The sequence below is a fragment of the Nonomuraea sp. NPDC050680 genome, from assembly GCF_040654555.1.
In the GTDB taxonomy this organism is placed as follows: Bacteria; Actinomycetota; Actinomycetes; order Streptosporangiales; family Streptosporangiaceae; genus Nonomuraea.
The window spans coordinates 1-53,296 of the sequence record NZ_JBFAIF010000036.1; the positions used below are offsets into that span (position 1 = coordinate 1).

The 53,296-nt window shown below is 69.7% G+C and carries 60 protein-coding genes and 1 pseudogene (1 of these 61 cut by a window edge); 31 read left to right on the forward strand and 30 right to left on the reverse strand.

Going from position 1 to position 53,296, the window contains the following annotated elements; all coding sequences use genetic code 11:
* Positions 1 to 93 precede the first annotated feature (93 nt).
* The gene (locus AB0H88_RS50210; protein WP_357657009.1) at positions 94 to 711 is read right to left on the reverse strand and encodes a hypothetical protein; all 618 of its coding nucleotides are present in this window, start codon (positions 709 to 711) and stop codon (positions 94 to 96) included.
* Positions 712 to 1,242: 531 nt separating this feature from the next.
* Here AB0H88_RS50210 and AB0H88_RS50215 point away from each other — a divergent pair.
* Positions 1,243 to 1,446, forward strand: a complete 204-nt coding sequence (locus tag AB0H88_RS50215; protein WP_214640926.1) for a cold-shock protein — start codon at positions 1,243 to 1,245, stop codon at positions 1,444 to 1,446.
* 162 nt (positions 1,447 to 1,608) lie between these two features.
* On the opposite strand, the gene AB0H88_RS50220 is transcribed toward AB0H88_RS50215, so the two are convergent.
* Together AB0H88_RS50220 and AB0H88_RS50225 are read right to left on the reverse strand one after the other, a co-directional pair.
* Positions 1,609 to 2,736 carry an NlpC/P60 family protein gene (locus AB0H88_RS50220; RefSeq protein WP_357657011.1) on the reverse strand — a complete coding sequence of 376 codons (1,128 nt, stop codon included), beginning with the start codon at positions 2,734 to 2,736 and terminating at the stop codon, positions 1,609 to 1,611.
* A 14-nt stretch (positions 2,737 to 2,750) separates the two neighbouring features.
* Positions 2,751 to 3,041: a hypothetical protein gene (locus AB0H88_RS50225; RefSeq protein WP_357657014.1), complete on the reverse strand. Its 291-nt coding sequence runs from the start codon at positions 3,039 to 3,041 to the stop codon at positions 2,751 to 2,753.
* A gap of 212 nt (positions 3,042 to 3,253) precedes the next feature.
* Between AB0H88_RS50225 and AB0H88_RS50230 the strand changes: the two genes are divergently transcribed.
* Both AB0H88_RS50230 and AB0H88_RS50235 read left to right on the forward strand, forming a co-directional pair.
* Positions 3,254 to 3,703, forward strand: coding sequence for a hypothetical protein (locus AB0H88_RS50230; protein ID WP_357657015.1), 450 nt, complete (start codon positions 3,254 to 3,256; stop codon positions 3,701 to 3,703).
* A gap of 62 nt (positions 3,704 to 3,765) precedes the next feature.
* Positions 3,766 to 4,587: an SAM-dependent methyltransferase gene (locus AB0H88_RS50235; RefSeq protein ID WP_357657018.1), complete on the forward strand. Its 822-nt coding sequence runs from the start codon at positions 3,766 to 3,768 to the stop codon at positions 4,585 to 4,587.
* Positions 4,588 to 4,668: 81 nt separating this feature from the next.
* Here AB0H88_RS50235 and AB0H88_RS50240 read toward each other — a convergent pair whose 3' ends face one another.
* From AB0H88_RS50240 to AB0H88_RS50250, 3 genes are read right to left on the reverse strand one after another with little or no spacing between them, the layout of a single operon-like run.
* Positions 4,669 to 5,334, reverse strand: a complete 666-nt coding sequence (locus AB0H88_RS50240; protein WP_357657019.1) for a DAK2 domain-containing protein — start codon at positions 5,332 to 5,334, stop codon at positions 4,669 to 4,671.
* Complete coding sequence (locus AB0H88_RS50245; protein ID WP_357657021.1) at positions 5,331 to 6,335, reverse strand: dihydroxyacetone kinase subunit DhaK; 1,005 nt, start codon at positions 6,333 to 6,335, stop codon at positions 5,331 to 5,333. Before AB0H88_RS50245 ends, AB0H88_RS50240 begins: the two co-directional genes overlap by 4 nt.
* Complete coding sequence (locus AB0H88_RS50250) at positions 6,332 to 7,648, reverse strand: MFS transporter (RefSeq protein ID WP_357657022.1); 1,317 nt, start codon at positions 7,646 to 7,648, stop codon at positions 6,332 to 6,334. Before AB0H88_RS50250 ends, AB0H88_RS50245 begins: the two co-directional genes overlap by 4 nt.
* Positions 7,649 to 7,738: 90 nt before the next feature.
* Between AB0H88_RS50250 and AB0H88_RS50255 the strand changes: the two genes are divergently transcribed.
* The 4 genes from AB0H88_RS50255 (at position 7,739) to AB0H88_RS50270 (ending at position 11,276) form a co-directional block, all read left to right on the forward strand.
* The gene (locus AB0H88_RS50255; protein WP_357657025.1) at positions 7,739 to 8,626 is read left to right on the forward strand and encodes a dihydrodipicolinate synthase family protein; all 888 of its coding nucleotides are present in this window, start codon (positions 7,739 to 7,741) and stop codon (positions 8,624 to 8,626) included.
* A 26-nt stretch (positions 8,627 to 8,652) separates the two neighbouring features.
* A complete protein-coding gene (locus AB0H88_RS50260; RefSeq protein ID WP_357657026.1) occupies positions 8,653 to 9,348 on the forward strand; it encodes a GntR family transcriptional regulator in 696 nt (231 codons plus the stop codon).
* Positions 9,349 to 9,497: 149 nt separating this feature from the next.
* Positions 9,498 to 10,166 carry a sensor domain-containing protein gene (locus tag AB0H88_RS50265; protein ID WP_357657029.1) on the forward strand — a complete coding sequence of 223 codons (669 nt, stop codon included), beginning with the start codon at positions 9,498 to 9,500 and terminating at the stop codon, positions 10,164 to 10,166.
* A 102-nt stretch (positions 10,167 to 10,268) separates the two neighbouring features.
* On the forward strand, positions 10,269 to 11,276 hold the full coding sequence (locus AB0H88_RS50270) for a hypothetical protein (protein WP_357657031.1): 1,008 nt from the start codon (positions 10,269 to 10,271) through the stop codon (positions 11,274 to 11,276).
* 52 nt (positions 11,277 to 11,328) lie between these two features.
* Here AB0H88_RS50270 and AB0H88_RS50275 read toward each other — a convergent pair whose 3' ends face one another.
* Entirely contained in the window at positions 11,329 to 11,661 is a 333-nt protein-coding gene (locus AB0H88_RS50275; protein WP_357657033.1) for a helix-turn-helix domain-containing protein, read from the reverse strand.
* 127 nt (positions 11,662 to 11,788) lie between these two features.
* The gene (locus tag AB0H88_RS50280) at positions 11,789 to 12,940 is read right to left on the reverse strand and encodes an alginate lyase family protein (protein WP_357657036.1); all 1,152 of its coding nucleotides are present in this window, start codon (positions 12,938 to 12,940) and stop codon (positions 11,789 to 11,791) included.
* 85 nt (positions 12,941 to 13,025) lie between these two features.
* Between AB0H88_RS50280 and AB0H88_RS50285 the strand changes: the two genes are divergently transcribed.
* Complete coding sequence (locus AB0H88_RS50285; protein WP_357657037.1) at positions 13,026 to 13,784, forward strand: alpha/beta hydrolase; 759 nt, start codon at positions 13,026 to 13,028, stop codon at positions 13,782 to 13,784.
* Between the two features lie 30 nt (positions 13,785 to 13,814).
* Here the strand turns inward: AB0H88_RS50285 and AB0H88_RS50290 are convergent, their stop codons facing one another.
* Positions 13,815 to 15,242, reverse strand: a complete 1,428-nt coding sequence (locus AB0H88_RS50290) for an ATP-binding protein (RefSeq protein ID WP_357657040.1) — start codon at positions 15,240 to 15,242, stop codon at positions 13,815 to 13,817.
* A gap of 112 nt (positions 15,243 to 15,354) precedes the next feature.
* Complete coding sequence (locus AB0H88_RS50295; protein ID WP_357657043.1) at positions 15,355 to 15,807, reverse strand: MarR family transcriptional regulator; 453 nt, start codon at positions 15,805 to 15,807, stop codon at positions 15,355 to 15,357.
* A gap of 62 nt (positions 15,808 to 15,869) precedes the next feature.
* On the opposite strand from AB0H88_RS50295, the gene AB0H88_RS50300 reads away from it, so the two are divergent.
* Positions 15,870 to 16,238 (forward strand): VOC family protein, encoded by a 369-nt coding sequence (locus tag AB0H88_RS50300; protein WP_357657045.1) that lies wholly within the window; start codon positions 15,870 to 15,872, stop codon positions 16,236 to 16,238.
* Between the two features lie 30 nt (positions 16,239 to 16,268).
* Here the strand turns inward: AB0H88_RS50300 and AB0H88_RS50305 are convergent.
* Positions 16,269 to 16,465, reverse strand: a pseudogene (locus AB0H88_RS50305) (transposase); the annotation flags it as partial.
* Between the two features lie 131 nt (positions 16,466 to 16,596).
* Here AB0H88_RS50305 and AB0H88_RS50310 point away from each other — a divergent pair.
* Both AB0H88_RS50310 and AB0H88_RS50315 read left to right on the forward strand, forming a co-directional pair.
* A complete protein-coding gene (locus AB0H88_RS50310; RefSeq protein WP_357657046.1) occupies positions 16,597 to 16,905 on the forward strand; it encodes a type II toxin-antitoxin system prevent-host-death family antitoxin in 309 nt (102 codons plus the stop codon).
* Positions 16,906 to 16,913: 8 nt separating this feature from the next.
* Complete coding sequence (locus AB0H88_RS50315; RefSeq protein WP_357657047.1) at positions 16,914 to 17,432, forward strand: type II toxin-antitoxin system RelE/ParE family toxin; 519 nt, start codon at positions 16,914 to 16,916, stop codon at positions 17,430 to 17,432.
* Here AB0H88_RS50315 and AB0H88_RS50320 read toward each other — a convergent pair.
* Entirely contained in the window at positions 17,429 to 17,578 is a 150-nt protein-coding gene (locus AB0H88_RS50320; protein WP_357657050.1) for a hypothetical protein, read from the reverse strand. The genes AB0H88_RS50315 and AB0H88_RS50320 overlap by 4 nt on opposite strands.
* A 64-nt stretch (positions 17,579 to 17,642) precedes the next feature.
* Entirely contained in the window at positions 17,643 to 18,110 is a 468-nt protein-coding gene (locus tag AB0H88_RS50325) for an NUDIX domain-containing protein (RefSeq protein WP_357657052.1), read from the reverse strand.
* Between the two features lie 492 nt (positions 18,111 to 18,602).
* Here AB0H88_RS50325 and AB0H88_RS50330 point away from each other — a divergent pair, with 492 nt between their 5' ends.
* Positions 18,603 to 18,743, forward strand: a complete 141-nt coding sequence (locus AB0H88_RS50330) for a hypothetical protein (protein ID WP_357657054.1) — start codon at positions 18,603 to 18,605, stop codon at positions 18,741 to 18,743.
* Between the two features lie 136 nt (positions 18,744 to 18,879).
* Here the strand turns inward: AB0H88_RS50330 and AB0H88_RS50335 are convergent, their stop codons facing one another.
* Together AB0H88_RS50335 and AB0H88_RS50340 are read right to left on the reverse strand one after the other, a co-directional pair.
* The gene (locus AB0H88_RS50335; protein WP_357657056.1) at positions 18,880 to 19,233 is read right to left on the reverse strand and encodes a hypothetical protein; all 354 of its coding nucleotides are present in this window, start codon (positions 19,231 to 19,233) and stop codon (positions 18,880 to 18,882) included.
* Positions 19,230 to 19,700 carry a hypothetical protein gene (locus AB0H88_RS50340; RefSeq protein WP_357657058.1) on the reverse strand — a complete coding sequence of 157 codons (471 nt, stop codon included), beginning with the start codon at positions 19,698 to 19,700 and terminating at the stop codon, positions 19,230 to 19,232. Before AB0H88_RS50340 ends, AB0H88_RS50335 begins: the two co-directional genes overlap by 4 nt.
* 278 nt (positions 19,701 to 19,978) lie before the next feature.
* Here AB0H88_RS50340 and AB0H88_RS50345 point away from each other — a divergent pair, with 278 nt between their 5' ends.
* From AB0H88_RS50345 to AB0H88_RS50355, 3 genes are all read left to right on the forward strand, one after another.
* Positions 19,979 to 20,893: a hypothetical protein gene (locus tag AB0H88_RS50345; RefSeq protein WP_357657061.1), complete on the forward strand. Its 915-nt coding sequence runs from the start codon at positions 19,979 to 19,981 to the stop codon at positions 20,891 to 20,893.
* 20 nt (positions 20,894 to 20,913) lie between these two features.
* A complete protein-coding gene (locus tag AB0H88_RS50350; protein ID WP_357657062.1) occupies positions 20,914 to 22,203 on the forward strand; it encodes a hypothetical protein in 1,290 nt (429 codons plus the stop codon).
* Positions 22,204 to 22,322: 119 nt separating this feature from the next.
* Positions 22,323 to 22,631: a hypothetical protein gene (locus AB0H88_RS50355; RefSeq protein WP_357657064.1), complete on the forward strand. Its 309-nt coding sequence runs from the start codon at positions 22,323 to 22,325 to the stop codon at positions 22,629 to 22,631.
* 126 nt (positions 22,632 to 22,757) lie between these two features.
* On the opposite strand, the gene AB0H88_RS50360 is transcribed toward AB0H88_RS50355, so the two are convergent.
* Positions 22,758 to 23,333 carry a WHG domain-containing protein gene (locus tag AB0H88_RS50360; protein WP_357657066.1) on the reverse strand — a complete coding sequence of 192 codons (576 nt, stop codon included), beginning with the start codon at positions 23,331 to 23,333 and terminating at the stop codon, positions 22,758 to 22,760.
* Positions 23,334 to 23,399: 66 nt separating this feature from the next.
* Between AB0H88_RS50360 and AB0H88_RS50365 the strand changes: the two genes are divergently transcribed.
* The gene (locus tag AB0H88_RS50365; RefSeq protein WP_357657069.1) at positions 23,400 to 24,728 is read left to right on the forward strand and encodes an alpha/beta fold hydrolase; all 1,329 of its coding nucleotides are present in this window, start codon (positions 23,400 to 23,402) and stop codon (positions 24,726 to 24,728) included.
* A 159-nt stretch (positions 24,729 to 24,887) separates the two neighbouring features.
* On the opposite strand, the gene AB0H88_RS50370 is transcribed toward AB0H88_RS50365, so the two are convergent.
* Together AB0H88_RS50370 and AB0H88_RS50375 are read right to left on the reverse strand one after the other, a co-directional pair.
* Positions 24,888 to 26,075: a HAMP domain-containing sensor histidine kinase gene (locus AB0H88_RS50370; RefSeq protein WP_357657072.1), complete on the reverse strand. Its 1,188-nt coding sequence runs from the start codon at positions 26,073 to 26,075 to the stop codon at positions 24,888 to 24,890.
* Positions 26,072 to 26,728, reverse strand: coding sequence for a response regulator transcription factor (locus tag AB0H88_RS50375; RefSeq protein ID WP_357657158.1), 657 nt, complete (start codon positions 26,726 to 26,728; stop codon positions 26,072 to 26,074). The genes AB0H88_RS50370 and AB0H88_RS50375 overlap by 4 nt, the downstream gene beginning before the upstream one ends.
* Before the next feature lie 147 nt (positions 26,729 to 26,875).
* Between AB0H88_RS50375 and AB0H88_RS50380 the strand changes: the two genes are divergently transcribed.
* Together AB0H88_RS50380 and AB0H88_RS50385 are read left to right on the forward strand one after the other, a co-directional pair.
* Positions 26,876 to 27,403: a hypothetical protein gene (locus AB0H88_RS50380; RefSeq protein ID WP_357657075.1), complete on the forward strand. Its 528-nt coding sequence runs from the start codon at positions 26,876 to 26,878 to the stop codon at positions 27,401 to 27,403.
* On the forward strand, positions 27,403 to 28,530 hold the full coding sequence (locus AB0H88_RS50385; RefSeq protein ID WP_357657077.1) for a peptidoglycan-binding protein: 1,128 nt from the start codon (positions 27,403 to 27,405) through the stop codon (positions 28,528 to 28,530). The genes AB0H88_RS50380 and AB0H88_RS50385 overlap by 1 nt, the downstream gene beginning before the upstream one ends.
* Here AB0H88_RS50385 and AB0H88_RS50390 read toward each other — a convergent pair.
* On the reverse strand, positions 28,496 to 28,645 hold the full coding sequence (locus tag AB0H88_RS50390) for a hypothetical protein (protein WP_357657079.1): 150 nt from the start codon (positions 28,643 to 28,645) through the stop codon (positions 28,496 to 28,498). The genes AB0H88_RS50385 and AB0H88_RS50390 overlap by 35 nt on opposite strands.
* Here AB0H88_RS50390 and AB0H88_RS50395 point away from each other — a divergent pair.
* Positions 28,632 to 29,312: an ABC transporter ATP-binding protein gene (locus AB0H88_RS50395; RefSeq protein WP_357657082.1), complete on the forward strand. Its 681-nt coding sequence runs from the start codon at positions 28,632 to 28,634 to the stop codon at positions 29,310 to 29,312. The two genes, AB0H88_RS50390 and AB0H88_RS50395, sit on opposite strands and share 14 nt — an antisense overlap.
* Positions 29,312 to 30,538, forward strand: a complete 1,227-nt coding sequence (locus AB0H88_RS50400; RefSeq protein ID WP_357657084.1) for an ABC transporter permease — start codon at positions 29,312 to 29,314, stop codon at positions 30,536 to 30,538. The genes AB0H88_RS50395 and AB0H88_RS50400 overlap by 1 nt, the downstream gene beginning before the upstream one ends.
* A 100-nt stretch (positions 30,539 to 30,638) precedes the next feature.
* Here the strand turns inward: AB0H88_RS50400 and AB0H88_RS50405 are convergent, their stop codons facing one another.
* Complete coding sequence (locus tag AB0H88_RS50405) at positions 30,639 to 31,292, reverse strand: TetR family transcriptional regulator (protein ID WP_357657086.1); 654 nt, start codon at positions 31,290 to 31,292, stop codon at positions 30,639 to 30,641.
* 81 nt (positions 31,293 to 31,373) lie between these two features.
* On the opposite strand from AB0H88_RS50405, the gene AB0H88_RS50410 reads away from it, so the two are divergent.
* Genes AB0H88_RS50410 through AB0H88_RS50420 form a run of 3 tightly spaced genes read left to right on the forward strand, consistent with a single transcriptional unit; the run spans position 31,374 to position 35,160 of the window.
* A complete protein-coding gene (locus tag AB0H88_RS50410) occupies positions 31,374 to 31,880 on the forward strand; it encodes a 2Fe-2S iron-sulfur cluster-binding protein (protein ID WP_357657088.1) in 507 nt (168 codons plus the stop codon).
* Positions 31,877 to 32,863, forward strand: a complete 987-nt coding sequence (locus AB0H88_RS50415; RefSeq protein WP_357657090.1) for a xanthine dehydrogenase family protein subunit M — start codon at positions 31,877 to 31,879, stop codon at positions 32,861 to 32,863. Before AB0H88_RS50410 ends, AB0H88_RS50415 begins: the two co-directional genes overlap by 4 nt.
* Positions 32,860 to 35,160, forward strand: coding sequence for a xanthine dehydrogenase family protein molybdopterin-binding subunit (locus AB0H88_RS50420; RefSeq protein WP_357657092.1), 2,301 nt, complete (start codon positions 32,860 to 32,862; stop codon positions 35,158 to 35,160). The genes AB0H88_RS50415 and AB0H88_RS50420 overlap by 4 nt, the downstream gene beginning before the upstream one ends.
* 46 nt (positions 35,161 to 35,206) lie before the next feature.
* On the opposite strand, the gene AB0H88_RS50425 is transcribed toward AB0H88_RS50420, so the two are convergent.
* The 3 genes from AB0H88_RS50425 to AB0H88_RS50435 are packed head-to-tail and all read right to left on the reverse strand — an operon-like array spanning position 35,207 to position 38,288.
* Positions 35,207 to 36,040 (reverse strand): carbohydrate ABC transporter permease, encoded by an 834-nt coding sequence (locus AB0H88_RS50425; protein WP_357657094.1) that lies wholly within the window; start codon positions 36,038 to 36,040, stop codon positions 35,207 to 35,209.
* Entirely contained in the window at positions 36,037 to 36,960 is a 924-nt protein-coding gene (locus tag AB0H88_RS50430) for a sugar ABC transporter permease (protein ID WP_357657095.1), read from the reverse strand. The genes AB0H88_RS50425 and AB0H88_RS50430 overlap by 4 nt, the downstream gene beginning before the upstream one ends.
* Positions 36,957 to 38,288 (reverse strand): extracellular solute-binding protein, encoded by a 1,332-nt coding sequence (locus AB0H88_RS50435; protein ID WP_357657096.1) that lies wholly within the window; start codon positions 38,286 to 38,288, stop codon positions 36,957 to 36,959. Before AB0H88_RS50435 ends, AB0H88_RS50430 begins: the two co-directional genes overlap by 4 nt.
* A 117-nt stretch (positions 38,289 to 38,405) precedes the next feature.
* Here AB0H88_RS50435 and AB0H88_RS50440 point away from each other — a divergent pair, with 117 nt between their 5' ends.
* Positions 38,406 to 39,896 (forward strand): alpha-N-arabinofuranosidase, encoded by a 1,491-nt coding sequence (locus AB0H88_RS50440; RefSeq protein WP_357657099.1) that lies wholly within the window; start codon positions 38,406 to 38,408, stop codon positions 39,894 to 39,896.
* 57 nt (positions 39,897 to 39,953) lie between these two features.
* Here AB0H88_RS50440 and AB0H88_RS50445 read toward each other — a convergent pair whose 3' ends face one another.
* Positions 39,954 to 40,985, reverse strand: a complete 1,032-nt coding sequence (locus tag AB0H88_RS50445) for a LacI family DNA-binding transcriptional regulator (RefSeq protein WP_357657101.1) — start codon at positions 40,983 to 40,985, stop codon at positions 39,954 to 39,956.
* 234 nt (positions 40,986 to 41,219) lie between these two features.
* On the opposite strand from AB0H88_RS50445, the gene AB0H88_RS50450 reads away from it, so the two are divergent.
* The 3 genes from AB0H88_RS50450 to AB0H88_RS50460 are packed head-to-tail and all read left to right on the forward strand — an operon-like array spanning position 41,220 to position 44,627.
* The gene (locus AB0H88_RS50450; RefSeq protein ID WP_357657103.1) at positions 41,220 to 42,716 is read left to right on the forward strand and encodes a sugar ABC transporter ATP-binding protein; all 1,497 of its coding nucleotides are present in this window, start codon (positions 41,220 to 41,222) and stop codon (positions 42,714 to 42,716) included.
* A complete protein-coding gene (locus tag AB0H88_RS50455; RefSeq protein ID WP_357657105.1) occupies positions 42,706 to 43,656 on the forward strand; it encodes an ABC transporter permease in 951 nt (316 codons plus the stop codon). Before AB0H88_RS50450 ends, AB0H88_RS50455 begins: the two co-directional genes overlap by 11 nt.
* A 14-nt stretch (positions 43,657 to 43,670) precedes the next feature.
* Entirely contained in the window at positions 43,671 to 44,627 is a 957-nt protein-coding gene (locus tag AB0H88_RS50460; protein ID WP_357657107.1) for a substrate-binding domain-containing protein, read from the forward strand.
* A gap of 25 nt (positions 44,628 to 44,652) precedes the next feature.
* Here AB0H88_RS50460 and AB0H88_RS50465 read toward each other — a convergent pair whose 3' ends face one another.
* The 4 genes from AB0H88_RS50465 to AB0H88_RS50480 all read right to left on the reverse strand — a co-directional run bounded on the left by AB0H88_RS50465 (position 44,653) and on the right by AB0H88_RS50480 (position 47,420).
* Positions 44,653 to 45,846 (reverse strand): hypothetical protein, encoded by a 1,194-nt coding sequence (locus tag AB0H88_RS50465; RefSeq protein WP_357657109.1) that lies wholly within the window; start codon positions 45,844 to 45,846, stop codon positions 44,653 to 44,655.
* Positions 45,843 to 46,352 carry a SigE family RNA polymerase sigma factor gene (locus AB0H88_RS50470; protein WP_357657112.1) on the reverse strand — a complete coding sequence of 170 codons (510 nt, stop codon included), beginning with the start codon at positions 46,350 to 46,352 and terminating at the stop codon, positions 45,843 to 45,845. The genes AB0H88_RS50465 and AB0H88_RS50470 overlap by 4 nt, the downstream gene beginning before the upstream one ends.
* 208 nt (positions 46,353 to 46,560) lie before the next feature.
* Positions 46,561 to 46,992, reverse strand: coding sequence for a nuclear transport factor 2 family protein (locus tag AB0H88_RS50475; protein WP_357657114.1), 432 nt, complete (start codon positions 46,990 to 46,992; stop codon positions 46,561 to 46,563).
* Between the two features lie 41 nt (positions 46,993 to 47,033).
* A complete protein-coding gene (locus tag AB0H88_RS50480; RefSeq protein ID WP_357657116.1) occupies positions 47,034 to 47,420 on the reverse strand; it encodes a hypothetical protein in 387 nt (128 codons plus the stop codon).
* 98 nt (positions 47,421 to 47,518) lie between these two features.
* Here AB0H88_RS50480 and AB0H88_RS50485 point away from each other — a divergent pair, with 98 nt between their 5' ends.
* Entirely contained in the window at positions 47,519 to 48,481 is a 963-nt protein-coding gene (locus AB0H88_RS50485) for a GlxA family transcriptional regulator (protein ID WP_357657117.1), read from the forward strand.
* A 46-nt stretch (positions 48,482 to 48,527) separates the two neighbouring features.
* On the opposite strand, the gene AB0H88_RS50490 is transcribed toward AB0H88_RS50485, so the two are convergent.
* Complete coding sequence (locus tag AB0H88_RS50490) at positions 48,528 to 49,181, reverse strand: hypothetical protein (protein ID WP_357657119.1); 654 nt, start codon at positions 49,179 to 49,181, stop codon at positions 48,528 to 48,530.
* A gap of 264 nt (positions 49,182 to 49,445) precedes the next feature.
* On the opposite strand from AB0H88_RS50490, the gene AB0H88_RS50495 reads away from it, so the two are divergent.
* Both AB0H88_RS50495 and AB0H88_RS50500 read left to right on the forward strand, forming a co-directional pair.
* The gene (locus tag AB0H88_RS50495) at positions 49,446 to 50,171 is read left to right on the forward strand and encodes a ThuA domain-containing protein (RefSeq protein WP_357657120.1); all 726 of its coding nucleotides are present in this window, start codon (positions 49,446 to 49,448) and stop codon (positions 50,169 to 50,171) included.
* A 7-nt stretch (positions 50,172 to 50,178) separates the two neighbouring features.
* Positions 50,179 to 51,219, forward strand: a complete 1,041-nt coding sequence (locus tag AB0H88_RS50500) for a Gfo/Idh/MocA family oxidoreductase (RefSeq protein WP_357657122.1) — start codon at positions 50,179 to 50,181, stop codon at positions 51,217 to 51,219.
* Between the two features lie 104 nt (positions 51,220 to 51,323).
* On the opposite strand, the gene AB0H88_RS50505 is transcribed toward AB0H88_RS50500, so the two are convergent.
* The gene (locus tag AB0H88_RS50505; RefSeq protein WP_357657123.1) at positions 51,324 to 53,135 is read right to left on the reverse strand and encodes an IucA/IucC family protein; all 1,812 of its coding nucleotides are present in this window, start codon (positions 53,133 to 53,135) and stop codon (positions 51,324 to 51,326) included.
* A gap of 53 nt (positions 53,136 to 53,188) precedes the next feature.
* Between AB0H88_RS50505 and AB0H88_RS50510 the strand changes: the two genes are divergently transcribed.
* Positions 53,189 to 53,296, forward strand: the 5' portion of a protein-coding gene (locus AB0H88_RS50510) for an IucA/IucC family protein (protein ID WP_357657125.1). Its footprint extends 1,719 nt past the window's final position; only the first 108 of its 1,827 coding nucleotides appear in the window; the start codon lies at positions 53,189 to 53,191; its stop codon lies off the right edge, out of view.

The following is a 53,296-nucleotide window of genomic DNA, read 5'->3' on the forward strand; positions in this document are numbered from 1 at the left end:
GTGGGACCGGTCACGGGGAGGGGCCGGTCCCACCACGCGGGCTGGTTCCGCAGGCGAGGGCCTCCCGGTGTTCGCCCTCGTGGCGGTGGTCGGCTACTTGCCCTCGTGACGATGGTCGTCGCGGTGGTCGCCGCCGCGGACGACGGTGAACTGGGCGGTGGCGGTCCGGTTGCCGACCTTGACGGTGACCGTCTTGGCGCCGAGCTTGGCCTTGGCCGGTACGGTCAGCGTCTTGGTGACCGTCCGCTGGTCGAGCGACACGCGGTAGCTCTTGCCCTCGGGACTCGTGATCGTGGCCGCCGTGCCCGCCGACGCGCCCCTGACCACGATGGTCACCCCGTAGGAGGCGCCCTGCTTGACGCGGGTCGGGTTGACCGACACGTCGAGGGAGGCCGGGCTCCGGTGCTCCTTCAGGTAGAGGGTCGAGGCTGTGGTCTCCCTCTCGTGGGCGGTGGAGACCGGGCGCTTGGGCCGGGCGTTCTCGTCCGTCGCGGTGGGCCGGCCGGTCTTGACCGGTGCGGTGGGCTTGGTGGTCGGGGTGGTCTTCACGCCCGGCGTGACCGTCGGCGTGGTCTTCACGCCCGGCGTGACCGTCGGGGCGGGCTGCGGCTGGCCGCTGTCGGCGAATGCGCCGCCCGCGAACGGCAGGGCGACGAGGGCGGCACTGGCCAGGGTCACGGTAAGGGGCTTCAGGAAGCGCACTGAGATCAACGTCCAATCCTGGATGACCCGGCCGCATCCCGATGAATTCGGCCCCCGAAGGTCATCCGCACGCCCTGAACTCTGCCGACGCCACATGAGAGATGTCTGATATGCCGCTTTGTTTTATCTATGTCGGGTTGACATAAACTTTGTGGTCGTGTGGGCGGCAGGAGCCCATCGACCTTGTCGGGTCACGGTCGGCGGTCACGACCGGGCGGGTCGCCCAAGTGCCGCGCGTTCTCAGGCGCGCCTGGCAGGGGCCGGAGGCGCTCCTCGACCTGTCGGGAGCCGGTGTCCAGGCGGTGATTATCCGTTCCAGCAGGCAAGCCGCAAGATCTCCCATTTTTCGGGAGGGAGTATGAGAGGCCACGTGCTAGCGTGGCAGCTGTTGCAGTTTTGGTACCCACGAACTTTGCGCGCCCGACGGGTTCCGCCCCGAAGGCGTGTTGTTTCACCCGGTCATTTCCGGATGGGTCATTGCGGCGACATGGGATTCGTGACCTGCGGGTCCCGGCTCTGCGCCTATCAAAGGAGATCGACATGGCGACTGGCACCGTGAAGTGGTTCAACTCTGAAAAGGGCTTCGGCTTCATCCAGCAGGACGGCGGCGGCGCCGACGTCTTCGCCCACTACTCGAACATCGCCGCCCAGGGCTTCCGCGAGCTGCAGGAAGGCCAGAAGGTGAGCTTCGACATCACCCAGGGCCAGAAGGGCCCGCAGGCCGAGAACATCGTTCCGGTCTGATCTACGACGTAACACCACGACGAGCCGGGGTCCGCACACGCGGGCCCCGGCTCGCGTGTGTCAGGCCTCGCGTGTGTCAGGCCTCGCGTGTGTCAGGCCAAGATCCCGCATGATCTCGCGTGTGTCAGGCCAAGATCCCGCGTGGTTCAGGAGCGGGTGGGTTCAGAAGCGGCGGTAGGTGATCGGGCCGTGCTGGACCGCCACCTCTCCCACCCGGACGTTCGCCCCTGGGTGCGGCGCGTGGATCATCTTGCCGTCGCCTATGTAGATTCCCACGTGATCGGGCGGGGCGCCGAAGAAGACGATGTCTCCTGCCTGCGGCGGCCCTGAGATCGGGTGTCCGCTCGCCTGGTAGCCGGCCGCCGTGGTGTCGCCGATCTTGATGCCCGCCTGGTTCAGCGAGTAGTAGATGAGCCCGCTGCAGTCGAAGGCGCTCGGGCCGTTGGCGCCCCAGACGTACGGCTTGCCGAGGTGCTGCCGCGCCGCGTTGACGATGTCGGCGCCGGTGCCGCCGCCCGGCACGTACGGCACCGCCTGGGCGACCGCACCCCCAGATCCCCCGGATCCCCCAGACCCCGAAGATCCACCGGGCCCGGAAGACGCGGCCACCGGGGCGGACGCGGAGGCGGGGCTGTAGGCGTTGCCGTTGCCGTCCGCACTCGCCAGTGTCGTCTTCTGCCACTCGGGAAGCGGCGTCGGGTCCCAGTGGACGGTGTGACCCGGCGCCGGCACGAACGTCTGGTCGCCGGGCGCCTTGATGGCGGCGAACGTCGCCTCCCGCCCGTTCCAGTGCTCGCCGATCGTCTTCACGGCCTGCTTCACGACCTTGTTGACCGAGGTGAGGTGCGTCTTCGCGTCCTCGACCGCGTCGGCGACAGGGGCCGAGAGCGCCTTGTCGAACTCCGCCTGTGTGGCGTCCGGATTGTTGGTCTTGTAGGCGCGGGCCTTGTCGAGGACATCGCCGCAGATCCCGCGTACCTTCGAGGCGGCCGTCTCCAGCGCTTGGGCGACGTCGTCGAGAGTCGTCGCGCTGTCCGTCAGGGCGTCGTGGAGCGCGCCGCCGGCCGTGGAGTAGCGGCGCATGTACTTGTCGAAGGCGTCGGCGGAGTCGCCCTGCCAGGCCGTGTTGACGCCCTTGACCGCCGTGCCGAGCCGGCCGACGTACTCGCCGGTCTTGCCGCCGGCACCGCGCCAGCGCTTGGCCACGCCGCGAACCGAGCCGGGATCGCCGCTGACGGACTTGAGGATGTTCGCGAGGCCGTCACCGCCGGGCAGGTCGCCAAGCTCCACGCTTCACTCCTTGATCACGCGCCCGAGGCCTGGTTGGCCGTGTGAACGTTGTCGCGTACTTTCTCCAGCGCCCGCTCGACGCCCTGGAGCTTGCTCTGGACATGTCCCAGCTCGCCCGCGACCCCGGTCTCGATCTTGTCGAGGAGGGCGGCCAGCGAGGAGGAGCCGGTCAGGTCACCGAAGATCGAGGAGTCGGCGCTCTTGGCCGGATACCCGCCCGCGAGGTCGGCGAACTCCTTGGACAGCCGGTTCGCCGCCGACTGGCAGTCTTCGAGCGCCTGGCGGTGAAGGTCGACCTTCGCCATCAGCGATCCTCCAGGGGTACGGGACCGACGGTGACGCACCGATCAAGTGCGCATCCACCACAGATAGCTGATCGTATCGGAAGGCCCCTAATTCACCGCTAAATGGCCCATTAGCTTCCCGACATCGGACGGCCCAGCAGGCTGGTGGCCACGGCCTCCAGGTACGGAGCGGGGACGATGAGCCGTTTCGCCGCTCCGTACGTCCTAGGAGTATGAGAATCTTGCGGATCGCGCTCACCGTGGTCTTGAGCACCACTCTGAGCGCCACCATGGCACCCGCCGCGCTGGCCCTGCCTGCCGCACCGACCGCATCGGCCGCGTCGGCGGCCAAGAAGGTGTTGGTCGAGCTGCGCGAGCAGGGCGGCTTCGCGGGCTTCGACAACCGGGTGATCGTCTACACCAACGGCTGCGTACGCCTGAGCCGTCGTACGGGCCCGACCGTGAACAAGTGCCTCACCCGCGGCGAGCAGCGCAAACTCCATCACGACCTGAAGCTCCTGCGCCTCGGCCGCTCCCAGGTCAAGCCGCAGGGAGCCGACTTCCTCAAGTACACCCTCACCTACCGAGGCCACCGCGCCAGCCGCTACACCCTGGCCGCCACCTGGACCCCGGTGGTCCAGCGGCTGGAGCGGTTTCTCGTGAAGTACTGGGCGCCGGACTGACAGATCACCACAGATCACCTGTTTCCTCGTAAGATGCGGGCATAAGCGAGGAAGGTGTAGGCGTGACCGAGCACGAGCTGTCCGCGGGGAAAGTCGACCCGACCGTTCCCAGCGTCGCCCGGATGTACGACTACTTCCTGGGCGGGAAGGACAACTTCTCCGCCGATCGCGAGGCGGCCGAGCACATCATCCGGATCAGCCTGGAGACCGGCTCCGACATCCGCGAGATCGCCCGAGCCAATCGTGGGTTCCTCATCCGCGCGGTGGAGGAAGCGGCCAAGGCGGGTGTGCGGCAGTTTCTCGACATCGGCACCGGTCTGCCTACCCAGAACAACGTGCACCAGGTCGCGCACCGCGTCATCCCGGACGCCAAGGTCGTCTACACCGACAACGACCCGATCGTCCTGGTCCATGCCCGTGCCCTGCTCGCCGACAACCCCGACACGGTGATCGTCGAAGGTGACACGCGCGACCCCAAGGGGATCCTGGACGCCGCCGCCGCGCACCTCGACTTCAATGAACCGGTCGCCGTCCTCGTCGTCGCCGTGTTCCACTTCCTCGCCGACGACGAGGAGGTGGCCCGCATCGTCCAGACCCTGCGCGAGCCACTGTCCTCCGGCAGCTACCTGGTCATCTCGCACGGGTACATCGAGGAGAACGAGGGCATCCCGGCCAAGCTCGCCGAGGCCCAGGACGTCTACCGGCAAACCAGCTCGGGGGCGATGACCTGGCGCGACCGCGACACCGTACGCGGCTACTTCGACGGCCTCGAACTGCTCGAACCGGGCGTCGTACCCGTCCAGGACTGGCGCAACGACGAGCAGTACATCCCGGCCAGCCTGGACAAGGGCGGCGTCCTGGGCGGCGTCGCGCGCGTCCCGTAATCGCACGTCAGCGCGTGTCCCGTAACCGCACGTCAGCCGCTTCCGGTAGCCATACGTCAGGACGCGGCCCGTAATCGCCGGTCAGTACGGCGGGGCGATTCTCGAGCCGGGCTCCTCGACCTCGGCCAGCGCTCGGAACAGCAGCGCCACCCCCACCGCCCCGGGATCGGCGACACCCCTGGCCCGCTCGCCCACGTAACTGGCCCGCCCGAGCCGAGCCCGCAGCTCGGCCGTGCTCCGGGCGCCGTCGGCCGCGGCCGCGGCCGCGCGGGCGAAGGCTCCGGCACCGTCCGACTCCAGCGCCGCGACAGCGGGTACGAGCGCGTCGACCAGGGTGCAGTCGCCCACCTCGGCCTCGCCCACCCGCTGGATCGCGGCCAGCCCGGCAGAGGCGCCCGCGGCCCAACTCGGCACGTCACCGTCAAGCGCCCGGCCGACGGGCTTGTCACCGTCGAGCGCCCGGCCGACCGGCACGTCACCGTCGAGCGCCCGGCCGATCTCGGTGAACAGCAGCCCGAACAGCGGCCCGCTCGTGCCCCCGACGTCGTCGAGGAACACCTGTCCCGCCACGTCGAACCCGTGTCCCGCCGTACCGGACCGGTCGAGCTCGTCGATGACGCGGCGCAACCCGGAGCGCAGGTTGTCGCCGAAGTCGCCGTCCCCGCTGAGCTGGTCGAGCCGCGTCAGCTCGGCGTGGGCGGCCTCCACGTCGGCGGCGTAGCGGCGGAGTACGGGCGACGCGGTCATCGGTTCTCCTTGACGCGGACGAAGGCAGGTGTCAGAGCCGGGGCCCGCCACCAGCGGTCCCAGGACGGGTCGAGCCGGGTGATGGTCAGCGAGAAGCCCGCCATGTCGAGGGCGGGCACGTACGTCCCCACCAGCGAGCCGCGCACGTCCAGTCCGCGTGCCGACAGCTCGCCCGCCACCTGGTCGAAGACGCCGTACAGCTCCAGCTGGGTGGTCCCGCCGAGCCCGTTGACCAGCACCACGAGGTCGTCGGAACCCGGTGGCAGACCGGCCAGCAGCTCGTCGAGCATCCGGGTGACCAGCTCGCCGACGGGCGGCCTGGTGATCGTCTTGGCCGCCCGCTCGCCATGGATGCCCACGCCGTACTCCAGCTCGTCGAGCCCCAGCTCGAACGAGGGGGCGCCGGTCTGCGGCGAGGTCTGGGCCCGCGCCGCCACCGCGAGGCTGCGCGAGGCGGCGGCGAACCGCGCGCCGAGTTCGGCCAGTTCGTCGAGGCCGAGCCCCTCGTCGGCGGCGGCGCCGAGAAGCTTCTCCACGATGACGGTCGCGCCGGTGCCCCGCCGTCCCGTCGCCGTCTCCGCGCTCTCGGTCGCCAGGTCGTCGTCGACCAGCACCCGGCGGACCTCGATGCCGTCGTGCCGCAGGCGTTCGGCGGCGATGCCGAAGTTGATCCGGTCGCCGGTGTAGTTCTTCACGATGTGGATGACCCCGCCGGGGCCGGCGGCGGCCCGGCTGGCCGCCAGCACCTGCCGGTTGTGCGGCGAGGCGAACACCTGCCCCGGCGCCACCGCGTCGAGCATCCCCCGGCCGAGGAACCCGCCGTGCAGCGGCTCGTGCCCCGAGCCGCCGCCGGACACCAGCCCGACGGTCCGGCGCGGATCGCGGTCGCGGGCCCGCAGGAAGACCGGGTCCTCGCTCAGTTCGACGAGGTCGGCGTGCACTCGCGCGAACCCGCGCAGGGCGGGCGTCACGGGATCGCCTTCGGCGAGGAACAGGCTCATTGGATCGCCTCCTTGGCGGCGGGCGCTTCACCGAGCGCCTCACGGTCGAGCTCGCCCGAGCCCAGCCGACTGGCCGCCAGGCTGGACAGAGCCGCGATCGCGATCATATAGACCACGAGCCAAGTCCAGTGGCCGCCACCGGCCGCGAGCAGCGCGGTGCCGGCCAGCGGGGCGAGCCCGCCGCCGAGCGTGGCCCCTACCTGCTGGGTGACCGACAGGCCCGTGTAGCGCACCTGAACCGGGTAGAGGTTGGCGAACAGCGCCGCCTGCGCGCCGTACATGGAGCCGTGGCCGACGGCCAGGCCGAACACCATGGCCAGGGTCATCAACGGCAGGCTGCCGGTCTGCACGAGCAGGAAGAACGGCACGGCGAGCAGCAGCTGGAACACCGCGCCGCCCACGTACACCTTGCGCCGGCCGATCCGGTCGGACAGCGCCCCGAACAGCGGCAGCGTGAGGCACTCGGCCAGGCACGCGATCAGCACGGCCATCAGCACCGGCCCGCGCGGCAGACCCAGCTCCGTGGTGACGTAGGCGATGGCGACCACGTAGTAGACGTTGAACAGCCCGCTCTCGGCCACCTTGGCGACGATCGACAGCAGCACCTTGCCCGTGTAACCGGCGAACAGCTCCTTGACCGGCAGCTCCCGCACCTCGCGCTCGGCCCGCATCTTGACGAACTCGGGGCTCTCGCTGACGCGCAGCCGGATGTAGAAGCCGACGGCGACCAGCGCGATGCTCGCCAGGAACGGCAGGCGCCAGGCCCACGACTCGTACGCGCCCGCCGGCAGGAACGCGTCCAGCGCCGTGACCAGGGCGACCGGCAGCAGCACACCGGCCGGGGTGCCGATGTGCACCAGGGAGGTGAAGAAGCCCTGGCGCCGCTTCGGGCTGTACTCCAGCGCCATCAGCACGCCACCGCCGTACTCGCCGCCCATCCCCAGCCCCTGGATCAGCCGGATGAGCACCAGCAGCAGGGGCGCGGCGATGCCGATCGACTCGTACGAGGGGATCAGGCCGATGGCGAAGGTGCCGATGCCCATCATCAGCATCGTGGTGATGAGGATGTTCTTGCGGCCCAGCCGGTCACCGAAGTGGCCGAAGATCAGGCCGCCGAGCGGGCGCGCCAGATAACCGACGAAGAACGTGGCGAACGCGGCCAGCGTGCCGACCAACGGATTCTCGGCCGGGAAGAAGACCTTGTTGAAGACCAGCGCGGCCGTCGTGGCGTAGAGCGTGAAGTCGTAGTACTCCACGGTCGTGCCGAGGGCGCTGGCCCAGACGACACGTTTGACTGGCGTCCCGCTCTGCATTGGACATCCTTTCATGTCCGGGTGATAATCTAATGTATCAGACACTAGATTTAACGCGGCCGCAATAGCCACGTCACCAGGAGGATGTCGATGAGCGACCTGGACCTGCACGGGATGATCTCCACGGTGGTGACCCCGTTCGACGAGAACGACGAAGTGGACCTCGACCTCCTGCGCCAGGAGGTCAAGTACCTGCTGGAAGCCGGAGTCACCGCGATCTGCGCGTGCGGCAGCACCGGGGAGGGCCAGACGCTCTCCCTGGAGGAGAGCCGGGACATCTGCCGAGTCGTGGTCGAGGAGGTCGCCGGGCGGGTGCCGGTGATCGCCGGAGTGATCCAGAACTCGACGGCCCAGGTGATCCGCTATTCGCTGGCGCTGAAGGAGGTCGGCGTCGACGCGTTGCAGATCACGCCGGTGCACTATGTCTTCGCGCCGTCGGCCGAGGAGACCGTGGAGTACTACCGGGAGATCGGGGCCGCGGTGGACCTGCCGATCGTGCTCTACAACGTGGTGCCGTGGGCTCTCGTACCCGTGGACGTGATCGAGCGGCTCGCGGCCGTTCCGCAACTGGTGGCCATCAAGCAGAGCGGCGGCGACATGCACCTGCTGGTCGACCTGCTGGCCCGGGTACGCGACCGGTTCACCATCCTGGCGGCGCTCGACGACCTGCACTATCCGGCGTTCGTGCTCGGCGCGCACGGCGCGCTGGCCGCCATCCCGACCGTCACGCCGCGGCTCAGCGTCGAGTTGTGGAACGCCATCCAGGACGGCGATCACGCGCTCGCCCTGAAGCTGCACGAGCGTATTCTCACGGTGTGGCGGGCGATCGACGGACCCAACCTGCCGGCCACGCTCAAGGCGGCGCTGGAGCTGCAGGGCCGCAACGGAGGACGTCCCCGGAAGCCCTTCGCGCCGGCGAGCCCCGCCGAACGCGAGCGGATCGCGGTGGCCCTCCGCGCGGCTAATCTGATCCACTAGACATCACACATCTGCAGGGAGAGATCGTGCCGGGTCAGTCCGTCAAGCTCTCGAAGGGTTCGTCCCTGGTCGTGGATTCCATCGCGGACCAGCTCTACGGGATCCTGCGCGACCGCATCACCAGCGGGGTGTACGCCCCCGGCTCCCGGTTCGATCCGAACTCGGTGGCCACGGAGTTCGGCGTCTCGCGCACCCCGGTCCGCGAGGCGCTGGCCCGCCTGGAGCACGACCAGCTCATCGAGACGCGCCCCCGGTCGGGGACGTTCGTGGCCCGGCCGGGCGTCACCGACGTCCACGAGGTGTGCCAGCTGCGCAAGGGCATCGAGTGGCTGGCGACCGGCATCGCCGCCGCCGTCATGCCGCTCCCCCGGATCGCCGAGCTCCGCGCCGAGGTCGTCGAGGCGCTGGCGTACGCGGAGAAGGGTGATTACGAGCCGTTCTTCGTCAGCGACACGCGCCTGCACACCGAGATCGTGGCGGCCACCGGCAACGAGCGGCTCATCCGGGTCCGCTCCTCGACGGAGCCGTTCGTGCAGTGGCTGCGCGTGCTGGGCGCCACCGGCCCGCACCGGATCGCCGGCTCCACCCGCCGCCACCTGGAGATCCTCGACGCCATGGCCGGCCGCGACGTCGCGGCGGCGCAGGCGGCGGCCGCGATCCACCTGGACGAGGTCGAGGAGTGGACGGTGGCCGACATGGAGTCGCACGCCATCACGACCTGACGGCTGACGGGTGGCGGGTGACGGGTAACGGTCGCGCGCCATCACGATCTGACGGCTGACGGGTGACGGGTGACGGTAGGGCCTGCACTACCTCGATACGCCAGTGAGCGGGAGCGATCTGGCAGGCGGCGACTCGTAACGTTCTTCCTATGACGACCCTCCGGCACCGCATCGCCACCGACACCCGCTACGTCCTGCTCGGTTTCCCCACCGCGGTGATGTCCTTCGTCCTGGTCCTGATCGGTGTCGCGGCCGGAGCGGGCAGTGCGGTCGCCTTCATCGGCCTGCCGATCCTGGCCGCGGCCGCCGCCATGGCGCGCAACTTCGCCGACGTCGAGCGCGTGCTGCTGCCCGACGTGCTCGGCCGCCGCGTGGCGCGTCCCCGCTACCGCCAGGCGCCCTCGGAGGCCGGCTGGTTCCGCCGCACGATGAACCCGCTGACCAGCGGGCAGGCGGTGCTGGACATGCTGCACGCCGTCGTCGCCTTCCCCCTCGCCATCGCCACCTTCGCCGTCACCGTCGTCTGGTGGGTGGGGGCGATCGCCGGGCTGACGTTCCCGCTCTACGGCTGGATCATCGCCGGCCTGCCCGAGTTCCACGGCGGGCTGCCCGAGCTGCTCGGCCTCGGCAGTGACAGCACCACCTTCGTGGTCTTCAACACCGTGGTCGGCCTCCTGTTCGCGCTGACGCTGGTGCCGGTCGTGCGCGGCGCCGCCCTGATCAAGGCCAACCTCGCCCAGGCGCTGCTGACCCGCCCCGCGTACGACGAGCACCCCGCGACCGTCCGGGCACACCGGCTCGCCGCGGCCGAGTTCTGAGGCGGTCAGCGCGGTCCCGGTGGATTGAACCTGGACCAGGTCCAGGCCGTACCTCATGAGGACAGCTCAGGACGCTCCCACGGGCATGTCGCGGAGGTATCCGTGCCGGTGAATCGCCAGCTGTTCGTGAGTGGCCTGGCCTTGGCCATGGTCGCCGCGTGCAGCGCCTCCGGGACGCCGCCCCAGGCCGGCGCCTGGTCGGTGAGCGCCGGGCCCCGGGCGACCGCCGCGCCGGCGCAGCCCACACTGACGGAGGACGGGGCCGAGTTCGTCCTCAACGGCTACCGCGAGCGGCTGCAGCAGGCCAGGAAGCGGAACGGATCCGGGCTGCAGGAAACGAGCGCCGGCCTGGCGTTGGAGCTCGACCGGGCCGTCTTCCGGCTCGCCAGGCTCCGCGGTGACCGGCTCGGCACGCTGCCCCGCCTCACCAGCACGCGTTTCGTGATCCCGAAGAACCCCGGCGGCGCCCGCTGGTTCCTGGCCGAGATCACCGAGCAGGGCAAGGACTACCGGACCCAGCTCATCCTCCAGGAGACCGCCGGCGGCTGGCGCCTGGTCGCCGGATCGAATACCCCGCTCCAGGCGCCCGCCCTCCCCATCGCGGTGGACGACCAAGGACTGGCGACCGCGGTGGCCGCCGACGACACCACCGACCTCGCCGTCGCCCCCCGCGAGATGGCCGCCGCGCACGCCCACTCCCTGGCCACCAACGGCAAGGACACGGCGGCCAAGCGCCTCCTGGCCACGGGCCCGTACACGACCCAGTCCGCCACCGCGCGGCTCGCCGACCTGCGCCTCCTGCGCGGCCAGTGGGACGTACGCGACCGCACCCAGGTGGTCCCGACGATCTACGCGCTGCGCGCCTCCGGAGGAGGGGCCGTCGTCTGGTACGGCGTACGGGAGCAGCAGAGCTTCACCGCCCGTCCCAACGCCGCGACCCTCTCCTTCACCCGGCCGGAGCCCGCCGTGCTGAGCGGCAAGAAGGAGTTCCGCAACCGGGTCATCCTCGTCCAGGCCACCTGGTTCGCCGCCGTCGTCCCCTCCTCACCGTCGAAGAGAACACGCGTCGTCGCCGACTGGACCGCCCAGATCAGCGTCACGGGCGACTGAATGTGCCGCATCAGAGAGCCGAACTGAACAGGCAGCGGCTGCCGAATTCGCCTCAAGCGACCTTCACGGAGTGGTCACCGAAGTCGGCCACCACGTCCAGGGTCCCGCCCAGCGCAACGACATAAGACCGCAAAACGTCCAGGCCACCGATCTGACCGTGCTCGATTTGGGACACGCGCGCCTGAGAGATGCCCATCCGTTCGGCGAGGAGCTTCTGGGAGACGCCCAGGCGTTTGCGCATCTCGGCGAGTTGGGCGCCGCGCAGCTCCGCCCGCAACTCCTCGCGGCCGGCCTCCCGAGCAGCGACCCGCTCGGCAGAGTCCCAGTCGGGGTCGATCTCACGGATCTTGGCCTTGGTATCGGACCACTTCACGAACTCGCTCATCGTCGTTCCTCCTTGTCCTCCTCGGCGACGCCCACGCAGCTTCGCGCGTTCGCGGCCCCCTCGCTCGTCGTGGGCCCTCAGACGACTCCTGCTCAGCGACGTTGTCAACGCTCACCTGAGGAAAGGCTCAACTGCCCGCGTGGGTGAGGGTCTCCCAGGCGACGAAGAGCTGGTTGGTGCCGGCGGGACGCTGCTGCTCGGTGAGCGTCTGGGTGTTCGTCATCGGGATGCCCTGGCGGTTGTGGAGCTGGTTGAAGCCGACCTCGGTGACCGGGCCGAGGCCCAGATTCAGGCTGCCGCCGCACAGCCAGGAGGGCACGGCCGCGCCGAGCTGGTACTTCGACTGGAAGCCGAGCGCGTACCGGAGCCGCTCGCCTACCTCCGGGTAGAGGTCCTGGCCCTGGATCCTGGTGGTCTCGGCGACGTGGGAGATGGCCGAGATCCCGTAGCCGGTGTGGGTGAAGTCGCGGCAGGTCTCCTGGGTGAGGCCGTCGACGAAGGTCGTCTGCCCCTGCCAGTACTTGACCAGCTCGTCGCGGGTGTCGTTGCCGCTGCCGGGCGCGCCCTTGGGCAGCTCCCCGTCGGTGCTGAGGTAGATGTAGGCCGGCACCCGGCCGCGGTACTTGGTGATCGCCTTGTCGTAGCTCGTCCGGTCCTCCAGGAAGACGGAGATGCCGACGGCCGCCTCCATCATGCTCAGCTCCCAGTTGCCGTTGCTGTTGGAGCCGTTGATGACCTTCGGCAGATAGACGGTGCGCAGCATGGTGGCGAAGCGGTTGACGTTCGGCCAGCTCGTGTAGGTATAGCGGATGATCTCGGCCGCCCGTGGCCAGACCGAACCGGCCCAGCCCGTCTGCAGGGGCGCGTTGCTGTTCGTGTGGTCCTTGATCACCGCGGACCAGGCGTCCATGATCTCGATGGCCTTCTGGGCGTACTTGCCGTCCCTGGTGACGTACCAGGCCAGAGCCATCGTGTACGCGGCGAGCGCGTCCTGACGCTCGTCGGTGCAGCCGTTGTTCGGGTTGGAGTAGGGACCGCACTCGACGACGGCGCGGGGCTTGGCCGCACGGGTGAGGGAGGCCAGCGAGTGGCCCATCATCTGGTCGTAGGCCGACTTCCACGGCTGCGCGCCCGCGTTGACCTTGGTACGCATGAAGTCGAGCTGGTCCCGGCCGAGCAGCACTCCGGGGTGGGTGAAGGTCGCGGGGGCGGCGGCCGCGGGCAGTGGCAGGGCCAGGGAGGCGACCAGGGCGGCGCTGGCGATGAGACGGGGGGTCATGACAGCTAATCCAACGAGCGTTACGAGACCTGGTCAACCTTCTTAGGAAAGTTTCCTAACTTTTCCGGGGAGTAGAGTGCCCGGTATGATCGACGTTCCCCTCTGGCCAGAGATTCCCCCCGGCCCCGCCACCGGTGAGTCGCCGAGCTTGACGCTGTACGCGGCGAACGGCCCGGCCACGGGCGCGGTGGTGGTGTGCCCCGGCGGTGGTTACTCCGGGCTGGCCGGGCACGAGGGCGCGGACGTGGCCCGCTGGCTGGTCACGCTCGGCATCGACGCCTACGTGCTGGCCTACCGGGTGGCCGGCGACGAGCCGGGGCGCGCGCCGCTGCATCCGGCTCCGCTGTACGACCTGCGCCAGGCGGTGCGCGTGGTCCGCGAGCGCGGGGCCGTGCGGGTCGCCGTCATGGGGTTCTCCGCCGGCGGCCACCTCGCCGCCACCTTCGCCACCGCCAAGGACGGGGATCGCGCGGATGCCCTGATACTCGGCTATCCGGTCATCGACCTCATCGGGTGGGGCACGCACTCGGGGTCGCGCCGACAGTTGCTCGGCCCTGACGGCACCGAGGAGCAGGCGACGGCCCTGTCCGCCCATCTCAACGTGACCGCCGAGACGCCACCGACGTTTCTCTGGCACACGGCGGCGGACAAAGGGGTCCCGGCTGCCAACAGCCTGCTGTTCGCCGACGCGCTCGGCCGCGCCGGCACGCCGTACGAGCTGCATGTCTTTCCCGAGGGCAGGCACGGGCTCGGGCTCGCCCAGGGCGCCGACCTGGCCGCGTCCGCCTGGCCGGACCTCTGCGCCACCTGGCTCACCGCCCAGGGCTTCGGCCCGCGCCCCTGAGCGATACGCTGATCATCCCGGAGCCGGCGATCAAGCGTAGAGGTCGTCAAGTGTGATCAGGCGCACGTCATTCCCTGGTTCGGCGCCGAGTTCCCGGGTGAATCCGGCGCCTGAATAACACGTGAGCACCGTGTCGCGGGTGTCGTACCCCTTAGCCGTGAGCAGATCGCGCGCGCGCCGGAGCCGGGCCACATGCTCGGCTCCCATGGCCCTGTCCCACTTGACCTCGCCCAGCGAGAGAATCCGTCGCGGGCGTCCGTGATCCGCGGGCGCCAGAACAGCGACATCGACCTGGATCTGCGTGCGCTTGGCGGGATCGGGTACGACTCCACTCCCCACCTCACCGGCCGCGGTATCGGCATGCAGGGCGTACTCGCGGCAGAGCACCTTGACATGGGGGCCGACGACCTGCGAGAGGAAGCGTGCCCTGCTGCCCCGCCACACCGTCGCCGCGTCCCCGCGCTCCAACCGCGCCCACTCCCTGACCATGATCGCCTGATAGAACGTGATGAGCGGTTCGGCCACCCGGTAGTAGCTGCGGTTCGGCCGGAAGAGATCGCGCTCTTTGACCAGGAGATGGCTGTCTTCCAGGACGCGGAGCGGGTGCGCGATCTCGTTGGACTTCCGCCCCACGTAGCCGGCGATTCCCCCTGACGTCGTGTTGCCGTCGGCGACGGCGGCAAGGACGGAGTGGTAGAGCGACGGGTCGCGGACCTCCGTCTCCTCCGCCAACAGGTAGCGAGCCTCCCTGAACAACGGGACCTCGGCGTTCAACACGGATCTGATCACCCAGTCGTCGAAATCCGCCTGCCCGGCCGGGACATCGCCACGGACGAACTCCTTCCGGTAGGCCGGTGTCCCACCCACCACCGCGTGGACCTGAGCCGCCAGACGCGCGTCGCTGATCCCCCAAAAACGGGCGGCCTGTCGGTAGTCGAAGGGCCTGATGACCATTTCCAGTCCTGCGCGTCCGCGTAGCGGAGCCGTACCGGACAGCAAACCGCCCATCACCGACATCGCTGAACCGCAGAGCAACACCCTGGCCGTGCTGGCGGCTCCGGAGCCGCCAGGACCCAACTCCCGCTGGATGATCGAGGGAAGCTCCGGGGATGCCTTGACAAGATACGGAAACTCATCAAAAACGACCGGCACCGCCCGATCGCGCACGACACCGAAGAGATAGGGGATGGCGTCGATCCAATCGCGGAAGGCCGGAACAGGCGCGCCGGTGAATCTGATCAGTTCGTCCGCGAAGAGGCGCAACGCCACCGCCTCCGTCACCTCGAGCGCGGGGAAGTAGATGCCGCCCATGCTGCTCGCCAGGGCCTGCAGGAGATAACTCTTCCCTTGGCGGCGGCGGCCGCTCACCACACCGAGCCGAGCTCCCGGGCTCACATCCGAAGCGAACGAGACCAGGCCCGCCCATTCTCGCTCACGGTCGAACACAGGTTGCGCCATTGACGGCGAACAGTACGGCGCGGGTCCACTCCAGGACGCGGGCGATATGGGGTCGCCGGCCCGGTATCACGAGGCGTGGGAGGCGGCGCGTGAGAGTGCGCCGGGGAAGGAGCTATGAACCGTCGTTGCCATCGCGCAGGGAATGGATCATGCTCTGCAGGATCCGGAACGCGCCTGACTGCTCGGTCTCGGTCATGCCGGCCAGCATTCTGACCTCGACGGACCGGACCGCTACGGTCGCCTTCTCGAGACTCCGTCGGCCGCGAGGCGTGAGCCGCGTGGGAAGAACCTTCCCGACAGGTGCCTCCGCAGGCCTAGTCACGTAGCCATCTCGTTCCAGAGCCTGGAGCAGCACGTTCATCGACTGCCGTGTCACAAACGCGCCCCGCGCGAGCTCGGAGTTCGACAAGCCCGGTCGTTGAGCCAGCAGTTCGAGGCAGGAGTAGTGCGTCACGCTCATCCCGAGTGGCCGCAGCACCTCCTCCATGGCTGCGCGCAGGGCGCTCGAAGCCTCTTTCAGCAGGTAGCCCAGTGATTTGTCCAGGTCAACACCGTTTTGACTCATGTCAGCATTCTGACATAGATTGACCCGTGTCAGAAACCTGACACGAAAGAAGGAGCATCATCATGCCCGCCACCGGTCCCGACTTCATCTCGCTCCAGGCGCGCGACCTCGACGCTTCGCAGGCGTTCTACGAGCAGTACCTCGGCCTCGTCCGCTCGCAGGCCGGACCTCCGCACGCCGTCGTCTTCGAGACGAAGCCGATCGCGTTCGCACTCCGCGACGTCCTTCCCGGCACCGATCTCGCATCCGTTGCTCAACCCGGCATCGGTGCCGCGATCTGGCTCCACGCCACAGACGTCCAGGCCATTCACGATGCTCTCGTCGCCGACGGCCACACCATCGTTTCCGCGCCGATTGACGGCCCCTTCGGTCGAACATTCACCTTCGCCGACCCTGACGGCTACCAGATCACTCTCCACGACCGCACCTGATAGGCCAACGCCACACACCGACCGGAGGGTGCCGGCTCGGCCGTGCATCTGGCGCATGATGTGCTTGGTCTTGGTGTTCACCCCTCGGTGCCGCCGTTGTGGAATGGCAACGTGACAGCCCCGCCGACGGCATCGCGGTCCTGCTCAAGGCCACGACTGAAGGCGTGCAGATGAGGCAGATCGGCGGCCTGGACGGTGGTGATCCACGCCTCGAGACGGTCGGCGTTGCCCTTCGCCTGGCCGGCGCAGGTCGGTGTTCGGCAAGCTGTAGCCATCCAGCCGAGCGGGATCCGGAGAGGTGCGAGCCTCAGCTCGCTTAGGGATCGCGGTTCTGTACAGAAAAATATACAGTTGATGTATGACTGTTCTGCACGATGCTACTGAGCTGAGCGTCACGGAAGCGGCCCAGCGAGGGGTTGCTCGCCTGGTGGCTGATGCGGAGCAGGGGACCGATCTGGTGGTCACCCGTCGGCATCAGCCGGTGGCGGCCGTGGTGAGCATCCGACGGCTCAACGAGTTGGAGGAGGCGGCGGCCGATCTGCGTGATTTGGCGCTCGTACTTGCCCGGTCGGTCGCGGATACGGGAGAGCGAGTCTCGCTCGATGAGGTAATCGCCGCTTTCGGGCATACTCGCGAGTCGCTGGCCGCCCTCCCGGACGACGAGTGATGTGACAGGTGTCCGACGTCGTCTTCACCGCGCCGGCGGTCGATGACCTTCGGCGCATCGGCCCAGACGCGGTGCCCAAGGTGCTCAAGAAGATCCTTCTCTTGCTGGATAACCCCGAGGCTGGTTACCCGCTAGGTGGGGAATTGACGGGCTTCCGGAAGCTTGTGGTCGGTCGCAACACCTGGCGTGTCGTCTACCGCATCACCGAGGACAAGTCGGTGGAGATCTGTGAGGTGTGGGCCGTCGGTGAGCGAGCGGACGCGGAAGTGTATGCCGAGGCGACGGCGAGGGTTCGTGAGGCGGGTGCTGACCGTCCCGAAGTCGTCCAGCTCGGCCAGGTGATCGAGCGTCTTGGCACGTTGGCCGACCACATTCGGGTGGTGGAAGCGCCTCCGAGAGAACCCGTTCCCGATTGGCTCGCGGACCGGTTGATCCACACGGTGGGGATGGCCCGCGAGGACGTTGCCGCTCTTGATCTCCAAGAGGCCGTCGACCTGTGGGCTGAGTACCGGTCGAAGCCAAGTTAGGTCGCACATCTATTGCCCGAGGCGGAGCACTGCCGATACTCCTCCGCGAAGAAGAACAGCCCGGGGGCGGCCACCTCGGTGGCGATCTCGCCGTAGCCCGCCGTTTTCAGCACCTCCTGGTACGCGTCCCGCGACGCCTCCGCCACCTTCTGCCGCTCCGGGCAGTGAGCGGGCGCGGGTCCAGTGGCCTCTAGACCGAGCCGACTGGGCTCAATCGACGTGGGAATGCTTCTGCTCTAGGTAGTCGCTGAGCTGCCGCCACTGGGTCGGATGGATGTCCAGCGTGTGCAACTCGTCCGGCTCGACCCACCGCACGTCACTCGCCTCATCGTTGGCCTCGGGCCGACCGCCGACCGGACGGGCGATCAGCATGACCTCGTACTCCTGGCGGACCTCGCCGTCGGTGTAGGCCACGATGTGACCGGGGTCGGAGTAGATCCCGAGAATGCCGACCGGCTCGACGCGAACACCGGTCTCCTCCTCGGTCTCCCGCACGGCGCACTGCGAGGGCGTCTCGCCGATCTCCATCTTGCCCATCGGCAACGCCCACTGGCCGGTATCCCGTCGGCACTGCATCAGGATGCGGCCCAAGTCGTCCACAGTGACCGTCCCGCAGGCCGGCACCAGGCTGTTCGCCTTCGGGGCGTTCGGGTCGTTCCAGTACTCAACTCGTCCCATATGGGGTGCCTTTCAGATCTCCGCGCCGGACCACGGAACGGCTCCGGCCCAGACTCGCTCGAAGGATGACATGTAGTGGTCGGCTATCGACCCGCCGCCGCTGATCGTAGGCAGGCCGGTAGAACGGCCGGTGGCGATGCCGTAAGCACCCGGAGCGCTCGGCTCGATGAGCGTCAGGTGACTTAATCTCCATTGAGGACATGCATCATCCACTCCAACGATCCCAATGAGCCTGCTCCTCATGAATCCCTGGAGCGGATCGACGAGGCGCCTGCCCCCTGTAGTGGAGTCAGATGGTGCGGATTCTGGGGCGCGAGGGGAGTCTGCGGATAACGTGGGGGCATGAGCGCGCGGCCTGTCCATGATCTTCGGTACGACCCGGAAGCGATGCTTCGGGCGCTGCCGGAGAAGTGGCGTCCGGTGTTCCTGGCCCAGTAACCCGAGGCGTGGGAGGCAGCGCGTGATCCGGGTGAATACCATCGCCTGCCCGAGGTGCTCAACCTGTGGTGGCTGAACTCGATCACCTTCTCCGATCCCACCTACGATCAGCGTGCTGAGGAGGCGGCCTGGGGCGCAGGCGAGGTCGTGGCGTTTGAGGAGGCGATTCCCGATATTCGAGGATTACTCCTCTGAGGTCGTCAGGCCTGTTGGGCAAACCACTCGGACGGGTCACCTAGCTTGACGTTGGTGCCACCGATCCCGCAGTAGCCGTTCGGAAGTTTGAACAAAATGCTGCCGGTAGCGCTTGGTTTTGCGCAGCAATAGTCGGCTATTCAGTGTCCTTAGGATGTCGAGGCGATGCGTAGATCACCCAGACAGTACGGGTGGCGTCATCGATGGCATAGCGCACACGCCCGCCGCTGGTGACCTCGAATTCCCACTGCTCCAAATTCTTGCCGTTGTGACGATGAGTCGAAAGGTCGCCTCGCAGGCGATGCTGCCGGTCGCGGCTGGAGCCTGAACGAGGATCAGCCCGCAGCGCCTCGAAGCATCGGCGCGTGTTGGCCAAGGCGTGACGGCACAGCTCTTCCCAGCCCTCAACCGCAGCGCCGGTACCAAACCGGACATCCCACTCGTCGTCCGGTGGCGGCACCGTGACCCGATCTCCGCGCTTCGGGCTCATGCAGAAACCTGCACCGGCCCGAAGTCACCACTCGTGGGCTTGCGAGCCTCGGCGTAGTGCGCGGGATCGGCCTTGATTCTCGCAGTGGCCCGCCAGCCCGCAATGACCTCCTGGGTGGTGGCATCGACATCCAACTCGGCCGCGTCGGAGAGCGCTTCAACCAGTTCCAGAGTGAAGGCACGCAGTTCGTCCGAGGACAGGTGGCGAACCCACGGGAAGACCTCCGGCATGGCTATGACCAGCGCACGCGCGGTGGGATCATGCTTGATCAAGGCAAGGAGCAGCCGGGACGCGGTAGCCAGCGTCCGTTCGCGCTCCTCCTCACGGTCCGCCGCAGTCAGGTAGAAGTCCGGAGCATCCCGATGTGTGACACGCACGCGTCCCAGGCGTGCCGCACGCTCGGCAACCGCTCGGGGATTTCTCGACAAGTCAGAAAAGGTCACTGCGTCGGCATGGCTGGTGCTCACGCCATGAGCGTATGTCAGAACACGTTCTGATGCTAGCGATCCGACCGGTCCATACGCCAGAACGCCGGTCAAGCGGCCGTCCACGGTGACCGCCACGCCCGGCCGAGGACGCGATTCGGGAGATCGACCTGGGCCATAGCCGGCCCGGCGAGTTCACGCGCAGGCGTAATGGCCTCCAAGCGGCGCTGGGCGCCGGTGATGCTGGTCCACGTGGCGGTTGCGCGCGCTCTAGTTGGCTGGCGCGCCGCGCCCGCAGGGTGCGGTTTCGCACTGCAGGCTTGATCGTTCTCGTCCTCGCGACGATCCTTGTGGGTGATGTCAGAGGGTGGTGGGTGAAGCCCTCATTGCCCACGGCGGTGCCGGTATTGTCCGGTGAGCGCCAAGAGTGCCGCGACTCTGAAGGCGCTCAGCCTGTGGGAACGGTCCTGTGTACGGGGTTGAAACTGCGGCTCGGCTCTGACAGCGGCGTGGTGACCATCGCGCAGGCCGCGACCGAGATCTTCGGTATCGACGGCGACAAGGACAGAGTCGAGTTCGCGATCAGCCGGGACGGTCACCGTGTGGTCTATCTCGATGCGCCGAGCTATCGCTTCGTTGCGATGGACCTGCCCACGAGAAAGACCCGCGCGCTTACTCCTCCGCTGAGCGGCGAGGAACTGGGGAAATGGGTGAATCTCGCCAGTTCGGCTGATGGCCGTTGGTTCACGGTCTCGTTGATGGGAAATGCCAAAACCATCTTGACCGACTTCGATACGGGTCAAGCGCGGGAGATTCCGAACGTCTGCGTGGTTCATGGGGTCACTGCGAAGCTGCTGGTGGGAAACCAGTGGTGCCGTCACGGCGAAGGCGGCATACCGAACCGAGTGGTCGTCGTACGCGAGAATGGATCGGTCAAGCCGCTCGACGACCTGCAGAACGAGCATGTGGACATTGGCCTCTCACCCGATGGCGTGACCTTTTCCGCGGGCGGCAACCTCTACGACGTCGAAACCGGCCAACGACTCGGACCTTCGCCCCTTCCGCAATCGTCGCGCGCTGTCGCGTGGCTGGACGACAGTCGGGTCCTTGCCAAAGACGGGGAGTCTTACCACGTGGTGAATATCGTCACCGGGGCCCAGGACGAGGTGGACAATGAGCGTCCTCCCGGCCTGGAGTTCGCGGAAAGGCTCAGCTCGGGCAGGCTGCCGTGGTAGAGCCGGTCGACGGTTCCTGGATGGAACCGCTGTGGCGGACCGCCCTCGCGCTCACTGAAGATCCGGACCGGGCCCAGCGCCTGACGGCCCAGGCGCTCGCGCGTCGCGGTGACTCCCGTGACGCGTACTTCACCCTCTACCGGCGTTTCCTGTCCCCCCTCCGCCGCTGGCGCCGACCTGTGGTGGCTGGGCGGCGTTCACGGCGTGAGTGGGCCGCCGCAGTTGGCCTGCGTCACGACGGGTGGTCGGCCGAGAATGTGGCTGACCTGCTCGGATGGCGGGTCGCAACGGTCGAGCGGCTCGCCGCAGATGCCTCGGCCTCGACGGTGGAGGAGGCGCGGCAAGGACTCGAAACGGGTCGGATTCGCGAGCTCGTGGAGAGCTATCGGAAAAGGCGCTTCGCCGCGGCGTGCGCCGGAGTCGGGGGTGCGCTCACAACGTTGTTCATAGCCGCGTTTCTCCTGTCGCCGGAGACGCCCCCGAGAACCGAGTACCCGCCGCCGTCCCAGCCGTACGTGAGACCCACCCTGGCCAGAGACCTCCCCACGGGACCTGGCGTGGCTGTCCGGTACGCATACCGCCTCGTTGATCGCTATAACGAGACTGGGTACCAGGATTCGTGGGCGGTCGTGACCGTGTCCGGGGAACGCAGGGTTCTGGCCAACCTGCGTGGAGACTTCCTGAAGGTCAGCCACGACGGTCTCAAGATCGCTCACTATGACAGCGAGAAGAGCGAGCTGACACTCCTGGACGTGACGAGCGGGTGGACCAAGAGGCTGCCCCTCCAAGCGGAGCGGTTCGGCGGCCTGAGGCTGGACTTCTCCCTAGACGGCCGTTACGTCGCGTTCCAGGCCGACGAAGATCCCATCGTCGTGATGGATCTCCGCCATCCCGAAAAGCTGGTCAGGCACCCGGACGAAATGATCATGAGCTGGACTTCGCGCGGTTTGATGACCATGAGCGATGACCGTGAGAACGGCTGGCTGAGGCGACCGGACGGCTCCAAGGAACGCATCGACACCTACCTCGCCGACCCTGTGTTGGTGTCGAGCGACGGCTCGATGTACGCCCACGCGTACGATCGGCAACCGAAGGTGGACGTGGGAAGTCTCGATGGCCGCGGAAGGGATCGTACCTTCACCCTCAAGGATGACAACGTGCTCGGCGTGGAGCGGTGGGTCGGGTCATCGGCGGTGATCGTGAGCATGCAGCACGGTGGTTATCGGCTGATCGACGTCAGGAGGGGCGAGGTCCGGCCCATCGAGGTCGAAGAGGCTGAATATCCGGAAGTGGTGTTCGGCAAGCTGTAGCCATCCAGCCGAGCGGGCTTGGGGGCGCTGTGCGGCAGCGGCGAAGCCTTGGGCGGTCTCCGTGCGAAGGCGATCGATCCGCTTCTTAAGGTCCGGAGCACATCACCGAGGACAAGTCGGTGGAGATCTGTGAAGTGTGGGCTGTCGGTGAGCAGGCCGACGCGGAAGTGTACGCCGAGGCGACGGCGAGGGTTCGCGAGGCGGATGCCGAGCGTCCGGAGATTGTCCAGCTCGGCCTGGTGATCGAGCGTCTTGGCACGTTGGCCGACCACATTCGGGTGGTGGAAGCGCCTCCGAGAGAACCCGTTCCCGATTGGCTCGCGGACCGGTTGATCCACACGGTGGGGATGGCCCGCGAGGACGTTGCCGCTCTTGATCTCCAAGAGGCCGTCGACCTGTGGGCTGAGTACCGGTCGAAGCCAAGTTAGGTCGCACATCTATTGCCTTGCCGGGGTGTTACGGGCCGGTCCGTGGCGGGCGGCGAACGCGGGCCGGCGCCGGCTCCGTCAGGCGAGGGACAGTCTGAGAGCACTGCGTAGGCTGATGCTGCGAAGTCAAGCCGCCCAGCCACGTAGCACGGCGGGGATCGTCGAGCGGAACGTGGTCTCGGCCGTGGCGGTGTCGAGGGCCCCGGTCAATTCGAGAGCCACCAGCCCGTGCAGGGTCACCCAGAGTGAGAGCGCGATGGAGGTCGCGTCGCCCGAGAGCGCGGAGGCCGACAGAGCGCGGTCTATCGCCTCGATGAGCGGCCTGACGGGATCGCCGACCCCCACGTCACCGGATGGGTCGAAGCTCTGCACGCCGCCGAACAACACCGTGTAGAGGTGGCGGTGCTCGCGTCCCCACCGCCGGTACGCGACCGCGAGCGCGTAGAGGTCGGCGAGGGGATCATCGGAGGCCGCCACCGCCGACAGTTCCTGGGACAGCCCGGCGACCGCTCTGCCGCGCACTTCGGCGATCAGCCCGTCCTTGCCGTCGAACAGCGAGTAGACGGCGGCGGTCGCGGTCCCGGCGGCAGCGGCCAGGGCGCGGATGGTGATCGATTCCCGTGGACGGGTCGCGAACATCTGGGTCGCGGACTCGATGAGGCGGTCCTTCACGGTGTCGTCGTTGGTTCTCGGTCTTCCCACGACGACCAGCCTAGCCGAGCTGGTAGCGTTTCCAAACGTCGTTCTGGAACAACGTTTGGAAACCATATGACTCTCCCTGTCCCCCTCCGCCTCATCGGCCGCCTGATCCTCGCCGTACTCGCCGTCGTGGGGCTGGCCGGGCTGTTCCTCGCCCTCATCGTTCTCACGGATGGCGCGCGTGCGGGGCTCGCCGCCTGGCTGACCGCCTTTGGTGCCGGAGTCATCGCCGCACTGTGGCGAGGCCGCGGCCGTACCTGGCCGGGTCCGCTGTGGCCCTTCGCGCCGGTGATCGTCGCCGCTGCCCTCACGGCGTCGGTCTGCGTCCCCACCGCCCCCACGACCCGGCAGTATCCGCCCGACCTGTCATTCGTCGCGACGAGACACTGGAGCCTGAGCACGGGCAGCCGGGTCGCCGTCTACCACTATCCCCCCGCCGCCGGCGTCCCCCGGCACCCCACGCCGCTCGTGTACCTCCACGGAGGGCCCGTCCGCGACATCTCCGTATTCGACCACCGATTCCTGCAACTCCTGGCCGGACAGGGCTACGACGTGTACGCCTACGAGCAGCCTGGCGGCGGACGGAGCGACCTGCTGCCCATGGAGCAGTACACGATCTCCAGGTCCGTACGTGACCTCGCCGCCTTCATCGATCTCCTGGACAGGGGCCCGGTCGACGTCCTCGGATTCTCCGCGGGCGCGGTCGTGCTCACCCGGGCCCTGGCCACCGCGGACGTCGCCGTCCACGTGCACCGGGCGATCATCGCCGAGCCCGGCCCCATGGACGGCCCCACCGCGCTGATCAGCGGGCAACAGGGACGACCGTCCGCCCGCGGCCTCGCTCCGGCCCCGACCGGACCCCGGGCGACGCGCGTCCCCCGGTACGCCGTCGCGCTCGGCCTCATCCAACTCGGGCTCCTCCCGCCCGACACCGGCCTGATCACGCAGGCCGAAGGCGTCAACGCCTTCAAGGCGGCCGATCTCGGCAGCGACACCGCCTCCGCCTACTGCGCGCGGGACGCCGGCCGCATCCCTGCCGAAGACACCGCGGAGAACTTCTCCTTCAGCGCCGCCGCGAGCCTCCGCATCATGCAGACGATCAAGGACTCACCCTCCATCGCCTCCGAGCTGAAACGCTCCCGCACCCCCGCGATGCTGATGATCGCCGAATGCTCCTCACAGGTACGCCAATGGGCTACCGCCATCCTCGCCGCCGATCCCGCCATCGAGCGAACCCAATACATGCCCGGTGTCGGACACCACATGTGGAACGGCCTCGACGACAACAACGAGCGCGCCATCGCCGTCATCACGGCGTTCCTCCAAGGGAAGCCGTCGCCCCTGCGGAACTACCCGACCCGCGCCGACACCTCCGCCTTCCTCCGCGACCATAGGTGAAGTCCGCAGCCAGCAACCCTAGAATGCAGAAGAGGGGCGGCCGACAAGCGGCGGCCACCTCGGTGGCAATCCCGCCGTAGCCCGCCGTCTTCAGGACCTCCTGGTACGCGTCCCGCCTCCGCCGCCTTCTGCTACTCCGGGCAATGGGCGGGCGCGGGCCTAGCGATGGGCCGGGCTCTGGGGCGGCAGGGTGGCCGTCACGATCAGGCCGCCGCCGTCGCGGGGACGCGCCGTGACCTCGCCGCCGTGCGCGAGGGCGATCGAGCGCACGATGGACAGCCCCAGCCCCGCGCTCTTGGCCGTGACCACGCGGTCGGGGCCGAGCCGGCGGAAGGGCTGGAACAGCGTCGGGATCTCGTACGACGGCACGGCGGGTCCGGTGTTGCTGACCTCCACCTCGACGCGGCCGTCATGCGCGATGCGACTGGTGGCCCGCACCCAGCCGGTGCCGTCGTCGATGTTGTGCCGGATCCCGTTCTCGACCAGGTTGTGCACCAGCCGTTCGAGCAGCAGCGCGTCCCCGCTGGTCGGCGCGGGCCCGGCCGCCTCCTCCAGGGTGACCTTCGACTCCGTGGCCTCGGCGGTGGCCTGCGCGACCACGTGGCTCACCACGTCGGCCAGATCCACGGGTGACCGATCGCCGATCTCGTGCTCGGCGCGGGCCAGGAGCAGCAGCCCGGAGATGAGCCGCTCGTGCCTGGCGTTGATCTCCAGCAGGCTCTCGCCGAGCTGCTTGACGTCGGCCGAGGCCGTACGGCGATGCATGGCCAGCTCCACCAGCGCGCGGTTCAGCGTCAGCGGGGTGCGCAGCTCGTGCGAGGCGTTGGCGACGAACCTGCGCTGCCCGTCGAAGGAGTGGTCCAGCCGTTCGACCATGGTGTCGAAGGTGTCGGCGAGCTCCTTGACCTCGTCGGCCGGGCCGTTCAGCGCGATCCGCTCGTGCAGGCCGCGTTCGGCGACCGGGGCGGCCGCGATCCGCCGCGCGGTCTCGGTCACCTGGCGCAGCGGCGTGAGCACCCGTCCGGCGATCACCCACCCCACCCCCGCCGCCGCGCAGCCGACCACGGCCAGCGCGATCGCGCCCTGGGTGAGTAGCGAGGTGGTTGCGGCGCCGCGCAGCAGGGTCTGCTGCTGCTTCATCCAGTTCATGGCCCTGTCGCCGTCCAGCGAGCCCGTGTCGCTGTCCAGCGAGCCGGGGCCTCCACCTCTGACGATGATGGATACCGTCTTTTGCTCGAGCTGCTGGTTGAACAGCAAGTATGTGACGCCGAGCAGCGTCAGTCCCGCGACGAAGAACAGCGTGCCATACACCAGGGTGAGCCGGCCGCGAAGTGTGGGAGCGGTCATGCGATCTGGTACCCCACTCCCGGCACGGTCTCCACGACCGGCGGCTCGCCGAGCTTGCGGCGCAGCTTGAGAATGGTCAGGCGGACCGCGCTGGTGAACGGGTCGGCGTGCTCGTCCCACGCCTTCTCCAGCAGGTGTTCGGCGGGCACCACGGCTCCAGCGGCGAGCAGCAGCTCGGCCAGCACGGCGAACTCCTTCTTCGACAGCGGCACATACCGGTCGTTCCTGAACACCTCCCGGCGCGCGGGATCGAGCGTGATCCCGGCGCGCCGCAGCACCGGCGGGGCCGCCGGACGCGAACGCCGCCCGAGCGCGAGGACGCGGGCCGCGAGCTCGGGGAAGGCGAACGGCTTGGCCAGGTAGTCGTCGGCGCCGAGGGAGAGTCCGGTCACCCGGTCGCCGATCTCGGCGGCGGCGGTGAGCATCAGCACCCGCGCGGTCGACTCGGACTCGACCAGCTCCCGGCAGACGTCGTCACCGTGCACGCGCGGCAGGTCACGATCCAGGACGACCACGTCGTAGTCGTTGACCGCGAGCCGCTCCAGCGCCGCCTCCCCGTCGTGCGCGGTGTCGACCGCGTGCGCCTCCTCGCGCAGCCACTCGGCTATCGCGTCGGCGAGCATGCGCTCGTCCTCGACCACCAGCACCCGCATCGCGCCCTCGTCCCCTTCGGCCATGTACTGGGGCGATCGTGCCGGGTGGGCTGTTTGTTCGGCGTTAGCACCCATGGAAACGCCGGGGAAACGGCGTGCGCTGTTGGCTTTCGTCTCGTACACCCGATCCGCAAGAAAGAGGAGACCATGAGACGACGAGGCATCCTGGCCGCGATCCCGCTCGCGCTGACGCTGGCCCTGGCGGGCTGCGGCGCGAACGACGCGGGCGGCTCCGACGTGGCGTCGGTGAGCACTGGCAAACCGGCCGCCGCCCCCAGCGCCTCGGCCAGCGTGGACCGGGCGGGGATGGGGCTCAAGTTCGCCCAGTGCATGCGCGAGAACGGCGTCCCCATGGACGACCCCGAGCCCGGCAAGGGGGTCCTGCTCAAGATGGACAAGAGCATTTCCCCGGAGACGGCGCAGAAGGCGCAGGAGGCCTGCAAGGAGTACGCGCCGACCGGCGGTGGACCGGACGGGAAGGCAGACCCCAAGAGGGCCGAGTCGATGCGTAAGTTCGCCCAGTGCATGCGGGACAACGGCGTCGAGTCCTTCCCCGACCCCGAGGGCGCCGGGCTGCGCGTCACCGGGGAAACGGGCAACGACCCTGACTTCAAGGCCGCGCAGGAGAAGTGTTCGAAGGAGTTCCTGCCCGAGATGGGCCAGGGCGGCTCCTGATGTCCACAGCCACCCTCGACGACAAGGCGGCGGCGGGCGGAGATCGCCCGCGCCGCCGCCGCGGCCGCGGCAGGCGGGTCGCGGGCCTGCTCGTCGCGCTCGCCGTCATCGGTACGGCCGGCGCGGCCGTGAACGGCATGGGCCTCCTGGGCGGCGACCGGGCGGCGGGAAAGACGGCCGGCGCCCTGCCGCCCGCCACCACCACGGTGACCCGGCAGACGCTGCTCGACACGCGGGAGGCCGACGGCGACCTGGGCTACGGACCGGCCACCACGGCGGTGAGCAGGAAGCCGGGCACGGTCACCTGGCTGCCGGACAGCGGTGACACGGTCGGCAGGGGCAAGTCCCTGTACCGGCTCGACGCCAAGCCGGTGGTGCTGATGTACGGCACCACGCCGGCCTACCGCGACCTGCGGATCGGCACCGAGGGCAAGGACGTCGAGCAGCTCGAACGCAACCTCAAGGCCCTCGGCTACGACGGCTTCACCGTGGACGACGAGTACACCGATTCCACGGCCGACGCGGTCAGGCAGTGGCAGGAGGACCGCGACCTCGACGAGACCGGCGTCGTCGAGCTGGGCCGGGTCGTCTTCGCCGCCGGCAAGGTACGCGTGGACAGTCTGGAGGCCGAGGCCGGCCAGCCCACCGCGCCGGGCCAGAAGGTGCTCTCCTACACCGGCACCGACAAGGTGATCACCGTCAAGCTGGAGACGGAGGACCAGCGGGTGGCGAAGAAGGGCGCCAAGGCGTCGGTCACGCTGCCCGACGGCAAGACCGTGTCCGGCAAGGTCACCGAGGTCGCCACCGTCATCGAACCGGGCGACGGGCAGGGCGCGGAGCCCGAGACGCGGGTGGAGGCGCTCGTCTCCCTCGGTAAGCAGCGGGCCGCCAAGGGGCTCGACCAGGCCGCGGTGGACGTGACCTTCACGGCGTCGAAGCGCAAGAACGTGCTGACCGTGCCGATCGCCGCGCTCGTGGCACTCCAGGAGGGCGGGTACGGCGTGGAGGTCGTCGAAGGCAGCAAGTCCCGATATATCGGCGTAAAGACGGGTCTGTTCTCCGGCGGCCGGGTCGAGATCTCCGGCGACGGCCTCACCGAGGGCATGAGCGTCGGGATACCGCGATGATGGCCTTCTCGCCGACCTCTTCTACGCCGACCTCTTCTACGCCGACCTCTTCTACGCCGACCTCTTCTTCGCCGACCTCTTCTTCGTCGACCTCCTTTCCGATGATCTCCCTCACGGATGTCACCCGCTCCTATCCCGGCGGCGTCACCGCCCTGGACAAGGTCTCCCTGGAGATCGAGCGCGGCGAGCTCGTCGCGATCGTCGGCCCGTCGGGCTCGGGCAAGTCGACGATGCTCAACGTCGTCGGCACGCTCGACCGCCCGTCCTCAGGAACCGTCCGCATCGACGGCTACGACGTGGCGAAACTGTCGGACGGCCGGCTCTCCGCGCTGCGGGCCACCCGCATCGGATTCGTCTTCCAGCACTTCCACCTCGCCGCCAAGATCCCGGCGATCGACAACGTGGCCGACGGCCTCGTCTACACCGGCATCGGGCGCGCCGAGCGGCGGCGGCGGGCCGCGACCGCGCTGGAGCGGGTCGGGCTCGGCCACCGCCTCGACCACGAGCCGCACGAGCTGTCCGGCGGCGAGCGGCAGCGCGTGGCCATCGCCAGGGCCGTGGCGGGTGATCCCCCGCTCCTGCTGGCCGACGAGCCGACCGGCGCCCTGGACTCCGTCTCGGGCGCCGGGGTGATGGACCTGCTGCACGACCTGAACGCGGCCGGCACCACCATCGTGATCATCACGCACGACCGGGAGATCGCCGCGAGCCTGCCCCGGCAGGTACGGATGCGCGACGGCCAGATCGTCGCCGACTCCGCGGCCGAAGCGAGGGTGGCCTGATGGCGGCCGTCGTCGAGCACGCCGGACTGCCGAAGCTCACCCCGGCCAGGATGCGGTCGGGCGATGTGCTGCGGGTCGGCGCCGTCGGCCTGCGGACCCGCCCGCTGCGGGCCTTCCTGTCCGCGCTCGGCATCGCCATCGGCATCGCGGCGATGATCGGCGTGGTCGGCATCTCGTCCTCGTCGGGCGCCGAGCTCGACCGTACGCTCTCGGCTCTCGGCACCAACCTGCTCACCGTCTCCTCCGGGCAGACGCTGATGGGCGAGCCGGCCAAGATGCCGGTCGAGGCGGAGGCGATGATCGAGCGGATCGGCCCGGTCGAAGCCGTCTCGGCGGCCGGGAAGGTCGGCGACGCCAAGGTCTACCGGTCGGAGGAGGTGCCCAAGGCGCAGACCAACGGCATCAACACCTACGCCGCCCGGCTCGACCTGCCGGCCACGGTGGGCGCGACGCTGCGCAGCGGCACCTGGCTCAACGCGGCCACCCAGCGCTACCCGGCCGCGGTGCTCGGGTCGAGCGCGGCCCAGCGACTCGGGGTGGGCGCGGCTGGGCCGGACACGCAGGTGGTCGTGGGCGGCAAGCGGTTCACGGTCGTCGGCGTACTCGACCCGGTGCCGCTCGCCGACGAGCTGGACACCGCGGTGCTGGTCGGCTGGCCCGTCGCGGAGGCGGAGCTGGACTTCGACGGGTACCCGACGACCCTCTACACCCGCGCGGAGGAGGCCCGCCTGGAGACCGTCCGCTCGGTGCTCGCGGGCACGGCCAACCCGGAGGCACCCAACGAGGTCGACGTCTCGCGGCCGTCCGACGCGCTGGCCGCCAAGCAGGCGACCAGCCAGGCGTTCACCGGGCTGCTGCTGGGCGTCGGCGCGGTCGCGCTGCTGGTCGGCGGGGTCGGGGTGGCCAACACCATGGTCATCTCGGTGCTCGAACGGCGCTCGGAGATCGGCCTGCGCCGCTCGCTCGGCGCGACGCGCGGGCAGATCCGCACGCAGTTCCTCGCCGAGTCGCTGCTGCTCTCGGCGCTCGGCGGGGCGGGCGGGGTGCTCCTCGGCACCGGCGTCACCATGGGGTACGCGCTGTACCAGGGGTGGCCCGCGGTGATCCCCGCGTGGGCGACGACCGGCGGGCTCGCGGCCACTCTGGCCATCGGCGCCGTCGCCGGACTTTACCCGGCGATCCGCGCCTCCCGCCTCTCCCCGACCGAGGCACTCGCCACACCCTGACCCGCCCGCCCTGACCCGCCCGGCGCGGGCAGTCCGGCGCGGGCAGTCCGGCGCGGGTCAGCTCGGCGCGGGTCCGCTGCGTGGGTCAGCGCTGCGTGGGTCAGCGCTGCGTGGGCAGTCCGGCGGCGAGGGCGGCGAGCATGCGCCTCATCGTGGGCTGGAACGGCAGGCAGCGGGCGGCGAGGTCGGGGTCCTGGGCGTAGAGCTCCCGCAGGGCGGGCGGCGGGTTCGCCATCGGGAAGAGCGTGCCCGCCAGCGCGGCGGCCGCGCCGGCCAGCTCGACCCCCTCGCCGGTGGTCAGGCCGGGGTAGGCCAGGGCGACGCGCGCTCCCAGGTCGTCGACCGCGCCCAGCATGGCGCGCTTGAAGGCACGGGCCGCCGGGACCGAGATGTTGTGCTCCAGCGTGATCGAGACGTGGCCCAGCAGGTCGCAGAAGAGCGGCCGCTCGGTCAAGGTGTCGACCAGCGCGGCGATCACGTCGTCAGGACCGGCGGCCGTGGCGAGCCGGGCGACGACCTCGTCCGACCAGTCGAGCCACTCCTCGACGGTGAGTTCGAGGTAGATCTCCTCCCGGGTCCCGAAATATCGCGCCACGTTGGACTTCGCCAGTCCGACCGCCGACGCGACACCACCCAAGCTGACATTGCGCACCCCAACTTCGGAGGCAAGCCGACGAGCGGCGGCGAGGATCTCCTCGCGCCGCTGCTGCTTGTGCTCCGGGCGCCTGGCCCGGAGAAACGCCGATCGCGTCATGGTTGAGCCAAGCATACGAGCAAGATAAGGAAACACCGTCCTCTTGTTAAGATTACACCGTCCTGTTAACGTCGCCCACAAATGACGCGCATCATCCCGGAGGGCAATGTGGTCACGCTGCGTATGCGGGTGAACGGCGTAACCCGTTCGCTCGAACTCGAACCATGGGTCAGCCTGCTGGACGCGCTACGCGAGCGTCTTGGCCTGACCGGTACGAAGAAGGGGTGCGACCAGGGCGCCTGCGGTGCCTGCACGGTGCTGGTCGACGGCGAGCGGATCAACGCCTGTCTGGCCCTCGCGGTGCAGTACGAGGACCGCGACATCACCACCATCGAGGGGATCACGCACCCGATCCAGCAGGCGTTCATCGAACACGACGGTTTCCAGTGCGGTTACTGCACCTCCGGCCAGATCTGCTCGGCGATCGGCATGCTGGCCGAGCACGGGGCGGGGATGCCCAGCGCGGTCACCGAGCCCGGCGCCTCCGGGCTGTCGGAGGCCGAGATCAGGGAGCGCATGAGCGGCAACCTGTGCCGCTGCGGCGCGTACAACGGGATCGTCGACGCCATCAAGGAAGTGGCGCGATGAAGCCGTTCGCGTACGTCAGCGCGCCCGACGTGGCGACGGCCGTCCGCGCGATCGCGACGGAGCCCAACGCGAAGTTCCTCGGCGGCGGGACGAACCTTGTCGACCTGATGCGCGAGGACATCGAGCGGCCCGACACGGTGGTCGACATCACCCGGCTGCCGCTGACCGAGATCGAGGAGCTGCCCGGCGGCGGCGTGCGCATAGGAGCGCTGGTGCGCAACAGCCACCTGGCCGCCCACCGGCTGATCAGGAGCCGCTATCCGCTGCTGTCGGAGGCGCTGCTCGCGGGCGCGTCGGCGCAGCTGCGCAACATGGCCACGGTGGGCGGCAACCTGCTGCAGCGCACCCGGTGCCCCTACTTCTACGACGGCGCGTCGGCCTGCAACAAGCGCGTGCCCGGCAGCGGCTGCGACGCGATCGGCGGCTTCAACCGCAACCACGCGATCCTCGGCACGAGCGACGACTGCATCGCCACGCACCCCTCGGACATGTGCGTCGCGCTCGCCGCGCTCGACGCCACCGTGGAGGTGGAGAGCGTACGCGGCCTGCGACGCGTGCCGCTGGCCGACTTCCACCGGTTGCCCGGCGGCACGCCGCACCTGGAGACGGCGCTGGAGCCCGACGAGCTGGTCACCGCGGTCGAGGTGCCGGAGCTGACGGCGCCCTCGTGCTATCGCAAGGTGCGCGACCGGGCCTCGTACGCGTTCGCCCTGGTGTCGGTCGCGGCGGCGCTGGAGGTCACGGACGGGGTCGTGTCGGACGTACGGCTGGCGCTCGGCGGCGTGGCGGCCAAGCCGTGGCGGGCCCGCCAGGCCGAGACGCTCCTGCTCGGTGCCCCGGCCACCGAGGAGTCGTTCCGCCGGGCGGCCGAGGCGGAGCTGGAGCCGGCGGTCGGCCGGCCGGACAACGCCTTCAAGATCGAGCTGGCCCGACGGACGATCGTGGCTACACTGCGGCGGCTCAACGACGGGAGCCTGGCATGACCACCACCACCAGCGAGACGCAGAGCCCGCCGCGCGAGCGGGCGGTGGGCCGGGGCATCGACCGGGTCGACGGCCCGGAGAAGACGACGGGCAAGGCCCGGTTCGCGGCCGAGTTCCCGTATCCGGACCTCGCCTACGCCGCCCTGGTGCATGCGACGGTCGCCCGCGGCCGGATCACCGGCATCGACGTCAAGGCGGCCGAGGCGGTGACGGGCGTCCTGTCGGTGCTCACCCATCTGAACGCGCCCGTGCTGAAGCCGGCGCGCGCGCGGAGCATGCTCGACCTGAGCACGATGGTCTCCGCGACCTCGGTCAACTACCTCAACACCGACGAGGTGCACTGGGACGGACAGCCGGTGGCGGTCGTCGTCGCGGAGAGCCTGGAGGCGGCGCGGCACGGCGCGAGCCTGGTCGAGGTGACCTACCAGGAGTTCCCGGCCGTGGTGGACTTCGCCGCGGAGGAGGCGAACGCCAAGCCGCAGCCGAACAGCATCATGGGGCCGGGCAGCGCCAAGAAGGGCGACGCGGAGGCGGCCCTGGCGGTGGCGCCGGTGTCGGTGGACCTGCGCTTCACCACCCCGCCCGTCAACCACAACGCGATCGAGCCGCACGCGACCACGGCCGTCTGGGACGGCGACCGGCTGACCGTGCACGAGGGCAGCCAGGCCATCTCCTGGATGCGCAAGCACCTCGCGTACAGGTTCGGCATCCCCGAGCGGAACGTACGCATGACCTCTCCCTACGTCGGCGGCGGCTTCGGCGGCAAGGGCTCGGTCTGGCCGGGCACGATCCTGGCCGCGCTGGCCGCCCGGGCGACCGGCAGAGCAGTGCGGATGATGCTGACCAGGGAGGGCGTCTACCGTACGGTCGGCGGGCGCACACCCTCGATCCAGCGCGTCGCACTCGGCGCCGGACAGGACGGCAGACTGACCGCGCTGATCCACACCAGCATCACCAGGACCGGAAAGGCGGGCGGCAACTCCGAGTCAGTGACTGAGGCGGCCCGGCACCTCTACGACGCCGAGAACATCCTCATCCAGCAGAACCTCGTCGAGATGGACCTGCTCCCCAACACGTTCATGCGCGCGCCCGGCGTGTCCATCGGCACGTTCGCGCTGGAGGCGGCGATCGACGAGCTGGCCGGCGAGCTCGGCGTCGACCCGGTCGAGCTGCGGATGCGCAACGAGCCGGAGCGCAACCCGCTCGATGGCAAGCGCTTCGCGCACCGGATGCTGCGCGAGGCGTACGCGCTGGGCGCCGAGCGGTTCGGCTGGGCCGAGCGCACGCCGGAGCCCGGCTCGATGCGCGACGGCAGGTGGCTCGTCGGTATGGGGGTGGCCACGGCTTACCACTCGTCGGTGCAGTTCACGGCCAACGTGACCGTGCGGCTCTCGGCCGATGGCACGGTCGTGGTGCGCTGCGGCTTCCAGGAGATGGGCATGGGCGGCGCGACCGTACAGGCGCAGATCGCCGCCGACGAGCTGGGTGTGCCGTTCGAGGCGGTCCGGGTGGAGTACGGCGATTCCGACCTGCCGACCGGGCCGATGGCGGGCGGTTCCGCGCAGACCGCGAGCATCGCGGCCAGCCTGCTGTCGGCCTGCGAGAAGCTGAAGGGGTCGGTGCTGGCTCTGGCCCGGCGCTCCGGCGACTCGCCGTTGCGCGGGCAGCGGCTCGCCGCGGTCGAGGCCAGGGACGGCGGGCTCTACCGGCGCGACCGGCCGGGCGCCGGCGAGAGCTACGAGGCCATCCTGTCCAGGGCGGGCCGGCCGTCCGTCGAGGCGGCGATCGGCGCCGAATCGGGCCTCGGCGCGCTGGCCGGGCAGGTGAGGTTCATGGCGAAGTTCGTCAACGACCAGCGGCGCTGGGTCAAGGCCGCGAGCGGCGCCCAGTTCTGCGAGGTACGCGTCGATCCGGACACCGGCGAAGTGCGGGTGTCACGCTGGCTCGGCGTGTTCGACGTGGGCCGGGTGATCAACGCGAAGACGGCGGCCAGCCAGCTCCGGGGCGGCATCGTGATGGGGATCGGCATGGCGCTGTCGGAGGAGACGCTCGTCGACCCGCGCAACGGGCGCGTCATGAACCCGGGGCTGGGCGACTACCACGTCCCGGTGCACGCCGACATCCCGCCGATCGACATCCTCTACCTGGACGAGCCCGACCCGACCATGCCCCTGGGCCTGCTCGGCATCGGCGAGGTGAGCATCACGGGCGTCGCGGGCGCCATCGCGAACGCCGTGCACCACGCCACCGGCAGGCGCGTCCACGACCTGCCGATCACCCTGGACAAGCTGCTCTGATCGATACCCCCTCCGGGGGGAGCGGAAGAAGCCGAACCGGAGGGAATCACTGACCGGCCAGGCCGGCGTGGGCGACGCCCCGGATGATCTGGCGCTGGAAGAGGACGAAGACCACCAGCAGCGGCAACCCGGCGAGCACCACACTGGCCATGATCTGCGCGTACCGGAGCCCGAACGTGCCCTGCACCACGTTGGCCAGGCCGACCGGGAGCGTCATCGTGTTGGGGTCGGTCGAGACCAGGAACGGCCAGAGGAAGTTGTTCCACGTCGTGATGAACGTGAAGATCGACACGGCCGCGAGCACCGGGCGCGACAACGGCAGGACGATCGTGAAGAACACCCGCCAGCGCCCGGCCCCGTCCACGAAGGCCGCCTGCTCCAGCTCCAGCGGCACGTCCTGGAAGAACTTGTAGAGGATGTACACGATCAGCGGCGCCGCCACCTGCGGCAGGATGATCGACCACCAGGTGTCGACCAGCCCGAGCGAGACCATCTCCGCGAACAGCGGCGCCATGAGCACCTGCGGCGGCACCATGATCCCGGCCAGGATGACCGCCAGGAGCACCCGCTGGCCGCGGAACTGCGTGCGCGCGAAGCCGTAGGCGGCCATCGCCGAGAACAGCACGGTCATGAAGGTGACGACGACCGCGGTGACCGTCGAGTTGATCGCCCACTTGACGATGCCGCCGGTGGCCAGCACCAGCCGGTAGGCGTCCAGGGTGAGCTCGCTGCCGAACCACTGCAGGGGCAGCTTGGTGGTCTCGCTCTCAGGCTTCAGCGAGGTGGCGACGGCCCAGGCGAGGGGCGCGAGCCAGACGATGGCGAGCGCCGCCGCGATCACCAGCAGGATGATCTGGGAGGGGCTGAACCGCTTGGTCATGACAGGGCCTCCTCGCGCTTGCGGAGCAGCCGGAGCTGGCCCAGCGACACGATGACGATCAGGACGAAGAGGATGTAGGTGATGGCCGACGCGTAGCCGATGCGGTAGCCGGAGAAGCCGACCTCGTAGGCGTACTCGATGATCGGCCGGGTGGCCTCCTCGGGGCCGCCGTTCGTCATCAGGTAGATCTGGTCGAAGACCTTCAGCGACGCGAGGAGTTGCAGGATCACGATGAGCCCGGTCGTCCGGCCGAGCAGCGGCAGTGTGATCGAGCGCAGCTTGGTCCAGGCCGTCGCGCCGTCGATCGCGGCGGCGTCGTACAGGTGCTGGGGGATCGACTGCAGGGCGGCGAGATAGAGCAGGAAGTTGAAGCCGACCGTCCACCAGACGGTGGTCAGCACCATCGACCACATCGCCACGCTCGGGTTGCCCAGCCAGAGGACGTCGGTGCCCAGAGTGCCGTTGAGCAGGCCGTACTCGGGCGGATAGATCATCTGCAGCCAGAGCACCGCGACCACGGCAGACGGCAGCAGGAACGGCCCGAAGAACGACAGCCGCCACAGCCACTGCAGGAAGCGCAGGTTGTGCACCAGCAGGGCGAATCCCAGGCCAAGCAGCACCAGCGGGATCGTGCTCAGCACGGTGAACACCACGGTGTTCCACAGCGAGTGCCACATCCTGGGGTCGGCGAACGCCTCGGCGTAGTTGGCGAACCCGACGAACTCGTTGTTGCCGCCCGCGATGTTGACACTCGACAGACTCATGCGGAGGCCGAGCACGGTCGGCCACACCAGGAAGGCGGCATAGATCACCAGGAAGGGCGCGACGAACAGCATTCCGTGCTGGGTCCAGCGGCGCCGTACCTGGATGTGGGCGACGGGAGCGGTGGTGACGGGAGCGGCGGCGGTGGTGGCCATCATCCCTCCTTGGCGGGGAAGGGGTCGGGGGCTGACATGAGCCGGCGCAGCGCCTGCTTGGCCGTCTCCAGGCCCTGCTCGGGCGTCCGCGCCCCGCTGATGACCGGCGAGAACGCGCCGCCGAACTCGATCCACAGCCGCGACGCGGACCCGGCGAACCACACCTTCGGGTCCAGGGCCACCTCGGTGATCACTGAGCGGTACTCCGACTGCGGCCGCAGCGCGAGGTAGGCGGGCTCCTCCAGTGCGGGCAGGTAGGCGGGCACGTGCCCGGCCACCGCCCAGTCGGCACTGTGCTTGACCAGGTAGGCGATGAACCGGTAGGTCGCCGCCTCGGTCTCCGGGTCCCGGCTGCGCTGGTGCGGCAGCACGAACGAGTGGCAGTCGGCCTGGGCCGCGCCGCTGCCGAAGACGCTGGGGAAGCGGGCCATGCTGAACGGCGTCTTGCGTTCCTTCAGCCCGGTCGTCTCCCAGTCGCCGTTCCACAGGAAGGCCGCCAGGCCGTTGGTGAAGGCGGCCACGGACGCGCCGTAGTCGGTCTTGGGGTTGCAGAGCCCCTCCTGGCCGAGCTGGCGCATGAACCGCAGCGCGGTCAGCGCCTTGGTGTCGTCGAGGGTGATCCGGGTGCCGTCGTCCGACACCAGCGTGCCGCCGCTCTGCGCGTACAGGGACTCCCACACCCGCCACGGGCCCACCGTGCCGAGGCCGAGCGCGTCGAAGACCAGCGGCGGCTTGCCGCCGAGCGCGTCCTTGGCCTTGCGCAGCATGGCCAGCAGTTCGTCGGTCCCGGTGGTCGGCTTCAGCTTGCCGTCGTCGCCGAGCAGGCCGGCGCGGCGGGAGAGGTCGGTGTTGTAGTACTGGACCATGGGATGGGCGTCGAACGGCACGGCGTACAGCTGGCCGTCGATGTGGGCGCGTTCCCAGATGGGCGGGCTGAAGTCGGCGGCCCGCAGGCCATTCTTGGCGAGCAGGTCGACGTCGATCGGATCAAGGATGCGGCCGACGCCGATGCCGGACAGGCGGGCCAGGTGGAACGTGGCCAGGTCGGGCGAGCGCCCGCCCGCTCCGGCCATCGCGATCTTCGTGTAGTACGGCTCGCCCCACGCGAGCACGTTCTCCTCGACGAAGACGTCGGGGTTGGCCTTGGCGAACGCGCCGACCATCCGGTTCATGATGATGCCGTCGCTCGCGCCGAGGAAGTGCCAGTAGCGGACCCGCCGCTGGGCCGAGCCCAGGCCGACGGGGATCGCACAGCCGGCCGCGCCGGCACCGAGAAGAGCGAGGCCGCCACCGAGGAGGTGACGGCGGGAGACGGGTGAAGGACCTTCCATGAGCGGCCTCTTTTCGGGTTACCCGAGTGTTTGCGGTAACACGTGAGCTGTCAAGAGCCTTGACCGGACCTATGAGAGCGCTAACAATCTAGGCATCACTTCCGAGGAGCCTGCACAGTGCACGAAGCACATCTCACGATCGACCCCGCCTTCCGCGTGGCCCCGGTACGCCGCCGCACCTTCGGAACGTTCGTCGAACATCTGGGCCGGTGCGTCTACACCGGCATCTACGAGCCCGGCCACCCGACGGCCGACGAGGACGGCTTCCGCCGGGACGTGCTCGACCTGACCCGCGAGCTGGGCGTGTCCACGGTCCGCTATCCGGGCGGTAACTTCGTCTCCGGCTACCGCTGGGAGGACGGCATCGGGCCGGTCGCCGAACGGCCCCGCCGGCTGGACCTGGCCTGGCACAGCACCGAGACCAACGAGGTCGGGGTGGATGAGTTCGTCCGCTGGTGCCGCAAGGCCGGGGTGGAGCCGATGATGGCGCTCAACCTCGGTACGCGCGGCATCGCCGAGGCCCTTGACCTGCTCGAATACTGCAACCACCCGTCCGGCACCACACTGTCGGACCTGCGGATCGCCAACGGCGCCAAGGAGCCGCACGGCATCCGGATGTGGTGCCTGGGCAACGAGATGGACGGCACGTGGCAGACCGGCCACAAGACCGCCCGCGAGTACGGCCGGCTGGCCGCCGAGACCGCCCGCGCCATGCGCACGATGGACGGCGAGCTGGAGCTGGTCGCCTGCGGCAGCTCGGCCTCGTCGATGCCGACCTTCGGCGCGTGGGAGGCCACGGTGCTGGAGGAGACCTATGACGTGGTCGACTACGTCTCCTGCCACGCCTACTACGAGGAGAAGGACGGCGACCTGGCGAGCTTCCTGGCCTGCTCGACCGACATGGAGTACTTCATCCAGTCGGTCGTGGCCACCGCCGACAGCGTCGGAGCCCGGCTGAAGTCGCGCAAGAAGATCAACTTCTCGTTCGACGAGTGGAACGTCTGGTACCTGTCCCGCTTCCAGGCCGCCGAGCCGCCACGGGACTGGCCGGTCGCGCCGCCGCTGCTGGAGGACCACTACCACCTGGCGGACGCGGTGGCCTTCGGCGGCCTGCTGATCACCCTGCTGCGCAACAGCGACCGGGTGACCTCCGCCTCGCTGGCCCAGCTGGTCAACGTGATCGCGCCGATCATGACCTCGCCAGGCGGATCCGCGTGGCGGCAGACCACCTTCCACCCCTTCGCGCAGGCGTCCCGCCTGGCCGCCGGCGACGTGCTCCGCGTCGAGGCGACCTCCCCGAGCCACGACACCAAGGAGTACGGGGAGGTGCCGCTGCTGCACGCCGTCGCCACGCACTCCGGCGACGAGACCGTGATCTTCGCCGTCAACCGCTCGACCGACGAGCCGCTCTCCCTGGAGATCGACGCGCGGTCGCTGGGCGACGTCCGCGTGGTCGAGGCCACCACGCTGTCGGGCCCCGACGTCTACGCGCGCAACACGGCGGAGGCGCCGGACACGGTCGCCCCCCGGCCGAACCCGGACGTCCAGCACGATCCCCTGCGCGTGCTGCTGCCTCCTGTCTCCTGGAACGTGATCCGCCTCGGCTGATCACCACACCCGCCTCGGCTGATCACCTCATCCGGCCGACGCCCGCACTGTCCCTGATCACCTCGTACGGCTGGCGCCCGTGCTCTCCCTCACCACGAGCTCGGGCTCCACCAGCCGCTGGGTCTCCCGCTTCGTGCCGGCCATCTGGTCGAGCAACAGGTGGAAGGCGTTCCGGCCGACCTCGCCGAAGTCCTGCCGGACCGTGGTCAACGGGGGCCAGAAGTAGGCCGCCTCGGGGATGTCGTCGAAGCCGACCACGCTCACCTCCTCCGGCACGCGGCGCCCGGCCTCGCGCATCGCCCTGAGGACGCCCAGCGCCATCTGGTCGTTGCCCGCGAAGACGGCCGTGACCGACGGGTCGGCGGCCAGCCGCCTGCCGTGCTGGTAGCCCGAGCGGGAGCTCCAGTCGCCGCGTAACAGCTCGGGCACCGGCCGGCCCTCGGCCTCCAGCGCCCCCCGCCAGCCCTCGATCCGGCCACTGGCGTCGATCCAGTCGACCGGCCCGCTCAGGTGCCAGACCGTCTCGTGGCCGAGGCTCAGCAGGTGGCGGGTCGCCCGCGCGGCGCCCGCCCGCTGGTCGACCATGACCACCGGCACCGGGACCTCCTTGCCCGCGTCGACGGCGACCACCGGCAGATCGGGCGGCAGGTAGCGCAGCCCGTCGACCGCCGACTCGTGGGGCGCGACGATGACCACGCCGTCGACGGACTGGGACCGGAGGCGGTGCACGCCCTCCTCGATCGACTTGCGGTTGAGCAGGCTCAGGCTGGCGATGCTCACGGTGTAGCCGCTCAGCCGGGCCGCCTGCTCTATGCAGTAGAGGGTCGAGGCCGGGCCGTACAGGGTGGTGTCGATGCTGACCACCCCGAGCACGCCCGAGCGGCCCGTGACCAGCTGGCGAGCAGCCGAATTGGGCCAGTAGTCCAGCTCGCGCACGGCGGCCAGCACGCGCTCCCTGGTCTCGGCGCGGACCCGGTCGGGCGCGTTGAGCACCCGCGAGACCGTCATCGCCGAGACACCAGCCAGCGCGGCCACATCGCCGAGCACGGCGGGCCTGGTGCGCGGTTTGCCGTCCGATCCCCCAGCCATGCGGGTCACCACCTCCGCGATAACGCTAACAGGCAGGTCGCGCAGTGTGGATCGCTGACCGCAGTGTGGACGCCCGAACACGCAGCCGACGCCGGCTTCGACGCCACCGACCTCGTATGCACCGAGGCTGGCATGAGCCCCCCACCGTGCCAGACGGGTACTTTCCTCGTAAAAACCTGCCTTTTACCTGCGCGTTCGCGGAATGGTCGGCGCGATGGCGGACACCATCGTGAGGTGGAGCTTCTCAGGGCCGAGGGCCTGCGCAAACGCTTCCCGGGTGTGCTGGCGCTCGATGGCGTCGACCTGACCGTGCGCTCCGGTGAGGTGCACGTCCTGCTGGGCGAGAACGGCGCCGGCAAGAGCACCCTCATCAAGATGCTCTCCGGCGCCTACCACCCCGACGAGGGCCGCGTGCTGCTCGACGGGCACCCCGTGCACATCCGTACGGCCGGCGACGCCCAACGGCTCGGCATCGCCACCATCTACCAGGAGTTCAACCTGGTCCCGGAGCTCAGCGTGGCCGAGAACCTGTCGCTGGGCCGGCCGCCGCGCAGGTTCGGCTTCGTCGACACCAAGAGGATGCACGAGCGGGCCGTGGAGTTGCTGGCGCGGGTGGGCGTGGACGTCGATCCGCGCACACCGGTCGCCCGGCTGGGCATCGCCCGCATGCAGATGGTGGAGATCGCCAAGGCGCTCGCCCTCGACGCCCGCGTCCTGATCATGGACGAGCCGACGGCGGTGCTCACCACCGGCGAGGTCGAGAAGCTGTTCTCGATCGTCCGCCGGCTCCGTGAGGAGGGGGTGGCGATCGTGTTCATCACCCACCACCTGGAGGAGATCGCCGCGATCGGCGACCGCGTGACCGTGCTGCGCGACGGCCGGTCGGTCGGCGAGGTACCCGCCGACACGCCCCAGGACGAGCTGGTCCGCCTCATGGTGGGCCGCCCGATCGACCAGCAGTTCCCGCGCGAGCGCGGCCAGGCGGGCGAGCCGCTGCTCAAGGTCACGGGACTCGGCCGCAAGGGCGTCTTCGAGGACGTCTCCTTCGAGGTGCGCGCGGGCGAGGTGGTCGGCCTGGCCGGGCTGGTGGGCGCCGGACGTACCGAGGTCGCCAGGGCGGTCTTCGGCGCCGACCGCTACGACACCGGCGAGGTCACCGTGCGCGGCCGGCGGCCCGCGCCAGGAGACGTGGTCGCGGCCATGGAGGCCGGCCTGGGGCTGGTCCCCGAGGACCGCAAGGGCCAGGGGCTGGTCCTGGGCGCGGACATCGGCGAGAACCTCGGGCTGGTCACCATGCGCGAGGCCACCCGCGCCGGATTCGTCGACCGCGGCGGGCAGCGCCGGGCCGCCGCGGAGGTCGCGGAACAACTCGGCATCCGGATGACCGGACTGGCCCAGGAGGTACGCACGCTCTCCGGCGGCAACCAGCAGAAGGTCGTCATCGGCAAGTGGCTGGAGGCCGACGCGGGGGTGCTGATCCTCGACGAGCCGACCCGCGGCATCGACGTGGGCGCGAAGGTGGAGATCTACCAGCTGATCAACCAGCTCACCGCGTCGGGGCACGCGGTGCTCATGATCTCCAGCGACCTGCCCGAGGTGCTCGGGATGAGCGACCGGATCCTGGTGATGGCGCGCGGGCGGCTGGTCGGCGAGCTGTCCGCGGCCGAGGCCACGCAGGACGGCGTGATGGCGCTGGCGGTCGCCGAGGTGGCGGGTCCTCGTGGCCAGTAACGTCTTCCTCAGGCGGTCCTGGCTGGCCGAGAACGGCGCGCTCGCGGCGCTCGTCGTGCTGATCGTGGCGCTGTCGCTGCTGTCGTCCGACTTCCTCAGCGTGACGAACCTGCTCAACGTGGGCGTCCAGGCGGCCGTCACCGCGATCCTCGCCTTCGGCGGGACGTTCGTCATCGTGACCGGCGGCATCGACCTGTCAGTGGGCTCCGTCGCCGCGCTCTCCGCGATCGTCCTGGCGTGGACGGCCGTTGTCCCCGGCCTGCCGTGGCCGCTGGCCACCGTGGTCTCCCTGGTGGTCGGCGTCGTGTGCGGCCTGGTCAACGCCGCTCTCATCGCGTACGGCAAGCTGCCGCCGTTCATCGCCACGCTCGCCATGCTCGGCATCGCCCGCGGCCTGGCCCTCGTCATCTCCCAAGGCAGCCCCATCCCGATGCCGGAGGCGGTCTCCCACCTGGGCGACACCATCGGCGGCTACCTGCCGGTCCCCGTCATCGTGATGCTGGTCATGGGCGCCCTCGCGGCCGTGATCCTCAACCGGACCTATGTGGGCCGCGCGATGTACGCCATCGGGGGCAACGAGGAGGCCGCCAGGCTGTCGGGCATCAAGGTCTCCCGGCAGAAGCTCATCACGTACGCGCTGTCCGGCGGGTTCGCCGCGGTCGCCGGGATCGTCCTGGCCAGCCGCCTGGCCTCGGCCCAGCCGCAGGCCGCCGCCGGCTACGAGCTCGACGCCATCGCGGCCGTGGTCATCGGCGGTGCCAGCCTGTCCGGCGGCAAGGGCCGGGCGCTCGGCACCTTCGTCGGCGCGCTCATCCTGGCCGTCCTGCGCAACGGCCTGAACCTGCTCTCCGTCTCGGCCTTCTGGCAGCAGGTCGTGATCGGCGTGGTCATCGCACTCGCGGTCCTCGTCGACACGCTGCGGCGCAGGGGGATGTCGTAGGAAAGGGATAGATCATGCGGAATCCCGCGCTCGTCATAGCCGGCGCCGCTCTCGCGCTCGGCCTCACCGCCTGTGGCTCCGCCGGCCCATCAGGCTCGAACAACGCATCCGGCTCACCAGGCGGAGCCAACGTCAAGATCGGCATGACCTTGTCGACGCTGAACAACCCGTACTTCGTCCAGCTCCGCGACGGCGCGCAGGCCGAGGCCCAGAAGGCGGGCGCCACGCTCACCGTCACCGACGCCCAGAACGACGCCTCCCAGCAGGTGAACCAGGTCCAGAACTTCGCCAGCCAGGCCATGAAGGCGATCATCCTGAACCCGGTCGACTCCGACGCGGCGGCGCCCGCGGCCAAGGCGGCGCAACGCGCCAACATCCCGGTCATCGCGGCCGACCGCGGTGTCAACGGCGTCGAGGTGGCGCAGACCGTGGCCTCCGACAACGTGACGGGCGGCAAGCTGGCGGCCCAGGAGCTGGCCGAGCTGCTCGGCCACAAGGGCCAGGTCGTCGTGCTGCAGGGCGTGGCCGGAACCTCGGCCGCGCGCGACCGCGGGCAGGGCTTCACCGAGGGGATCAAGGCGTTCCCGAACATCCAGGTCGTGGCCCAGCAGCCGGCCGACTTCGACCGGACCAAGGGCCTCGACGTCATGACGAACCTGCTCCAGTCGAACCCCGGCATCGACGGCGTCTTCGCCGAGAACGACGAGATGGCGCTGGGCGCGATCAAGGCCCTGGGCGCCAAGGCGGGCAAGGAGGTCAAGGTCGTCGGCTTCGACGGCACCCCCGACGGCCTGAAGGCGGTCAAGGCGGGGACGATGAACGCCAGCGTCGCCCAGCAGCCCACGCTGCTCGGCCAGCAGGCGGTGGCCGCCGCCGTCAAGGCCGCCAGGGGCGAGAAGATCGACAAGACCGTGGCCGTGCCGGTGAAGGTCGCGACCACGGAGAACGTCGACGAGTTCAAGATCGACTGACCGGCCATGGCCGGCGTCCAGATGGCTAGTTTCTGGGCGTGAGGACCCAGTCCCAGCGGTCGTTGTTCCTGTCATGGATACCGGTGAGCTGGGTCACCCGGGAGCCGTCGACGCTGACCAGCACCAGACCGTTGTCGAACTCGTTCCCGCACTTCCCCGCGCAACCGAGCGCGACCACGTTGTCGTTGTCGGCCCAGGCGAGCAGCCGGAGCACCCTCTGTTTGCCGACGACCGCTCCGGAACGGTCGGTGATGCTGGTCGGCAGGCCGTCGCGGCCGAGGACCAGCTTGCCGTCGGGCGAGACCTTCGACCTGCCGGTGTAGTAGACGTACTGGTCACCGGCCGGCGCCTCCCGCTGCTTGCCGTCGAGGTCGAGGAAGACCTTGTCCGGCCTGGTGTTGCTGGGCTGCCAGAGCAGCGATCCGTCCAGGCTCCAGCCGAGATCCTGGCGCGCGTTCGAGTTGCCTGGAGACCCGTCCCTGCTCATCGGCCCGAGCTCGTGGTAGGCGGCCTCACCCGTGGCGACGTCGATGACGTAATAGCCGATCCGCGTGGACTCGGGCATCGTCATCGTCCTGGCGTCCTTCCCAAAGACCTGCCACCGATCCGGGTACTCGGAGTAGGCCGTGGCCAGGACCTTGGTGCCGTCGGGCGACCAGACCACCGACCCGACCGCGTGCTCCAGCCCGATCATGGCCTTGATCTGCCGGGTGTTCATGTCGAGGATGCCCACCTGCTTGCCGATCAGGTCGCCCTCGACCACCGCGGCGAGCTGGAGTCCCGGCGCCACGTCCACCCAGGCCCAGGGGGTCTGCTCATAGGTGTCATCGCGCGGGTCGTAGAGCGACCAGACGCGCCGGTCCCGTACCCAGTTGCCCTCCAGCTTCTCGGTCTTGGTGACGTAGTACGCGGACAACGCCACGTTCCCGGCCGCGACCAGCTTCCGCGGCGGCGCGTTCTCCTCCTCGCCGCGTACGTCGGTCGAGGTCACCGTCGGCCTGACGGGGACACTCACACCGTCGGTCGCCGGGCGCACGGTCGTGTTGTCGCCCCGCAGGCCGAAGGCGAACACGGCGACGGCCACCGCCAGCCCCACCGCCAGCACCGTCGCGCCAATGGGCAGCCAGGCGCGCCTCCGTAGCGCCCGGTCCGCCAGGTCGTGCGGAACCCGCGCCTCCGAGGCCCACTCCTCCAGGGTGTCGCGAAGCAGTCGGCTCATGTTGCGGCCTCCAGTTCCATGGCCAGCTCGGGGGCGATCAGCCGGAGCCGGGCGAGTGATCGGTGCGCGGTGCTCCTGACCGTGCCGACCGAGCACCCCAGCTCGCGGGCGACCTGGTGATCGGGCAGGTCCTCGAAGTAGCGGAGCACGAGTACCGTGCGCTGCTTCGGGGTGAGCTTGGCCAGAGCGCCGCGCAGCACCATGCGCAGCTCGCTCTGGTGCGTGCGGTCCGCTCCGGGCAGGTCGGGCGGGGCCGCCTGGACGACCTCGCCGCGCCGGATGGCCGCGCGCCACCAGCTCACCTGCTGGCGGTACATGATCTGCCTGGCGTACGCCTCGGGCGCCTCGACCCGCTGCCATTTCGCCGCCAGCTTCGTCAGCGCGGTCTGGACCAGGTCCTCGGCGCCGTGCTGGTCACCACCGGTGAGCAGGAAGCCGAGCCGCATCAGGGCGGGAGAGCGCGCAGAGACGAACTCGCGGAAGCCTTGCTCGTCCGCAGCGTCCACGACCACCTCCAAAGGGTTGATATCAGCCCTCAGACGCCGGGGAGCCCGCCTCGCTATGCCTCTGCCGGGTAACTATTTCTGACCGAACCGGATAAGCGCTTTTGACCGTGGCCCACCCTTCCGAGTCGGGTCACTGGCCATATGGAGTGGGTGACCTAGGGTGTGAGCAGATAACCGGTTCACAGGGGGTCTCGTGAACCGCGTTGACTCATTGAATGGTGCGCCAGGACTGTTCTTCGACGAGTTCGCGGCTCCGCCAGCCGTCGGCGGTGCGCAGCATCCGGTGGTGATACCAGCCACCGCCCTGGATCAGCCCCTTGCTGTCGGCGGAGACCAGTTCGCGCGAGGGAGCGAGGGTGTCGGCGAACGACGCGCTCACTCGGGCCCCGCCGGACTCGAAGACGATCCTTGTAGCGCCGATCAGGTGCAGCCGTCCGGGCCAATTGGCCAGGACGTCGGCGAGCCAGATCTTGGCCTCGGCCCGCGTGCCTCGGATGCCGCCCGCCGTCTGGTAGTCGATCATCGCGTCAGGAGTGAAGACCTCGTCGAGCAGGTCCCAGTCCCCCGAGTCGACGGCGTAGGCGTAGCGGGCCAGCACCTCGGCGATCTGGAGGCGGTCGGCGATCTCGCAGTCGTCCATACGGTGATCCAACCAAACGCTTGCTACAAACGCCAGCCGGTTCAGTGCGCGTGGGCGTACTCGTCGCGCCGGCGCAGCATCACCAGCAGCATGAGCGGGAACATCGCCACATGCGCGGCCATCATCAGCCCCATCCCGTCGATGACCCCCAGCCACAGCAGCGGGAACAACGGCACGACCGGCACGAACATGGCGGCGCACATCTCCAGCGTGCCGGCCCACCCGTGACCTCGGAAGCGCATCCAGGCGGCCATGCCCACGGACATGTCGAACGCCATGACCAGGTAGGCGAGCTCGGGATCCCGCTCGTACGTCAGCCCGAGCCCGACGGCGTCGAGCAGGAAGCCCAGCACGAGCATCCCGACGAACATCGCGATGACCATCTCCACGTAGTGCCAGGCGAATCGGCCCCATGATCTCTGTGTCATGCGCCGACTGTCCCACCCCGCGTCTCCCCTGGAAAAGGCGGGCAAATCGACAGGTCCGGAAACTTGGGGTCCCGGTCCTTCCAGCGTAGGGTCTGGCCATGACCGTACGGCGGATCATCGTCATCGGATACGCGGCGGCGGAGCTGCTCGACATCGCCTGCATCACCAGCGCCCTGGTGGCGGCCAACCACCACGCCCGCCGCCCCCTCTACGAAGTGCGGCTCGCCACCCTCGGCGGCAACCCCATCACCTGCGGCACCGGGCTGACGCTGGAGGCCCAGGAAGTCCTCGAACGCGTCACCGGACCCCTCGACACGGTCGTCGTCGTCGGCGGCATCGGCCACCAGGAAGCGGCGGAGAACCGGCCGATCCTGGCGCACCTACGCCGCCTGGCCCGTGAGAGCCGCCGCGTCGCGTCGGTCTGCACCGGAGCCGGCATCCTGGCCGCGACGGGCCTGCTGGACGGCCGGCGCGTGACCACGCACTGGGAGTGGGCGCGCGACCTCGCCGTCCGGTACCCCTCGGTGACCTTCGACCCGGACCCCATCTTCATTCGCGACGGCAACGTCATCACGGCGGCCGGCGTCACCAGCGCTCTCGACCTCACCCTGGCCTTCATCGAGGACGACCACGGCGCGGTCCTGGCCAGGAGGGTCGCCCGCACCCTGGTGACCTACCTGCAGCGGCCCGGCAACCAGGCGCAGATGAGCATCTTCACCGACGCGCCGGCGTGCGAGGACAAACTGGTCAGGCAGGTGACCGAGTACGTCACCAGCCACCTGGACGCCGACCTGACCACCGCCACGCTGGCGGCCGACGCCGGAGTGAGCGAGCGGCACCTGACCCGGCTGTTCCTCAAGGACCTGGGCCAGACCCCCGGCCGGTTCGTCCGGCAGGCCCGTACGGAGGCGGCCGCCCACCTGCTGGCCTCGACCACCCTGCCCATGGCCGGCGTGGCCGCCCGCTGCGGCTTCGGCACGGCCGAGACGCTGCGGCAGGCGTTCGTCGACCGCTACGGGATCCCGCCGTCGCGCTACCGGCTGACACAGCGGCCGGCGTGAGTACCAGCCGTCGCGCTACCGGCTGACGCAGCGGCCGGCGTGAGTACTATTCGTCGGCCTTGAACGCGAAGCTGGTCGGCGGCGTGAAGGACGGGTCCGGCACGCCGTACACGAGCGAGATCTGCTCGTGCGCCTTGATCACGATGGCCGCCGGGTCGCCGGTGAACGGCTTGCCATCGACCTGGGTCGTGAGGACCTTGCCGTTGCCGGTCCGCAGCGCGCCGATCTGGTTCGCCGACAGGGTGACGCCCCACTGCTTGAAGATCTGGCCGAGGGTGTAGACCTCGCCCTTGGCGCGGGATTCGACGTGGATCACGCCGCGGGCGTCATGGGTGTGCACGGGGGTCATGTCCTCCCCCTCGATCCCGATGTTGGCCGGGACCTCCACCGCTCTGCCGTCCACGAAGACGCTCAGATGGGCGTGATAGTGCTCGGCGGTGCCCATCGGCCCGGCGGTGAGACCGGCGGCCTTCATCCCGGGGGCCGGATCGTCCGGGATGGACCAGGGCGGCGTCCCGCCGTACGGCTGGGCGGGCTTGGCCGAGACGGTCTGGAAGATGCCGTACCCGGCCGCGGCCAGGGCGACCAGCGCGACGGCCGAGCCGATCCCCGCGGTCACCCACCTGCGGCGGCCCGGCTCTTCGATGACCGGCGGCTCGGCGAGGTGTTGCTGGGATTCCGGCGTCTCAATCGTGGACATGGGCGCTCCTGGGCAACATGCGGCTTTGCGACCTTCAGCTCATCATCGGCGAAAGAGGGTCAGCGCTGACGCCGGCGCCACCGGCCGGATGTGGCCGTGCTTTACGGCCAGCGGAGTCACCTGGCCGTTGAATCGCCACGAAGGCACATCGCGACCATCCTCTCCCCCGAAACCGGCTTCAACGCCCCCGATAGCGGCGAGAACCATCCAACAAAGGGTCCACGACGTTCAGAGGGCCGCACGGCCCCTCGGGGAGGCACACGGATGCCGATCAAGGTCACCGTCTGGAGCGAGAACTATCACGAGCCACGCGAGGAGGACGTACGCCTGCGCTACCCGGAGGGCATTCACGGCGCGATCGCCGCGGGCCTGACCGAGCGGCTCGGCGACCGCGTACAGGTGCGCACCGCGATCCTGGAGGACCCGGAGCACGGGCTGTCGGAGAAGGACCTCGCCGAGACCGACGTGCTCACCTGGTGGGGGCACATGGCCCACGAGGAGGTGTCCGACGAGGTCGTGGAGCGGGTGCATCAGCGCGTGCTCGGCGGAATGGGCCTGCTGGTGCTGCACTCGGGCCACTACTCGAAGATCTTCCGCAGGCTGATGGGCACCACCTGCTCGCTCACCTGGCGCGACGCGGCCGAGCGGGAGCTGGTCTGGACGGCCGCCCCCGGCCACCCCATCGCCGAGGGCGTGCCGCAGCCGCTGGTCATCGGCGAGCAGGAGACGTACGGCGAGCCGTTCGGCATTCCGGAACCCGACGAGCTGGTCTTCATCAGCAATTTCAGCGGCGGCGAGGTCTTCCGCAGCGGCTGCTGCTACCGCCGGGGCCTGGGCCGGGTCTTCTACTTCAGCCCCGGCGACCAGGGGCACCCGGTCTACCACCACCCCGACGTACGACGCGTGCTGGCCAACGCGGTGCTGTGGTCCGCCCCCGCGTCCGGCGTCGGCGACCCCCTGCGGAACGCCCACACCCCCATCACCTGGTAGGAGCCGCATGACCTTCATCACCCTCGACGAGGACCGTCCGCTGCGGGCCGTGATCGTCGGCGCCGGGTACATCGGCGGCCAGTGGGCACCCGAACTGCTCGCCCACCCCGGCACCGAGCTGGTCGGCTGGGTGGACGTGGCCGAGGAGCGCGCCCGCGCCTCCGCCGCCGCCCTGGGCCTGGACGGACTGCCCGTCAGCGCCTCGCTCACCGCCGTACTCGACGGCGAGGAGCCCGACTTCATCGTCAACTGCACCGTTCCCGACGCTCATCGCGACGTGACCGTCACCGCCCTGGAGCGCGGGGTGTCGGTGCTCAGCGAGAAGCCCATGTCGATCACGCTGGACGAGGCTCGGAGCATGGTGAGCGCGGCGGACCGGGCGCGGCGGCTGTTCGCGGTCAACCAGAACCGCCGTTTCCTGCCGAACCTGGTGGCCTTCCGCAGGACGGTGGCCGAGCTCGGGCCGCTCGGGCTGCTGACCTCGGAGTTCTTCATGCCGTACCAAGGGCCGCCGTTCCTGGCCACGCTGGAGCACCCCCTGTTACAGGACATGGCGATTCACCTGTTCGACGCGGCCCGCGCGGTGTCGGGGGCCGATCCGGTCAGCGTGTACTGCGAGTCGTTCCGGCCGCCGTGGACCTGGTATTCGGGCGCCTGCTCCGCCACGGCGATCTTCGAGATGACCGGCGGCCTCCGCTACACGTTCACAGGGAGCTGGTCCGCGCCCGGCCAGGCGACGTCCTGGACCGGCAGCTGGCGGGCCGCCGGCACACACGGGACGGCCCGCTGGGACGGCGAGCGGCGGCCGACGGTGGAAGGGGCCAACGGGCACAAGGTACGCAGACATCCACCCGAACCGGACCGGTACCCGGGGCGGGCCCGGTTCAGCGGGCTGGCGGAGGGGCTGGAGGAGTTCCTGGCCGGGCTGCGCACTGGGCGGCCACCGCAGGGTGAGTGCCACGACAACATCCGGAGTCTGGCCATGGTGACAGCCGCCCTGGAGTCGGCCCGCACGGGCACGCGGGTGCCAGTGGCCTTCGACGTCTGAGGGGTGCGTGAGTCGGGACCGCGTCTGGACGACCGTTGTGTGGGTCAGGACCGCGTCTGGAGACCGGCGTGTGGGTCAGGGCCGCGTCTGGAGACCGGCGTGGGTCAGGACCGCGACAGCGGGTTGGGCAGCCGGGCCCAGCGGTCCCCGGTGGGGCCGCCCTCGAACTGCATCACCGTGTGCGCCTTGACGGGCACCTCCGCGCCGAACAGCGCCGCCCGGTCGGCGCGGGTGTCGGCGGTGGCGGGCAGGTCGTCGAACACCTGACCGGCCACCGCCGCCACCACCGCCCACAGCCGTGCCTCCGCCTCCCGGTCGCCCTGCCCGAGAGCCGAGACGAGGCTGCTGAACGTGGTGCCGACGAGCGAGCCGTACAGCTTGGCGTGCAGCTCGTCCGGATCGTCGGTGATGAGGCGAGCGCTGAGCGGCGGCGGCGTCAGACCGTTGCGACGCAGGCGCGCGGGACTGACGCGGATGTCGGCCAGGTCCCGGTAGACCAGGCGGATCGGGCGGCCGTGGCGGTCCAGGACGACCAGCAGGTTCTGGCCGTGCGCCTCCAGCGTCACGCCGTACGCCAGCAGCCCCAGCGCCGCCTCCAGCGCCTGCCGAGCGAACTCCCCCAGCCACTCCCTGGCCTCATCCGGACTGGGGACGAAGGGTGACCCACCGTTCGGGGGCCGGACGACGCCATCGATCAACGGTCGGTCACCGGTCGGGGGCCGGAGGAAGCCGTGGATCAAGGGTGGGCCGGCGGTCGAGGGCCGGAGGAGGCCGTGGATCAAGGGCGGGCCGCCGGTCGGGGGCCGGACGATGAGGGCCGCCACGGGAAGCACGATCTCGCCCGCACCCGCGTACTCCGTCGGCGACTCGCGCACCAGGACCGCCAGGTCGGCACTGGGCTCGCCGTCCACCACCGCGCAGGCGGCGGCCAGATTGCGGGTGATCCGCAGCCGCCCGCCCAGCCGCCGGGCCAGATGCACCAGCATGGCCGAGAGCGGCGCGCTGTCACGGATCGAGCCCGGCGAGATGTCCCGCACGTTGGACGTCAGCCGCGTCGAGAGCGCCGTCTTGAGATGCGGCCCGCCGCCGACGGGCGCGAGCGTCCGTACACACATCAGCGGCCGGGCCGCTATCCCGCCGGCCACGAACGGCCGGAACCCCAGCTCCGGCAGCACATGCCTGCTCTGCCACGGATGGGTGGGCAGCAGCAGCCGATCACCGTCGCGCAGCCAGTCGGGCCAGGCCCCGATGACCACACACCGCGACGCCGGCACCGCCACCAGATCCAGATCGACCACAGGCCGATGCTCGGGCATGTACGCCAGCTGCTCCGCCACCGACACCCCGGGCCGGTTACGACAGGACGGATGGTACGGATGCCCGTCCACCACGCTCTGCTCGAACCACTCCAGCGACCCCTCCTCCGCCCCCGTCCCCAGCCCCAGCCGTGCTCCGGCGCGCGCGAGCGCCAGCGAGGCGACGCTGCGGTCCAGGTCGGCGCCGAAGCGCTCCGACCCCGGCAGCCCGAGCGCGGCCAGCAGGTCACCCGGCCGCGTGTACCCCCGCCCGTCCAGCAGCACCACCGGGTCCTCCCCGGCCCCCAGGTCGTACGCCAGGCGACCGGGCCCGGTGAGCAGGCGCCCATCGGGCAACCGGACCCGCCCGGCCGCACCGTCCTGCCCGTCCGCGCTCTCCCGCCGGGCCGGGCTCTCCCGCCCGTCTGCGTCCTCCCGCCCGGCCAACCCGGGCACTGGCTCGTACAGCAGGCCCCGCCAGAGCAGACCCAGGATGGTGGCCCGCGCCCCCGGGAGCGCCTCGGCGTAGGCGGCGGCCAGGCCGGGACGGACCTGTGCCAGCTTTGCGGCAAATTCCGCTTCTGCCCGGCCTTGAGGGGGATCCTCCAATTCAATACTCATAACGGGTAGTTACCCCGTGTATGACCACCGATACGAGTGGTGAGGGGTCCGCGATGACGCACCACCCCGAGGGGCCGGACGCGGCACAGGTGACCGTACGATCCGGCCAGGCCCGTAACCGAGACCGAGACGAGGACCACGACCGGGACCGGGACCACGAC

Excerpts from the sequence above, each read along its gene's own strand:
- AB0H88_RS50275 (WP_357657033.1), bottom strand. The coding sequence starts at position 11,661 with ATGAGCGAGTTCGTGAAGTGGTCCGATACCAAGGCCAAGATCCGTGAG.
- AB0H88_RS50285 (WP_357657037.1), top strand. The coding sequence starts at position 13,026 with ATGATCGACGTTCCCCTCTGGCCAGAGATTCCCCCCGGCCCCGCCACC.
- AB0H88_RS50385 (WP_357657077.1), top strand. The coding sequence starts at position 27,403 with ATGTCCACAGCCACCCTCGACGACAAGGCGGCGGCGGGCGGAGATCGC.
- AB0H88_RS50245 (WP_357657021.1), bottom strand. The coding sequence starts at position 6,335 with ATGAGCCTGTTCCTCGCCGAAGGCGATCCCGTGACGCCCGCCCTGCGC.
- AB0H88_RS50295 (WP_357657043.1), bottom strand. The coding sequence starts at position 15,807 with ATGAGTCAAAACGGTGTTGACCTGGACAAATCACTGGGCTACCTGCTG.
- AB0H88_RS50445 (WP_357657101.1), bottom strand. The coding sequence starts at position 40,985 with ATGGCTGGGGGATCGGACGGCAAACCGCGCACCAGGCCCGCCGTGCTC.
- AB0H88_RS50460 (WP_357657107.1), top strand. The coding sequence starts at position 43,671 with ATGCGGAATCCCGCGCTCGTCATAGCCGGCGCCGCTCTCGCGCTCGGC.
- AB0H88_RS50395 (WP_357657082.1), top strand. The coding sequence starts at position 28,632 with ATGATCTCCCTCACGGATGTCACCCGCTCCTATCCCGGCGGCGTCACC.
- AB0H88_RS50225 (WP_357657014.1), bottom strand. The coding sequence starts at position 3,041 with ATGGCGAAGGTCGACCTTCACCGCCAGGCGCTCGAAGACTGCCAGTCG.
- AB0H88_RS50265 (WP_357657029.1), top strand. The coding sequence starts at position 9,498 with ATGACGACCCTCCGGCACCGCATCGCCACCGACACCCGCTACGTCCTG.
- AB0H88_RS50380 (WP_357657075.1), top strand. The coding sequence starts at position 26,876 with ATGAGACGACGAGGCATCCTGGCCGCGATCCCGCTCGCGCTGACGCTG.
- AB0H88_RS50310 (WP_357657046.1), top strand. The coding sequence starts at position 16,597 with ATGACTGTTCTGCACGATGCTACTGAGCTGAGCGTCACGGAAGCGGCC.
- AB0H88_RS50325 (WP_357657052.1), bottom strand. The coding sequence starts at position 18,110 with ATGGGACGAGTTGAGTACTGGAACGACCCGAACGCCCCGAAGGCGAAC.
- AB0H88_RS50465 (WP_357657109.1), bottom strand. The coding sequence starts at position 45,846 with ATGAGCCGACTGCTTCGCGACACCCTGGAGGAGTGGGCCTCGGAGGCG.
- AB0H88_RS50490 (WP_357657119.1), bottom strand. The coding sequence starts at position 49,181 with ATGTCCACGATTGAGACGCCGGAATCCCAGCAACACCTCGCCGAGCCG.
- AB0H88_RS50365 (WP_357657069.1), top strand. The coding sequence starts at position 23,400 with ATGACTCTCCCTGTCCCCCTCCGCCTCATCGGCCGCCTGATCCTCGCC.
- AB0H88_RS50370 (WP_357657072.1), bottom strand. The coding sequence starts at position 26,075 with ATGACCGCTCCCACACTTCGCGGCCGGCTCACCCTGGTGTATGGCACG.
- AB0H88_RS50500 (WP_357657122.1), top strand. The coding sequence starts at position 50,179 with ATGACCTTCATCACCCTCGACGAGGACCGTCCGCTGCGGGCCGTGATC.
- AB0H88_RS50290 (WP_357657040.1), bottom strand. The coding sequence starts at position 15,242 with ATGGCGCAACCTGTGTTCGACCGTGAGCGAGAATGGGCGGGCCTGGTC.
- AB0H88_RS50405 (WP_357657086.1), bottom strand. The coding sequence starts at position 31,292 with ATGACGCGATCGGCGTTTCTCCGGGCCAGGCGCCCGGAGCACAAGCAG.
- AB0H88_RS50475 (WP_357657114.1), bottom strand. The coding sequence starts at position 46,992 with ATGGACGACTGCGAGATCGCCGACCGCCTCCAGATCGCCGAGGTGCTG.
- AB0H88_RS50430 (WP_357657095.1), bottom strand. The coding sequence starts at position 36,960 with ATGATGGCCACCACCGCCGCCGCTCCCGTCACCACCGCTCCCGTCGCC.
- AB0H88_RS50485 (WP_357657117.1), top strand. The coding sequence starts at position 47,519 with ATGACCGTACGGCGGATCATCGTCATCGGATACGCGGCGGCGGAGCTG.
- AB0H88_RS50300 (WP_357657045.1), top strand. The coding sequence starts at position 15,870 with ATGCCCGCCACCGGTCCCGACTTCATCTCGCTCCAGGCGCGCGACCTC.
- AB0H88_RS50415 (WP_357657090.1), top strand. The coding sequence starts at position 31,877 with ATGAAGCCGTTCGCGTACGTCAGCGCGCCCGACGTGGCGACGGCCGTC.
- AB0H88_RS50425 (WP_357657094.1), bottom strand. The coding sequence starts at position 36,040 with ATGACCAAGCGGTTCAGCCCCTCCCAGATCATCCTGCTGGTGATCGCG.
- AB0H88_RS50375 (WP_357657158.1), bottom strand. The coding sequence starts at position 26,728 with ATGCGGGTGCTGGTGGTCGAGGACGAGCGCATGCTCGCCGACGCGATA.
- AB0H88_RS50215 (WP_214640926.1), top strand. The coding sequence starts at position 1,243 with ATGGCGACTGGCACCGTGAAGTGGTTCAACTCTGAAAAGGGCTTCGGC.
- AB0H88_RS50495 (WP_357657120.1), top strand. The coding sequence starts at position 49,446 with ATGCCGATCAAGGTCACCGTCTGGAGCGAGAACTATCACGAGCCACGC.
- AB0H88_RS50230 (WP_357657015.1), top strand. The coding sequence starts at position 3,254 with ATGAGAATCTTGCGGATCGCGCTCACCGTGGTCTTGAGCACCACTCTG.
- AB0H88_RS50400 (WP_357657084.1), top strand. The coding sequence starts at position 29,312 with ATGGCGGCCGTCGTCGAGCACGCCGGACTGCCGAAGCTCACCCCGGCC.
- AB0H88_RS50350 (WP_357657062.1), top strand. The coding sequence starts at position 20,914 with ATGGAACCGCTGTGGCGGACCGCCCTCGCGCTCACTGAAGATCCGGAC.
- AB0H88_RS50335 (WP_357657056.1), bottom strand. The coding sequence starts at position 19,233 with ATGAGCCCGAAGCGCGGAGATCGGGTCACGGTGCCGCCACCGGACGAC.
- AB0H88_RS50480 (WP_357657116.1), bottom strand. The coding sequence starts at position 47,420 with ATGACACAGAGATCATGGGGCCGATTCGCCTGGCACTACGTGGAGATG.
- AB0H88_RS50240 (WP_357657019.1), bottom strand. The coding sequence starts at position 5,334 with ATGACCGCGTCGCCCGTACTCCGCCGCTACGCCGCCGACGTGGAGGCC.
- AB0H88_RS50420 (WP_357657092.1), top strand. The coding sequence starts at position 32,860 with ATGACCACCACCACCAGCGAGACGCAGAGCCCGCCGCGCGAGCGGGCG.
- AB0H88_RS50250 (WP_357657022.1), bottom strand. The coding sequence starts at position 7,648 with ATGCAGAGCGGGACGCCAGTCAAACGTGTCGTCTGGGCCAGCGCCCTC.
- AB0H88_RS50410 (WP_357657088.1), top strand. The coding sequence starts at position 31,374 with ATGACGCGCATCATCCCGGAGGGCAATGTGGTCACGCTGCGTATGCGG.
- AB0H88_RS50505 (WP_357657123.1), bottom strand. The coding sequence starts at position 53,135 with ATGAGTATTGAATTGGAGGATCCCCCTCAAGGCCGGGCAGAAGCGGAA.
- AB0H88_RS50280 (WP_357657036.1), bottom strand. The coding sequence starts at position 12,940 with ATGACCCCCCGTCTCATCGCCAGCGCCGCCCTGGTCGCCTCCCTGGCC.
- AB0H88_RS50255 (WP_357657025.1), top strand. The coding sequence starts at position 7,739 with ATGAGCGACCTGGACCTGCACGGGATGATCTCCACGGTGGTGACCCCG.
- AB0H88_RS50435 (WP_357657096.1), bottom strand. The coding sequence starts at position 38,288 with ATGGAAGGTCCTTCACCCGTCTCCCGCCGTCACCTCCTCGGTGGCGGC.